The 55,025-nt window shown below is 41.4% G+C and carries 49 protein-coding genes and 1 pseudogene; 10 read left to right on the top strand and 40 right to left on the bottom strand.

Going from position 1 to position 55,025, the window contains the following annotated elements:
* The 9 genes from GX348_05465 to motA all read right to left on the bottom strand — a co-directional run.
* The coding region (locus GX348_05465) for a hypothetical protein (GenBank protein NLP41638.1) at positions 1–224 on the bottom strand (224 nt) is incomplete at its 3' end.
* A gap of 138 nt (positions 225–362) precedes the next feature.
* Positions 363–590, bottom strand: a complete 228-nt coding sequence (locus GX348_05460; GenBank protein ID NLP41637.1) for a DUF3006 domain-containing protein — start codon at positions 588–590, stop codon at positions 363–365.
* Between the two features lies 1 nt (position 591).
* Positions 592–1,476 carry an MBL fold metallo-hydrolase gene (locus tag GX348_05455; protein ID NLP41636.1) on the bottom strand — a complete coding sequence of 295 codons (885 nt, stop codon included), beginning with the start codon at positions 1,474–1,476 and terminating at the stop codon, positions 592–594.
* Positions 1,477–1,650: 174 nt separating this feature from the next.
* Positions 1,651–2,001, bottom strand: coding sequence for a type II toxin-antitoxin system PemK/MazF family toxin (locus GX348_05450; GenBank protein NLP41635.1), 351 nt, complete (start codon positions 1,999–2,001; stop codon positions 1,651–1,653).
* A 3-nt stretch (positions 2,002–2,004) separates the two neighbouring features.
* On the bottom strand, positions 2,005–2,277 hold the full coding sequence (locus GX348_05445; protein NLP41634.1) for a ribbon-helix-helix protein, CopG family: 273 nt from the start codon (positions 2,275–2,277) through the stop codon (positions 2,005–2,007).
* An 85-nt stretch (positions 2,278–2,362) separates the two neighbouring features.
* Entirely contained in the window at positions 2,363–3,913 is a 1,551-nt protein-coding gene (locus tag GX348_05440) for an NAD(P)H-hydrate dehydratase (protein ID NLP41633.1), read from the bottom strand.
* Positions 3,876–4,292, bottom strand: coding sequence for a holo-ACP synthase (acpS, locus tag GX348_05435; protein ID NLP41632.1), 417 nt, complete (start codon positions 4,290–4,292; stop codon positions 3,876–3,878). Before acpS ends, GX348_05440 begins: the two co-directional genes overlap by 38 nt.
* Before the next feature lie 136 nt (positions 4,293–4,428).
* The gene (locus GX348_05430; protein NLP41631.1) at positions 4,429–5,202 is read right to left on the bottom strand and encodes an OmpA family protein; all 774 of its coding nucleotides are present in this window, start codon (positions 5,200–5,202) and stop codon (positions 4,429–4,431) included.
* Positions 5,202–6,008, bottom strand: coding sequence for a flagellar motor stator protein MotA (gene motA / locus GX348_05425; GenBank protein NLP41630.1), 807 nt, complete (start codon positions 6,006–6,008; stop codon positions 5,202–5,204). Before motA ends, GX348_05430 begins: the two co-directional genes overlap by 1 nt.
* Positions 6,009–6,375: 367 nt before the next feature.
* Here motA and GX348_05420 point away from each other — a divergent pair, with 367 nt between their 5' ends.
* Positions 6,376–7,086 carry a L,D-transpeptidase gene (locus GX348_05420; protein ID NLP41629.1) on the top strand — a complete coding sequence of 237 codons (711 nt, stop codon included), beginning with the start codon at positions 6,376–6,378 and terminating at the stop codon, positions 7,084–7,086.
* Positions 7,087–7,169: 83 nt separating this feature from the next.
* On the opposite strand, the gene splB is transcribed toward GX348_05420, so the two are convergent.
* The 3 genes from splB to GX348_05405 all read right to left on the bottom strand — a co-directional run bounded on the left by splB (position 7,170) and on the right by GX348_05405 (position 11,089).
* Positions 7,170–8,192 (bottom strand): spore photoproduct lyase, encoded by a 1,023-nt coding sequence (splB, locus tag GX348_05415; GenBank protein NLP41628.1) that lies wholly within the window; start codon positions 8,190–8,192, stop codon positions 7,170–7,172.
* 62 nt (positions 8,193–8,254) lie between these two features.
* Positions 8,255–9,295, bottom strand: a complete 1,041-nt coding sequence (gene hydE / locus GX348_05410) for a [FeFe] hydrogenase H-cluster radical SAM maturase HydE (protein NLP41627.1) — start codon at positions 9,293–9,295, stop codon at positions 8,255–8,257.
* A 96-nt stretch (positions 9,296–9,391) separates the two neighbouring features.
* Positions 9,392–11,089: an FAD-dependent oxidoreductase gene (locus GX348_05405; protein ID NLP41626.1), complete on the bottom strand. Its 1,698-nt coding sequence runs from the start codon at positions 11,087–11,089 to the stop codon at positions 9,392–9,394.
* 247 nt (positions 11,090–11,336) lie between these two features.
* Between GX348_05405 and GX348_05400 the strand changes: the two genes are divergently transcribed.
* Positions 11,337–11,537 carry a small, acid-soluble spore protein, alpha/beta type gene (locus GX348_05400; GenBank protein NLP41625.1) on the top strand — a complete coding sequence of 67 codons (201 nt, stop codon included), beginning with the start codon at positions 11,337–11,339 and terminating at the stop codon, positions 11,535–11,537.
* 68 nt (positions 11,538–11,605) lie between these two features.
* Here GX348_05400 and GX348_05395 read toward each other — a convergent pair whose 3' ends face one another.
* Together GX348_05395 and GX348_05390 are read right to left on the bottom strand one after the other, a co-directional pair.
* Positions 11,606–12,124, bottom strand: coding sequence for a ferritin (locus GX348_05395; GenBank protein ID NLP41624.1), 519 nt, complete (start codon positions 12,122–12,124; stop codon positions 11,606–11,608).
* Between the two features lie 81 nt (positions 12,125–12,205).
* The gene (locus GX348_05390; GenBank protein NLP41623.1) at positions 12,206–14,278 is read right to left on the bottom strand and encodes a thioredoxin domain-containing protein; all 2,073 of its coding nucleotides are present in this window, start codon (positions 14,276–14,278) and stop codon (positions 12,206–12,208) included.
* Between the two features lie 570 nt (positions 14,279–14,848).
* Between GX348_05390 and GX348_05385 the strand changes: the two genes are divergently transcribed.
* Positions 14,849–16,087: an OFA family MFS transporter gene (locus tag GX348_05385; protein ID NLP41622.1), complete on the top strand. Its 1,239-nt coding sequence runs from the start codon at positions 14,849–14,851 to the stop codon at positions 16,085–16,087.
* A 409-nt stretch (positions 16,088–16,496) separates the two neighbouring features.
* Here the strand turns inward: GX348_05385 and GX348_05380 are convergent, their stop codons facing one another.
* The 3 genes and pseudogenes from GX348_05380 to GX348_05370 form a co-directional block, all read right to left on the bottom strand.
* Positions 16,497–19,820, bottom strand: a complete 3,324-nt coding sequence (locus GX348_05380; GenBank protein ID NLP41621.1) for a DEAD/DEAH box helicase family protein — start codon at positions 19,818–19,820, stop codon at positions 16,497–16,499.
* A gap of 18 nt (positions 19,821–19,838) precedes the next feature.
* A complete protein-coding gene (locus tag GX348_05375; GenBank protein ID NLP41620.1) occupies positions 19,839–20,921 on the bottom strand; it encodes a restriction endonuclease subunit S in 1,083 nt (360 codons plus the stop codon).
* Positions 20,914–22,386: pseudogene (locus GX348_05370) on the bottom strand (SAM-dependent DNA methyltransferase). The gene GX348_05375 and the pseudogene GX348_05370 overlap by 8 nt, the downstream one beginning before the upstream one ends.
* 491 nt (positions 22,387–22,877) lie before the next feature.
* Between GX348_05370 and GX348_05365 the strand changes: the two are divergent.
* A complete protein-coding gene (locus GX348_05365) occupies positions 22,878–23,129 on the top strand; it encodes a DUF2164 domain-containing protein (protein NLP41619.1) in 252 nt (83 codons plus the stop codon).
* Between the two features lie 231 nt (positions 23,130–23,360).
* Here GX348_05365 and ric read toward each other — a convergent pair whose 3' ends face one another.
* The 5 genes from ric to GX348_05340 form a co-directional block, all read right to left on the bottom strand.
* On the bottom strand, positions 23,361–24,071 hold the full coding sequence (ric, locus tag GX348_05360; protein ID NLP41618.1) for an iron-sulfur cluster repair di-iron protein: 711 nt from the start codon (positions 24,069–24,071) through the stop codon (positions 23,361–23,363).
* A 112-nt stretch (positions 24,072–24,183) separates the two neighbouring features.
* Entirely contained in the window at positions 24,184–24,537 is a 354-nt protein-coding gene (locus GX348_05355; GenBank protein ID NLP41617.1) for a CGGC domain-containing protein, read from the bottom strand.
* A gap of 91 nt (positions 24,538–24,628) precedes the next feature.
* Complete coding sequence (locus GX348_05350) at positions 24,629–28,285, bottom strand: Dynamin family protein (protein NLP41616.1); 3,657 nt, start codon at positions 28,283–28,285, stop codon at positions 24,629–24,631.
* Between the two features lie 247 nt (positions 28,286–28,532).
* Complete coding sequence (locus tag GX348_05345; GenBank protein ID NLP41615.1) at positions 28,533–28,850, bottom strand: hypothetical protein; 318 nt, start codon at positions 28,848–28,850, stop codon at positions 28,533–28,535.
* A gap of 128 nt (positions 28,851–28,978) precedes the next feature.
* Positions 28,979–29,722: a transposase gene (locus tag GX348_05340; protein ID NLP41614.1), complete on the bottom strand. Its 744-nt coding sequence runs from the start codon at positions 29,720–29,722 to the stop codon at positions 28,979–28,981.
* A 363-nt stretch (positions 29,723–30,085) separates the two neighbouring features.
* Between GX348_05340 and GX348_05335 the strand changes: the two genes are divergently transcribed.
* A complete protein-coding gene (locus tag GX348_05335; GenBank protein ID NLP41613.1) occupies positions 30,086–30,304 on the top strand; it encodes a hypothetical protein in 219 nt (72 codons plus the stop codon).
* A gap of 263 nt (positions 30,305–30,567) precedes the next feature.
* Positions 30,568–32,526, top strand: a complete 1,959-nt coding sequence (gene htpG, locus GX348_05330) for a molecular chaperone HtpG (protein NLP41612.1) — start codon at positions 30,568–30,570, stop codon at positions 32,524–32,526.
* A gap of 101 nt (positions 32,527–32,627) precedes the next feature.
* Here the strand turns inward: htpG and GX348_05325 are convergent, their stop codons facing one another.
* Entirely contained in the window at positions 32,628–33,362 is a 735-nt protein-coding gene (locus GX348_05325; GenBank protein NLP41611.1) for an AAA family ATPase, read from the bottom strand.
* Positions 33,363–33,553: 191 nt separating this feature from the next.
* Here GX348_05325 and GX348_05320 point away from each other — a divergent pair, with 191 nt between their 5' ends.
* Entirely contained in the window at positions 33,554–33,916 is a 363-nt protein-coding gene (locus GX348_05320) for a winged helix-turn-helix transcriptional regulator (GenBank protein ID NLP41610.1), read from the top strand.
* Between the two features lie 11 nt (positions 33,917–33,927).
* Positions 33,928–36,357: a cadmium-translocating P-type ATPase gene (gene cadA / locus GX348_05315; GenBank protein NLP41609.1), complete on the top strand. Its 2,430-nt coding sequence runs from the start codon at positions 33,928–33,930 to the stop codon at positions 36,355–36,357.
* 37 nt (positions 36,358–36,394) lie between these two features.
* Here cadA and GX348_05310 read toward each other — a convergent pair whose 3' ends face one another.
* From GX348_05310 to GX348_05300, 3 genes are all read right to left on the bottom strand, one after another.
* Positions 36,395–37,024, bottom strand: coding sequence for a cyclase family protein (locus GX348_05310; protein NLP41608.1), 630 nt, complete (start codon positions 37,022–37,024; stop codon positions 36,395–36,397).
* 12 nt (positions 37,025–37,036) lie between these two features.
* Positions 37,037–38,593 carry a glucose-6-phosphate dehydrogenase gene (locus GX348_05305; protein NLP41607.1) on the bottom strand — a complete coding sequence of 519 codons (1,557 nt, stop codon included), beginning with the start codon at positions 38,591–38,593 and terminating at the stop codon, positions 37,037–37,039.
* A 137-nt stretch (positions 38,594–38,730) separates the two neighbouring features.
* Positions 38,731–40,203: a YdiU family protein gene (locus tag GX348_05300; GenBank protein NLP41606.1), complete on the bottom strand. Its 1,473-nt coding sequence runs from the start codon at positions 40,201–40,203 to the stop codon at positions 38,731–38,733.
* A gap of 124 nt (positions 40,204–40,327) precedes the next feature.
* On the opposite strand from GX348_05300, the gene GX348_05295 reads away from it, so the two are divergent.
* Entirely contained in the window at positions 40,328–40,744 is a 417-nt protein-coding gene (locus GX348_05295; protein NLP41605.1) for an OsmC family protein, read from the top strand.
* Between the two features lie 71 nt (positions 40,745–40,815).
* Here GX348_05295 and GX348_05290 read toward each other — a convergent pair whose 3' ends face one another.
* The 13 genes from GX348_05290 to GX348_05230 all read right to left on the bottom strand — a co-directional run bounded on the left by GX348_05290 (position 40,816) and on the right by GX348_05230 (position 53,114).
* Positions 40,816–41,283 carry a DoxX family protein gene (locus GX348_05290; protein ID NLP41604.1) on the bottom strand — a complete coding sequence of 156 codons (468 nt, stop codon included), beginning with the start codon at positions 41,281–41,283 and terminating at the stop codon, positions 40,816–40,818.
* Between the two features lie 141 nt (positions 41,284–41,424).
* Complete coding sequence (locus GX348_05285) at positions 41,425–41,994, bottom strand: uracil-DNA glycosylase (GenBank protein NLP41603.1); 570 nt, start codon at positions 41,992–41,994, stop codon at positions 41,425–41,427.
* The gene (locus GX348_05280; GenBank protein NLP41602.1) at positions 41,987–42,208 is read right to left on the bottom strand and encodes a hypothetical protein; all 222 of its coding nucleotides are present in this window, start codon (positions 42,206–42,208) and stop codon (positions 41,987–41,989) included. Before GX348_05280 ends, GX348_05285 begins: the two co-directional genes overlap by 8 nt.
* Positions 42,209–42,364: 156 nt before the next feature.
* The gene (locus GX348_05275) at positions 42,365–45,226 is read right to left on the bottom strand and encodes an FAD-binding oxidoreductase (GenBank protein ID NLP41601.1); all 2,862 of its coding nucleotides are present in this window, start codon (positions 45,224–45,226) and stop codon (positions 42,365–42,367) included.
* 364 nt (positions 45,227–45,590) lie between these two features.
* On the bottom strand, positions 45,591–46,154 hold the full coding sequence (locus GX348_05270; GenBank protein ID NLP41600.1) for an NAD(P)H-dependent oxidoreductase: 564 nt from the start codon (positions 46,152–46,154) through the stop codon (positions 45,591–45,593).
* A gap of 291 nt (positions 46,155–46,445) precedes the next feature.
* Positions 46,446–47,228 (bottom strand): ribonuclease Z, encoded by a 783-nt coding sequence (locus GX348_05265; protein NLP41599.1) that lies wholly within the window; start codon positions 47,226–47,228, stop codon positions 46,446–46,448.
* 30 nt (positions 47,229–47,258) lie between these two features.
* A complete protein-coding gene (locus GX348_05260) occupies positions 47,259–47,612 on the bottom strand; it encodes a hypothetical protein (GenBank protein ID NLP41598.1) in 354 nt (117 codons plus the stop codon).
* A gap of 142 nt (positions 47,613–47,754) precedes the next feature.
* Positions 47,755–48,237, bottom strand: a complete 483-nt coding sequence (locus GX348_05255) for a hypothetical protein (GenBank protein NLP41597.1) — start codon at positions 48,235–48,237, stop codon at positions 47,755–47,757.
* Positions 48,238–48,274: 37 nt separating this feature from the next.
* Positions 48,275–49,396 carry a sodium ion-translocating decarboxylase subunit beta gene (locus tag GX348_05250; protein ID NLP41596.1) on the bottom strand — a complete coding sequence of 374 codons (1,122 nt, stop codon included), beginning with the start codon at positions 49,394–49,396 and terminating at the stop codon, positions 48,275–48,277.
* A gap of 43 nt (positions 49,397–49,439) precedes the next feature.
* Positions 49,440–49,808, bottom strand: a complete 369-nt coding sequence (locus GX348_05245) for an acetyl-CoA carboxylase biotin carboxyl carrier protein subunit (GenBank protein ID NLP41595.1) — start codon at positions 49,806–49,808, stop codon at positions 49,440–49,442.
* 35 nt (positions 49,809–49,843) lie between these two features.
* Positions 49,844–50,209, bottom strand: coding sequence for an OadG family protein (locus tag GX348_05240; GenBank protein ID NLP41594.1), 366 nt, complete (start codon positions 50,207–50,209; stop codon positions 49,844–49,846).
* 33 nt (positions 50,210–50,242) lie between these two features.
* Positions 50,243–51,718 (bottom strand): methylmalonyl-CoA carboxyltransferase, encoded by a 1,476-nt coding sequence (locus tag GX348_05235; GenBank protein NLP41593.1) that lies wholly within the window; start codon positions 51,716–51,718, stop codon positions 50,243–50,245.
* A gap of 295 nt (positions 51,719–52,013) precedes the next feature.
* Positions 52,014–53,114, bottom strand: a complete 1,101-nt coding sequence (locus GX348_05230; GenBank protein ID NLP41592.1) for a WG repeat-containing protein — start codon at positions 53,112–53,114, stop codon at positions 52,014–52,016.
* Positions 53,115–53,356: 242 nt separating this feature from the next.
* Between GX348_05230 and GX348_05225 the strand changes: the two genes are divergently transcribed.
* Positions 53,357–54,133, top strand: coding sequence for a polysaccharide deacetylase family protein (locus GX348_05225; GenBank protein NLP41591.1), 777 nt, complete (start codon positions 53,357–53,359; stop codon positions 54,131–54,133).
* Positions 54,134–54,371: 238 nt separating this feature from the next.
* Here GX348_05225 and GX348_05220 read toward each other — a convergent pair whose 3' ends face one another.
* Positions 54,372–55,022 (bottom strand): zinc ribbon domain-containing protein, encoded by a 651-nt coding sequence (locus GX348_05220; GenBank protein ID NLP41590.1) that lies wholly within the window; start codon positions 55,020–55,022, stop codon positions 54,372–54,374.
* Positions 55,023–55,025: the final 3 nt, after the last annotated feature.

Here is a 55,025-nt window from a genome sequence, read left to right as displayed (position 1 = left end):
GATGCTTTAGCATTAACCGATGCTTTAGCATTAACCAGTGCTTTAGCATTAGCCGGTGCTTTAGCATCAACCAGTGCTTTAGCCAACCGTTTTTCGCTTTCGAGTGAAGGGAGTTGCACTGCAGGCAACGGTTGGGGCATTTCACTGTCAATAGTGGGCGCTGCAAACACCAACTGCGGCAAAAACAGTAGAATGGTGACGATACTTAAAATTATCCGATGCATGAAGCCCCCCCTTTAGTCAAGCCAAGTCTCTTTTTTTGCGATAATTCGACTCATTTCTGTGATTCGACTGGAAAAAGACAAATCCTGCAGGACATAAGTCTGAAATATGCAATATTTGCAAAAAAAAAAATCAGGAAGCTAATCTTCCTGATTTTTTTGCAGAATTTTGCGGAGCAAGCTCTCGGCTTCGCTGCGGGCCAATCGGGTTGCCTCGCCGTCAATTGCAATATTTACTTGTAAAATATCGCCTTCTTCAGCACCTTCCGGCAAAGCAGTTCTCGGCCAGTTTGTAGCGATTTCTTCCTCACCAATAAGAAGTACCGCATTATGCTCTTCGAATCGGTCTATTACTACTTTTACTTTCATTTTATTTCTCCTTAACGATGTTATAAGTTTGACCATCACTCGTTATTGTAACCGTACCGTCAGTGTCAGTCCGGTATAATTTTGTTTTAAGATCGTTGTATCTCTTCATTACACTCGGATGTGGATGGTGATAATCATTATTCTGACCAACCGAAATTATTATTGCTTCAGGCGCCACTCTTTTTAAAAACGAGCTTATCGAAGATGTACTGCTGCCATGATGCGGAGCTTTGAGGATAGTACTTTTGAGTTCATCACCATAGGCTTTAAGAAGACGCTTTTCACTTTCACGCTCAGCGTCCCCAGTCAGCAGCATTGAGAAGCTACCATAAACTAATTTCACTACAATAGAGTTATTATTTAATTCTGAATTAGTTATGAAAGGTTTCTCCGGAGCCAAAACCTTAAGTTTAATACCATCACCAATATCTATTTGATTACCAGGAACAACAACAGTAAATGGTATATCTTTCTTCTCGACAGTCGTCAAATATTGACGGTAGAGCGAAGTTGTCGTAGTAAGTCCGCTGTCATAGATTTGCTTAACGGTAAAGTTATTCAGAACGCCCGGCATGCCGCCGAGATGGTCTGCATGAGGATGCGTTATTATAACTTTGTCAATTGTTTTTATACCTTGACTTTGTATGTATTTTACCAGTTTGCCCCTGGTCGACGTGTCACCACTGTCTACCAGTATAACTTCCTGTTTAGTACGAATTAAGATAGCATCACCTTGACCGACATCAATTACTTGAATCTTCAGCGGCGGCTGACTGACATCCTGAGTAGCTCTTTCTTGATTGGCTGAAGGCGCTGAACAGCCTATAGTAAGAAAAGATAGCAACAATACTAATGCCAGCACTGAATAGTGCCACTTTCGCCAGATTTTCATAATCCACCCCCAAATTACTGTATATGTATATATTTATATTCTTAATTAGACAAGAAAAGACTCGGCTTATGCTGAGTCCTCTCATTGCCACAGCTTTTTTCTTTTGCAGTCTTGAATAAATTTTCAAACTAAAAATAGGCAGTGACCCGCCTATTTATAATGCTAAAATTAAATTTGAATAAGACCCAAGCTAACTTTAACTGCATCATCAACCTTGGTCATTATTTCGTCTCCCAAGTGGGTAACTTTTTCTTTCAGACGACGTTTATCTATAGTCCGAAGCTGTTCTAAGAGGACAACTGAGTCTTTCTCCAAATTATGCTCTTTAGCGTTGAGTTCGACATGGGTGGGCAATTTTGCCTTGGAAATTTGCGAAGTGATAGCCCCCACAATTACCGTTGGACTATATTTATTTCCAACATCATTTTGAAGTATTAAAACCGGACGATGACCACCCTGTTCCGATCCTACTACCGGACTTAAATTAGCATAATAAATATCCCCACGCTTAACGATCATGTATCATTCACGCTCCGCCAACAAGGTGGGCATTTCAAACAAATCTGAGTCCAACAATAAACCTTCTTCAGCTAACGCTAAATTAATAACGGCCATTTCTTGATATCCTTTTCGCATCATGTCGCGTACTGCTTTACGTTTGCGGTCTTCGATGTACAAACGCATTGCATCCCGTACAAATTGGCTGCGGCTAAGTTTTTCCATGGCAATAATACCATCTACTTCTTGCAACAAGCTATTAGGGATACTAATCATAATACGCTTTAATTCTGCCACGCCTTCACCCCCGCCAACAGCAACATGCTTCTATACATGTTATATTATAGCTACTTTTATATACCAATGTCAATTTTTTTATATACTAAACACCTTGTATTCCGCTTATAGCAGCCGGCATCGCTGCAACAACATCACTGGCAATAAGTCCTATTGTACCGCCCGCCGCCGCAATATCGCCTGCTAATCCGTGAATATGCACCCCGGCAACAGCTGCCGCATGCGTAGTTAAGCCTTGGGCTATAAGTCCTGCTATCACTCCGGTGAGAACATCTCCTGTCCCACCTGTTGCCATGCCTGGATTGCCGGTAGTATTTATATACACCTCGCCATCAGGATAAGCAACAATTGTCCTCGCTCCTTTTAATACGACAATCGCCCCCCATAATCCTGCTGCCTGACGGGCAATACCCACCCGATCCTTGCTGACATCTTTTACCGTCAGGCCCATAAGTCTTGCCATCTCTCCTGGATGCGGCGTTACTACCGGCAGGGCCTTAGTATGATTAAGAAGATCGGTGTAGCCAACCAAAGCATTCAACGCATCAGCATCAATAACCAGAGGACATTCAGCACTTTTTATTATTTCGCGGACAACAGCCATTGTTTCATCATTGCGTCCTAAACCCGGCCCAATAGCTAACACATTGCTTTTTGCGGCCATCTCCTCGATATGTGGCAAAGCTTTACGCCCAATTATTCCACCAACCGACTCCGGAAGCGGTCTGGTCATTACCTCAGTAAGCTTAACCTCCATAATATCATGAAGACTTTCGGCAATTCCTAATGTCACTAATCCGGCCCCTGCCCTCACCACAGCCGTAGCTGTCAGGGCAGCAGCTCCGGTCATACCTTGTGAGCCTGCAATAACGATAGCTTTACCCGTTGTTCCCTTATGTGCGTCAGGCTCTCTGCTGCCAACAATTGCTTTAATGCTACCGGTAGTCACAATATTCTGCTTGATACTATCATCTACCAAAAGCTTAAACGGAATACCAATATCTGCAACACTAAGTTTACCTACATACTGAGCCCCAGGATATATTAACAATCCTGGTTTAGCAAGCCCTAAAGCAACGGTATAATCTGCCTTGACTGCCGTACCCCGGATTTGACCGGTATCGGCATCTACTCCAGTAGGGATATCTATAGCGATTATCAACTTACCAGATTTGTTAATTATGTCAACTACCCGCGCCATTTCACCGGTCACCTCACCGGTGAAACCTGTTCCAAGCAGCGCATCAACCAAACAATCCGCGAAAGTTGCAGCAATTTTTGCCTTTTCCCAATCACGGTTGTCGGAGAGTTCTATAACATTGATACCCATTCTGATTATAATATCCAAATTCAGCCTGGCATCACCGGTTACGACTTCTTTAGTCCCCAATAAACAAACTTTTATTTTAGCACCTTGATTATACAAATGTCGGGCCGCAACAAAGCCATCACCGCCATTATTCCCTTTTCCGGCAAAAATACAGATCATTTTATTATCTACCGCGCCCAAAGCCGCCGCTATTTGCCGCGCTGTTTCTGCTCCGGCATTCTCCATTAAGACTGCCCCGGGAATACCGAATGTTTCGATTGCTATTTGGTCAATTTTCCGCATTTCTGCGGCAGTTGCTGTTTTCACTTTCTTCGCCTCCCCATAATACCGCCTGAGCAGCCGCGTACTCCCGCGAATGTGTCAGCGATATATGTACTTTTTTTACACCCATTTTCCTAGCCAAGTCAGCATAATAACCGCTCAGGATTACATTAGGGCAGCCAAGCGTATCATTGATGATTTCAATATCCTGCAGGCTGCCGCCTGAAAGGCCTGTTCCGAAGGCTTTCAATACTGCCTCTTTGCCAGCGAACCGCGCGGCGTAGGAGGCTGCAGTGTGAACTCCCCGGCTGTCACAATATTTTTGTTCCGTCACGGTGAAGACTCTTTTAACAAAAGCCGGCCGCTTAATAGCCTTATGAATACGGCCGATTTCAATTATATCTATTCCTACCCCAACAATCACTGTATGCACCTCATACCATAATATCCTAATACTATTCTAACAGTATTGGTATTTGTACGCCAGTCGGCTCGATCAGAAAATCAATATTCTAGATTACCACATACAAAAAACCTTGCCGTTAGGCAAGGTTACATTTTCATTGCGCAATGATGTTTGGATGGTAACTCTTGTATGTCCGCTGAATAAGTACTTCAACCCGACGATTCTTAGCCCGACCCTCGCTTGTGTCATTACTCATCACCGGCCGGTATTCGCCATGACCAATAGCACTGAAACGCTGAGGCTGGAGATCTTCTTGGGCCAGCAGATACTTCATGAAGTTTAGCGCCCGTTTAGAACTTAACTCCCAGTTTGAAGGGAACTCCCATGTACTTATAGGCACGTTATCGGTATGCCCGGAAATTATAATCTTCTGCTGAAGTGGGGTAAGCATTTTAGCAATGACTGCCCCAAATCGTTTAGATTCAGGCAATAGTTCCGCACTGCCCGAGGGAAATAATGCGGTATCTTTTATCCGAATCATTAAGCCCTCTTCAGTCAAAACTGTCTGAAGATCACCTGCAAGATTGTTTTCCTGAATATACTTATCAAGAGTCTGCTTAACTTGTATCAATTGGGAAGTTTCTTGAAGGTAAGCCTGGTCTTTACCTTCGCCGCTAGTCATAGGCATCGGTGCCGGCTGACCACTGACAGGATTTCTGTTGCCCTCAAGTATATATGGGCTTCCGTTATTAAAGGCGGAGCTAAACGCTTGGGCCATTTGTTCAAATTTTTTTTGGTCAACCTGCGCCGAGGCAAAAAGCACAATAAATAGTGCTAACAAAAGAGTCAATATATCAGAATATGGTACAAGCCAAGTCTCGTCCATATGCTCTTCTTGGTGCTCCGTAGGACGCTTTCTCCTTGCCATTATGACTCCTCCGTTTTGGGTTTAAGGTCAGTCCGTTCATGTTGCGGGATAAATGCTATCAATTTTGCTTCGATAGCAGTTGGAGAATCACCAGCCTGCAGGGAAAGAACCCCTTCAATCATCATCCTCATTAACTCGGCTTCTTTTTTTGAGATAATTTTAAGCTTGTTGGCAAAAGGATGCCATATAACATAACCGGTAAAAATACCAAGCAAGGTAGCAACAAAGGCCGCAGCAATGGAATGGCCAAGTTTCTCAATATCGTTAAGATTGCCCAAAGCGCCAATCAAACCTACTACGGCGCCTAAAACACCAAGCGTAGGAGCATATGTACCTGCCTGTGAAAAGATTAGCGCGCCGTTACGGTGGCGTTCTTCCATATTATGAATTTCTGCATCAAGCACATCGCCGACAAAATCCGGGTCAAGACCATCTATTACCATTGTCAGCCCATTCCGTAAGAATGGGTCGCTAATTTCATCAACCCGACTTTCCAGCGCTAGTATGCCTTCACGCCTTGCCGTCTGGGACAAGCCAACGAATAGCGGAACCAGTTCAGCCTTGGTCATCATTTGTTTTTGCCTAAATAATTGCTTTATTAGACTCGGAAACCTTTTAAGGTTTTCCATTGGAAACCCATTAAACAGACAAGCAGCTGTACCAACTATAATAATCATGAATGCAGCTGGGTTTAAAAGTACTGACAAACTAGCTCCTTTTAGCACCATTCCTACGGTAACTGCCAAAATCCCCAGTGTAACCCCAATTACTGTTGATTTTTCCAAAATCAGGTCCCCCAATCCCATAATTGCAATTTATTAACATAATAATATGATTTGTTAAAATTTTATCATTTTTTAATATAATTTGTCTATAATTAAACTTTTCCTTACTTTTAAACCTTTTAATCTTTAAAGTATTTTCCGGGAAATAATTTGTAAAAAACGTTTTATATTCCTATTTGCGCGGAATTTGTTAGATCTAACAGATTCCGGCTTTTTTATGCCATTATTTTTCAGACATACCAATGACAGAGAACGACAGAATAATTAACAAATATTCTTTTTTTGCACGTGCATCCAAAATAAACACTCAATAGAAACACCTTATCCTATTTCTAAAAATTTCAAAATAATCGCCGAAAACTATGTTTTTAGAGAGGTGCACATAAGTATGCGTATTTTGTTGTTCCTTGTCCTATTTGTTTATGCCTGCATGGGAACATGTTTAGCCCAGCAGGAAATACATATAAACATCCCGGCTTACAGTTTAGAGCTTATTGATGGGGATAGCGGTAAAATTATTGAACAATTTAATATCGCCGTTGGGACCCCCTATGAACAGACGCCTATCGGTACTTTTCACATCTTCCATAAAGAAAAAGATCCAACTTGGATACCAGGTGACAAATTCACCGACCACACCCCCGTACCTCCCGGACCTGACAATCCTCTTGGTACGCGCTGGATGGAATTTAAAAAGAATTACGGAATTCATGGCACAAACAAAGGCTGGGACATATGTTATCCTGTATCAGGCGGTTGTATTAGAATGCAGGACGCCGATGCCCGCAAACTCTTCGAATTAGTTGATATCGGCACTCCGGTTTATATAAAATATGAAACTATGCTGTTGGTTGAGAAGCCAGACGGACTGTATCTTAAAGTTTATCCCGATATTTATAATAAGCAAACTAATTCGTCCGCGCGGATATTAGAACTTTTCCAGAAATACCGCGACAAATATCTGCCGCCAAGTATACCCGACATCCTCAAAACAGAGTTTGATACCGCCTACGAAGTTAAGATAGCTGTGCCAACGGTTATTCTTAATGAGAGTAGGCCGATACAAAGCAAGCCAGTGTTGACTAAGGAGAAAAAATAAGCACATTAAACACAATATAAACCGCTGTGAAAAGGGGGGCTAGCATCCCCCCTTATATATATTCGTACTATTAATCGATAAACTTAAACAAAATATTCAATTTTAGCCTCTGGGAAATACAAATTTAGTCGTTTTTGCATAAATGGCTTTATTTCCTCCATCGTTTCGCGTTCGTAGACATATTTACCATACCCAAACTGCCCATATTTGAATTTACGGTCTTTCTCGACCATGGGCAGAGTTGTTTTGGGATATAAAGCAAGGATATTACTTTTGGCACGCCTAGTAAAACGATGAGTAATCAGTTCAAATGTTAAACCCTTACGACTTCGGGAGGGTAATTGTTCATTTAGTTCGGCAAGTAACTGATCATATTCATCTTGCCAGTTAGGAAAATAAAAAATCGGTGCAATAATAAACCCAAGCGGGTAACCAGCCTGAGCAGCCTTGACTGCTGCTCTGACCCGCTCTTGTATACTAGGAGTATTATGCTCATAACTGGATATAACTGAACTAGCATTAAGGCTGAAACGAAATCGTGTATGCCCATTATGGTTTGCAGTTAAGAGTGAATCCACATCAGTAAACTTGGTTACAAAGCGAAAGCGTCCTAATTCCTGCTTGCCAAAAAATTCAATTGTTGTCCGTAAGAGCCCTGTTAAGTATTCAGTGGGGAGCGGATCTGAAGTTGCAGCCCCTTCGAATATAGTAATCTCCGGACTTTTTTCTATAATATATTTATAGGCTCGTTCAAGCACCTGCTCAATATTGACATATACACGAAGATAAGGTTTCTTCCCTAGGGTTGTTGCCAGATAGCAATATTCGCACATACCTGGACAACTTGTATTAAGCGGAAGCTGATAATTAGCCGACGGCTTGCAGCCGGCGAAGTCTTTACCTCGCCGCACTCCTACCACAAGTGTACGCTTAGCCTCACGATAGGCCTCCTGCGGTGTCTTGCCTGGAATTCCTGTGACGCGATTGTGCGAACCTGTTATAGCGATTGGAATTCCCATGTCCACAAGCTGTCTTTGAATCTTCTGCCCCAAAGGATATTCCAGTGCCTGAGACTCAAAAAAAGCACGTTTGGGCACAAACCTCATTTTTTCACCCTCTTGTCCGCTGTTTGCCAGTAGTATGTGCAAAAGCAGATGGGTAAATAGCTTTAATTGATATTGCGTCGTTTCCTAAAGCCTTGATCCTGAGCAACTTGCCTTCCGATACCAGTAATTTTGCCGGTAATACAGCTCCGACACTGAGCAGGAGTGTCATTAACACATATTTTACCCGGGTAAAGTTCATATAGTTTACGATAGTCGCCTTCCGTTACGTTCGGCATAACAACATTTGCCCCGCTTTTTAAGGCAATAATCCGCCCGTTGATATTAAGCGTTTCCATAGCCGTTGTTGCCGGAATGTTACTGTCGGGCAGAAGCAGTCTGACCAGAGCCATAACCTTTATTGCCATAGCAAAAGTTCCCCCGGTTTCATCTTTTAGCGGAGTGCTATGATGAGGAATAAATGGCCCAAGGCCAATCATGTCAGCGTCAAGCTCTTTAAAAAACAAAATGTCATCCGCTAAGGATTCAAACGTTTGTCCAGGTAGACCTACTAAACAGCCTGTTCCCACTTCATAGCCCAACTCTTTAAGATTATATAGGCATTTTATCCGATTCTCGAAACTCATCCGCGGATGCAACTTTTGATACAATCTGCTGTCAGTAGTCTCAATCCGCAGTAAATATCGGTCTGCACCGGCTTCCTTATAAGCTCGGAATTGCTCATATGACTTTTCGCCAAGGCTTAAAGTCAGCGCTATATCAAGCTTCTTAATACCGCTGATGATATCAATAAGCTTACTGGTAGTATAAAAGCTGTCCTCGCCTGACTGGAGAACAATTGTCTTATACCCATAATCTTTAGCTCTATTAGCCAATTCAAGGATTTCATCGCAGTACATTCGATACCTTATAACACTGCTGTTTTCAGACCGCAATCCACAGTAACAGCAATTTTGCCGACAAATATTCGAAAACTCAATTAATCCTCGCAAATGAACATCATCACCAACATATTTTTGCCTTACACGATCAGCCGCAGCAACTATTTCGTGGTCATAATCATTGCTTTTAAGTAAGTCAACCAACTGACTCTTATTTAAACTATGAGTTGTTTCTGCTATTTTTATAAACTCAGTAAACGGCATGCTTATCTCTCCTAATTGCCCAATAATCAAAACTAGGCTATCTTCTCTCCGGAAATTATAAACTCCTTCATAGGAAAAATTAAAAGGACGCCGAGATTAATCGGCGTCACACTTAAACGGCCATGCAGTTATTCCGCCTTCGAGAACTTTTACATTCTCGAAACCTTGTCCTTGTAAAATGATAGAAGCCTCATAGCCTCTAAGACCTATCTTACATATCGCGATAACTTCATGGTCCTTATCAATCTCGCCTGAACGGCTTCGCAACTGACCAAGCGGAATATTTTTCAGGCCGCGGCACTCTGAAATCCTAATTTTTTTCATCTCTTCCGGTGATCGGACATCTAAGAATATTGCGTCACCGGCGTCCATCTGCTTTTTGGCGTCCAGCGCAGATATACCGATCATTTTTCCGGCAATTTTATTCATTACAACGTTTGCTGCAATGGCTGCATTATCAATTGGACCGTTGTAAGGCGGCGCATAGGAAAGATCGATAGCAAAAAGATCATCAATAGTCCCACCAAGTGTTAATACTGTTGCAATAACATCAATCCGCTTGGTAACATCACCTTCGCCAAAAGCCTGGGCGCCTAAAATTCGACGCGTTTTAGTCTCAACGATTAGTTTGATGGAAAGGGACTTGACGTCAGGCATATAATGCGGTTTATCATGACCTGAGGTTGTAACGGTTACGTACTCATAACCTAGCTGCTTGACTTCACGCTCAGTTAAGCCAACTTTACCCACATTAAGATCAATTAACTTAACAGCTACAGTATTAAGCACGCCACGGAACTTAACTCTAGTACCGCAAATATTCTCACCGATTATCCGCCCATGCTTATTGGCAGTAGACCCCATCGGAGCAAACACCTTCCGGCCGGATACTAAATTGGTATTCTCAACACAGTCGCCGCCAGCATAAATATCGCTATCACTTGTTTCGAGGTACTCATTAACACTGATTGCACCGGTTTCGCCGATAGCTAAGCCCGCTTGCCGAGCCAGTTCGACATTTGGCTTAACACCTATTGACAGTATGACAAGATCTGCAGCTATTGTTCGCTTATCGGTAACAACCTCGCTGACGCAACTGTCACCATTAAACTTAATGACCTTTTCGCCTGTGAGGATATTAATACCGTGTTCATTTGCGTATTTGGCTACAGCAGCTGCGACTTCAGGATCAAGAAAGGCCGGAAATACTTGGTCCTTCATCTCAATTACTGTTACATCAATACCCCAATTCCGCAGTGCCTCAGCCATTTCCATACCGACAAGACCAGCCCCAATTATGACGCCACTGTTGAACTTACCGCGCTCAAGTCCTTGTCTTACTGCCTCAGCATCTAGCGGATGCCACATTTGATAGATATTCGCAAGCTCTATTCCCGGCAGCTTTGGTTTGACCGGACTGGCGCCTGTAGCAATAACTAGCTTGTCATAGGGCAAAATTGACTCTTCGTTTGTTACCAAATTTTTAACTGTTACCGTTTTGGCTACGCGATCAATATGGGTAGCCAACGTCTCAGTTTTAACATCAATATCTTTTACCTTCTTAAAAAACTCCGCATTACGGACATTTCCACTCGGTGTCATCATTAATTGTCTTACATCATCGATATCGCCGCCGACATAGTACGGCATTCCACAGGCCCCATAGGAAATAAGTTTGCCTTTCTCAATAACTGTGATTTGTGCCGTTTGATTACCGCGCCGAATCTTAGCTGCCGCTTTTAAACCTGCTGCAACCCCGCCAATAATTACAACTCTCACAACATCACTCCTCACACCCCCGGGGGAGGGGCTTTTAATTGTATTTTACACAACTTTACATCACCGAGTCAATATCTCTTTGATAAAGATGACAACTAACTTACTGTCAAACTTTTCAGCTAATATTAAAACATCTGCTGCTAATAATAATCTTAGCAATATCTACCCTAAATCATATACCGAAGCTATGACATAAATTAACGTATTAATATTTGTCGGAACAACAAATAATATACTTAAGTAACTATAGGAGGTGGCTGGTATGAGCAGTCGAAAAGGCATCATGTCTGACAAACTAAAATATGAAATAGCCAAAGACTTAGGTTTTAGTGAGAAATTGGATGATGGCGACTGGGGCGATGTAACAACCCGTGAAGCCGGCCTCTTAGTCCGGGAAGCTATTAAAAGAGCTGAGAATGCAATGGCCGCAGAAAATGGCCGTGCCCATCAAAACGCGGATTAACCTTAAAAGACCTTCTTTGCAAAACAGCCAGCGCCCTTTTACAGGTGCTGGCTGTTGCTATTTTACATCTATGCATTGCTCCCGGCTGTAGGCGGGACAAAAGTTCTGACACTTAGTTCTTTATCTAAATATAAAATGTCTACTGTTTTTTCACCAATTACCGAAAGTTTGTCCAGTACTTCTCCAACGCTCGCTTCTTCTTCAACCTGTTCATTTATAAACCACTGGAGGAAGATTTGCGCTGCGAAATCTTTTTCACTAACGGCGGTTTCATACAATTTATTAATTAAACTAGTAACATGCTGTTCATGCGTAAGAACTTTTTCAAAAAGTTCGGTTATAGTGCCAAATTCGGAAGGCGGAGCATCAATGGTATCAAGGCGAACCTTACCGCCGCGTTCAAGAAGATAATTCAGTAGCATCATTGCATGTGAATTTTCTTCCTGATATTGCACGTTTAACCAATTGGCAAAACCTTTCAGACTTTTGCTTTCGCAATATGCTGACATTGAAAGATAAAGATACGCGGAATAAAATTCTGCCTGGATTTGGCTGTTGATGGCATCTTGCATTTTTTGATTAATCATTTATTGTCCCTCCTTATTATTAACTAATTTAATTCAGGATAATATTACCATAATAATAACTATTGTTCAATAATATCCGTTTTAAATCTTATTGATTTGCTTTATAAAGTTCTCGATACCGATTATAGGCGGCCGGCAAGTAAAGTTTTCACAAATATAAGCCGCGGTCTGACCGTTAACCGGTAATTGATCCACGACCTCCGGTATCACCTTTCGCATAATATCAGCTTGGCTTGTATCATTAAAAACTGTTACTGTATTAGGCAAAAAGCGCTTACCTGCAGCAGATAGCATATTCCAGACGTCTTTAGAAGCGCCCGTTCCTGCTATAACAATCTTGCGCTGTGCCGACAAATGATAGTCTAACGCTATAAGGTAAAAAGTATGCGCCCGTGGAATTTTTTCCACCTGTCCGGCAAAAGTCTGCAATAACCTTTCTGCCAAACTTTGAAACTGACCTTTGCCGGTAATGTTTGCTAGCCTTAGCAAAGCAAAAGCAGCCACTGAATTGCCTGACGGAATTGCTCCATCATAAATTTCTTTTGGTCTTGTCAAAAGCTGTTCACCGTCTATGCCGTAGAAGAAAAAACCACCGTTTTTCTCGTCCCAAAACAACCTCTGCATCTCTTGGCAAACATCTTGGGCCCATTTTATATATAGCGGCGAGTAGATTGTCTCGTATAGCTCTATTAAGGCCCATAATAGAAATGCATAATCGTCTAAATATGCTAAGTGCGCTGCTTCGCCATCGCGATAGCGCGCCAGCAGCCTACAGTCCTTGCTGATAAGCTTATTTTTAATAAACTTAAAAGCCCGTTCAGCATACTCGGCATAACAGGCACCATCCAAAACTCGAGCTGCTTTGGCAAAAGCTGAAATCATTAAGGCATTCCAAACCGTTAATACTTTGTCATCCTTATACGGGTGGACCCGTTTATCCCGATACCGATACAGCTTAGCACTGCACTCTTCTAGCTTTCTGGTTAAATCCACTGCTTCAAGACCTACTCTGGCAGCGTAAGACTCGATATCATTGTCAACATAATTTAGAATACTTGAACCATGTTCAAAATTGCCTTGTGGTGTTATATCGTAAAAATCAGCGAAGAGTGTTCCGTCTTTTTCGCCTAGTAAATCTAAAATCTGCTGCCTGGTAAATACATAAAATTTACCTTCCTCACCTTCGGAGTCAGCGTCTTCCGCTGAATAAAAACCACCTTCGGCATTGGTCATATCGCGCATAACATAAGTAAGTATTTGCTCGGCTACCTTAGCGTAGTCCTTATTGCCGGTGCATTGATAAGCTTCGAGATAGACATGGCATAGCAGGGCATTATCATAGAGCATTTTTTCAAAATGCGGCACCAGCCATTTATCGTCTGTCGAATACCGGGAAAATCCATAACCAAGATGATCGTATATTCCGCCCTTCCGCATAGCAGTAAGAGTTTTTTCAACCATTTCTAGGGCCTTAGCATTATTATTATGTTTCCAGTACCTTAATAGAAAGAGCATATTATGCGGCGTAGGGAACTTAGGCGCCTTAGAAAAGCCTCCATATCGTGGATCAAAGTCCCGTTCAAGCTGTTCAAACGCAGTATCAAGCAAGCCTTTTGACAACGTAGCATCGACCGACGCTTTTTCCTGGTGCTGAAGCAGTTCGACGATCTCATCGCTAAAACCAATTAAATCTTCTCGCTTTTCCTGCCATCGCTGGCTTATAGCTTTAAGTAAATCGATGAGCCCCGGACGCCCGTACTTACTGGTTTTCGGAAAATAAGTTCCCGCAAAAAAGGGTTTTTTATCCGGCGTCATAATAATAGTTAACGGCCAACCGCCCGATCTCGTCAGCGCTTGGCACACCTCCATATAAATATGATCAACATCCGGCCGTTCCTCGCGATCAACCTTTATCGACACAAAATGTCGATTTAGAATCTCTGCTACCGCTTCATCCTCAAAGGACTCCCTCTCCATTACATGGCACCAGTGGCAAGTACTATAGCCGATACTTAAAAATATCGGCTTGTCTTCAGCCTTGGCTTTGGCAAAAGCTTCTTCGCCCCAGGGATACCAGTCTATTGGGTTGTGGGCGTGTTGAAGTAGGTATGGACTCTTTTCGTTGGCTAGGTGGTTAACGTGCTTGGTAGACATTAGTATCACCTCGTTTTTTTGCTACTGTTTAGGATTTGCTTGGTGATGGGTTTACATACGTTATATAATCGATAACGGATAATCGTTATTCGTTAGTTTCTTTTATTATAATTTACATATTGTGGTAAGTCAAGTATACACGCTAATATATAAGTGAGCCACTTTAGCACAAAACACTCACGAAAAAATGAAGCACCTTAAGTACATTAACCTTACGACAGCTTCTAGTGGCGTTTCCTTTCGAAACTGCCGATTCAAGTCATTATCAATGTCAGACTCATTGCACTTGCTTTTATGGGGCTTGTATTGAGCTACAATATAGGCCGAAAATGACCGCTCCATCTCCAAAACACATACATGTAAATAACAGCATTGACACCATTCTGATCGATTGTTATAATAGCTATATTAAAAGTTCATAGACTGTGCAGGACTGACGGATTAAGTGGAAATGACCACGTGTACTGCAGAGTTCAAATAAGCCGACCGTCTGGGCAAAGAGATGATGCCCAGATGGTTTTTTGCGTTTTGGCAAATCTCTTAGTTTTATTTTTAGAAGGGATGATTTTTATGAGAAATCGCTGGCTTATTGCTCTTGCTGCTGTGGGAATTCATATCAGTATCGGTAGTGTTTATGCTTGGAGTGTACTGGTTCGTCCGATTATGGAAACCATGGGCTTTTCTTTGAAAGAAACTACTTGGACATTTTCACTGGCTATTTTATTTTTAGGCTTATCAGCAGGTTTATTGGGAAGTTGTGTAGAAAAATACGGTCCCAAAAAGAGCGGGTTATTTGCAGCTTTATTTTGGGGAGCTGGGATGTTTGGCACAGCACTGGCTCTGCATTTGCATAGTTTGCTACTATTATATTTGTTTTATGGTGTAATTGGCGGAATCGGTTTGGGAATCGGGTATATTACACCAGTTTCAACACTGGTTAAATATTTTCCAAGGCACCGGGGGTTTGCAACAGGACTTGCCATTATGGGCTTCGGTTTTGCCAGCCTGATTGCAGGACCTTTGATGCAACGTTTAACAGCATCCTATGGATTGGTAGAAAACTTTCTAATTCTCGGAACCGTATATATAATTGTTATGGGATTATCCGCGCTTTATTTAAAACCTCCAACTGAAGAATATAATAATGCAAAGCAGCAAAGTCCTGATATACAGCACGGTTATACCGAGAATGAGGCATTGAAAACATGGCAATTCAGTGCTTTGTGGTTTATTTTTTTCGTAAATATAACTTGTGGCATTGGTCTTTTGGCTGTGGCCTCGCCAATGGCACAGGAAGTAATCGGCATGAGCCCGATGGCAGCGGCTTCTCTGGTTGGCATCATCGGCCTGTTTAACGGTGCCGGACGTATCTTTTGGTCAACGTTTTCAGATTATATTGGTCGCGGTTACACATATGCACTTTTCTTTTTGTTGGAAGCTCTTGCGTTTTGGAAACTGGCTGCAACAACAGAAGCCATTTTTTTCGAAACACTGGTGCTGCTAATCATTACTTGCTATGGAGGCGGCTTTTCTTGTATGCCGGCATATCTTAGCGATATTTTTGGCACCAGGAAACTGAGTGCTATTCATGGCAGGATTCTGACTGCCTGGGGACTGGCCGGTGTTGCAGGACCATTTCTCGTATCATGGCTGCGGGAATCAACCAGCGGCTATACGCTTACCTTGTATTTCTTTGCCGGCTGTTTTGTCTTCAATTTTATCGTTGCGCTACTGCTAAAATATTATGGCATGCAACGTGAGGTTTCTTATGTTGTCGTAGGACAATCTCCTAAAGAAAATTTGTCATAGGCAATAACACCTTGACTCTTCGTAAAAACATATAGTTTTTTCTATTCATATTTTTTGGGGTCATATTGCAATCTTTCGTCTTGCAAAGAATGGCCCTGCCATACCAAACCTTGTTGCATGTTGCCAATACTAACACTTGGCGTTTGGGTATATGCCTATGGGCAAGAGATTAAAAGTAAAATAGTTAATAGTTCAATAATCTGATGATTACTAGCACCTTCTCATTAATTTCATCCCAAGGCTTATTACTCCATCTCCCTTTGGGAGCAATAATCTTTAAACGAAAAGAGATGGCTATTTGCCCATAACTGGACAAATAGCCATCTCCTATTTTTGTAAAAAAATCTGGAAGACGTTTTCATTTTTACTAATAATTTGAATTATCAAAGCAATAAATAATATCTGTCTATTAAACAACCCTCACGGCATTTTCTTTAACTTCTGTCACTAACTCCATAATCCGCTGCTGTTTTGTTTTGTCAAACAACTTTATAAAACTATCAGGCTTATCAAATGGCGGCTTCATAAGCTCGGCCATATTTTCAAAATAGCCGTTTTGTACTATATAGTCTACAATCTTTTTTACAAATACAATTTGTTTTTGATTCAGAGACTGATCATTGATGAATTCTGAAAACACCTTCATAGCGGCTTCGTGTTCAAGCTTGCCGATTTTACGCACCAATAAACCAAACGGTGTATCGCCAAATACCCGCTGATAATCTTCTCTTGTACCAAGTTCGCCCGTCAATACATGCTCTAAGCTTTTATAATCTTCTGAAGTTAACGGAAGATTATTCCGCAGCTTAAAGATAGCCAGGTTATCTTTGTTCATTTCAATATAGCGATTGACTTTATGCTTGTAATCCTCAAAGTCATAGGGAGGATTTAATGGATCGCCTTCTCTGACGGCAATAATGCCGTCAGATAAGTTAGTATAGATTACATTTTTTCCGCCCGTATCAACAATAAACTTAATTAAGTCCCTAAGGGCAATCCGCACGGATTCAAATGATAAAATATCGGGATTATGCCAGAATTCATCACTTTGAATCATATTGATTATTTCTATTTTCTCTTTTACTTGTGGAATACTAATTTTTTTAGCAAGTTTTACCCCCATATGGGTTAATTGTCGTTTACTTTTGTTAAACTGGGGCAAAGCCTCAATCTGGGCAAGCATTAATCCATACATCAGATTATCAAAGCCTTTTGCATATTCGTCTTGTTCTTCCATAAAAACAAGCGGTGCAAGATATTTTATTAAGTTATGTTTATCATTATCGTCCAAACAGATAAAAACATTTTTATCTTTATATTTTTCTACATGCTGTAGTTGAAGTTTGACCGATACAAGTTCAATATTCAGCGCCTTTATTTGTGAAACAACGTTTTCGATTAACTGACTGCGCCAATTCTGGTAGGCATCATCGACAAAAGCAGCATGCTGCAGATGAACGATGAGCCTTATTTTTTTGCTGAAGATTGCCTCAGTAACACTTTCTGCGTCCCGAGATTCTATACCCTGAGGGTTCTGGCGGAAAAACTCAAAGTTACCTAAATAATCGAAGATATAAAAACACTCTTTATCCTGAGCAGGACCAAACAGATTTTTGCACAGTCTAGTACCGCGCCCAATCATCTGCCAGAATTTTGTCTTTGACCGCACTTTTTTAAAGAATACTAGATTAACGATTTCCGGTACATCAATCCCAGTGTCTAGCATATCTACCGAAATTGCTATCTGCGGATATCTGTCAGCAACTTTGAAATCGGCAATTCGATCATGGGCATAAGGTGTTCTGTTATCAATAATCTGAGCAAATTGTCCTTTGTACTGGGGGTACAGTTTATTAAATCGATCCTCTATATACATAGCATGTTTATGATTAGCTGCAAAGATGATTGTTTTTCCCAGCTTATCACCGCCTGCTACCTTTAGTCCTTTATTCATCAAGTGCTCTAGCACATAATCAACTGTCTGCTGATTGAAAATAAATTCGTTTATAGCTGGTGAAGGTATAAAGTCCGGCATTTCGCCATCTTCGTCAGTGAAATCCTCTTCATACCTTGCCTTATCTTCTGGTGAAAGTTCATCATAAGTAATACCTTGTTCGAGAAATTTCGTACGCACTTCGATATTGTGATACGGTACAAGCACCTTATCGGTGTAGACTGCCGTGTCATAGTCATAGGCATATGTTGGCACACCGTTTTCCATTTCAAAGAAATCATATGTGTTGCGGTCAACTTCGGTTTTGGGCGTTGCCGTTAGGCCTACTAAATATCCGTCAAAGTACTCAAAAATAGCCCGATATTTTTTAAAGATGCTACGATGCGCTTCATCTATAATGATCAAATCAAAATGAGCTGGCGTAAAAAGTTTCTTTCCCTCTTCATTTTTCGCCGTGTCAATCGAATTTAGCATAGTCGGATAGGTAGAAAAAACGATTCTGGCATTTTTATCTTCTTTGCCGTTTAGTAAATTACAAAGAGACATATCAGGCAGATAAGTTTTAAAATCATCCTTCGCCTGTTTGACTAGCGCCGTCCGGTCAGCCAAAAACAGAGTATTAGTAATATACCCACCCCGTGACAATACATCGGTAAGGCTTGATGAAGTTCTAGTTTTACCCGTACCTGTTGCCATAACCAACAGTGATTTGCGATGACCTGATTCGATATTTTCGCACACAGCACGAATGGCTTCTTTTTGATAGTAACGGTCAGTAATGCTGTCCTGAATTTTAACTTCAGCTAAATTCTTACGCTGAGAACGGCGGTTCATTAACTTTTCCAGATCTGCCTTAGAAAAGATACCGCTGATCTTTCTTCGAGGTGCGGAACAGTCATCCCATATATAAAATTCAAACCCGTTGGTCATAAACATTATCGGACGTCTGCCGGTCATACGCTCCAAACAATCAGCATACAGCTTAGCTTGGTGGGTACCAATTTTAGGATCTTTTGAAGTGCGTTTAGCTTCGATCACTGCTAGCGGCAAGCCGTCTTTACCGTATAGTACATAGTCAGCATAGCCCTTTCCTTCATGGTTAGGCATACCTGTTACTTCTACTTCTTCTTTAACATCATCACCAAATACCCAGCTAAGCAGCTTTAATTCTACATCAATATAACGCTTGCGAGTTTGGAACTCGGAAATATCCTCAGGGGTAAACGCCCGTTCTTCCTTATGCTGTTCCTTCTGCGCGGTCAGCGCTTCGCTCATCGCAGCAATTTGCGCTAGTAGTTTTTCGATTTCAGAATCCTTCTGCTTAATGATACTATTATCAATAACAGTTTTTCCCTGAGGTATTGCTGTTTCATCAAATTGACGTTCTTGGTAGTCTGCCCCATAACAGTAGTCTATCCATTGTATGAATTCAAACAGTCCGCGTAGTGATAATACGGCATCGTTGTAACTTACTGCCTTCTCGGTGTGTACCGCTAAATTGCCCAATTTGATTATATACGGCAGTTTACCCCAGGTTTTATGATCTAAAGCAAACCGGAAACTAGGCTCATGAATTAGGGCCTGCAAATTGTTTTTATAGGGCATAGAAATGGTATTATCGGCAGAATATACCCACTTCACCGCAAGCTCTAACGCTTTTCTGGCTCCAACTGCCGCCATGGCAGGCGAAGTCGCAAGTACCTGCTCGGCTTCCATAGCCGCAGGCGCAAACAGCTGATATTGGGCTTGACCCTGTAAAAACTTAAAATTTGCAGACATGATCGATCACCTCAAATATTATTCGAAATACTCGTTCATTAAACTGTCAAATAAATATTGGCTTTCGTCTATTGCTTTTTGGACTAGGGCTTTTTGTTCTTCGATTTTTTGTATAATACTATCAAAACGATTTTGGAATTGAAGCGGTGGAATTGGAATTTCTACATCATTGAGCTTTCCTACTGTTAAACCAGGTTGCGCAGCACCTGAAGCCAAATTATTTAGATTTAATTTTTTTAATATGTAAAGTAAATATTTCGTATTAATTGTAATTACTGGGCTTACAACAACTGCGTGTTCAGTTGCATAGAACTTACCTTGAGCAAGTTGTACATTGCCACACAATGCTCCTTGTCGCCCAATTAAGCAGTACTCTCCTTCATGTGAGTATTTCTCCACATAACCCCTAATACCATTACCACCAAAACATGGATATGAATGCTTGGAGCTTAATTCATGTATTTCAGAAGATGAAACAAATTTTCCAGATTTTAAAGTACTAATGGATCCTAACTTTTTCACGTCCCACCTCCCCTTCTCATTCGTCACAGGGTCACCAAACATATCGTAAAAAACTGACTTAATCAGATTATCCAGTTCTGCCAACTGCTTTTTACGAAGTGCTATCAGTTCCGATGCAGTGTCAAGGGTTTGGGCAATTTTCTTTTGTACTTCAAGGGGCGGGAGGGGGATTATCAAATCGTGTAAAATATTCTTGTTAATCGCTTTAAATGTACTACCTGTTCCTTTAAGATTTAATTCATCGACTCTTGCCTTCAGAAAAAAATAAATATACATAAAATTCGTAATTCCGTCCACTTCTGCAATTGCTGCTAAGCCTCGGCCAATGCAACATTTCTCAGTTGCAATATTCACTGCTCCTATTGGTGCTCTAACTGATATTAATACATCATTTTTATTGGCCAACTTTGTGGGCTGCTTACAGTAATAACGGGCATTAGGATACCGTTGCCCAAAATCAGCGTTTCCTTGGTAAAAAGGAATTCCATCCATTGCTTGATTATATGTCGACGAATCTGGAGATTGACCCATATTTATCTTGCAGACATCTCCTAACCTAGCCTTTTCCCACTTACTCACCAATAAGCCCCCTCAGTTCTTCCATCTTGGAGGCTATATCAATACTAAGTTCATCCAGCCGAGTCATAATCACATGGGGCGCATCATATTCAATCTTCTCATATTCAATTTGCTTATATCTATTGATAGAAAGATCAAAGTCATTCTTCTTAATATCGGCTTTATCCACTAGGAAGCTTTGCTCTGTCGGCTTGCGATCTGCCTCCCCAGCAAGGTTACCGAAACGAGCAATAATATCGGGAATATCGCCCTCATTTCCCAAATCTGTACGCTTGTCATCAAGCGAGAATCCGTCTGACTTCATATCATAAAACCATACTTTGTCAGTACCACCTGCGCCTGTTTTGGTAAATACCAATATTGCTGTTGAAACACCAGCATAAGGCTTAAACACTCCTGACGGCATAGAGATAACCGCCCGCAGATGATGGTTTTCTACCAATTCCTTGCGCAGCGCTTTATGGGCCTTCGTAGTGCCAAATAGTACACCATCCGGTACTATGCATGCACACCGTCCGCCTTTTTTGAGCATTCTTAAAAAGAGAGTTACAAACAACAGCTCTGTCTTTTTGGTGTTGCATACAGCCTTTAAATTATCATGAATACTCTCCGCATCCACAGTGCCAGTGAAAGGCGGATTAGCTAATATAACGTCAAACTTCGAATCAATCGCATTATTTTTAGAAACGCTGTCCACATAGTCGATATGAGGCTTGGTAATAGAGTGAAGCATCAGGTTCATAGCCGAAATGCGCAGCATGGTTCGATCAGTATCATAGCCCGAAAACATATCGCCTGCGAAATGTTCCCATTGTTCGGCTGTCATGTCGGCTTCGTACTTTGACCTAATGTATTCTGCCGCTGATACCAGAAAACCAGCCGTACCACAAGCCGGATCAGCAATCGTGTCATCTGGTACGGGTTTTACCAACTTCACCATCATGTCGCGGATATGCTTAGGTGTTCTAAACTGTCCGTTTTGTCCTGCTGTCGCCAACTTGCCCAGCATATACTCATATAAATCGCCCTGCATATCAAGGTCTTTAATGTCATGCTCATATAAATCTTCAAGGCCAGTAACAATCTTCTGCAATACCTGTGGAGTTGGAATTAAAAATATAGCATCTTGCATGTAGCGGGAAAAAGCAGATTTATTCTCGCCGTTCATCGCCTTAATAAACGGAAATACTTTTGACCCGACAATCTCAAAAATTTACCTGGAATCTTTATTTTTGAACTTACTCCAGCGCATCTCTTGCCCTTCTGCATCCTGCGGAAATATTTTTGGCAGTTTTTCGCCGCTGACTGCTTCAAAGGTTTCCGTTTCAAGCTCTTTCTCATCTAGCGAGCGGATAAACATCAAATAAGTAAGCTGTTCAATTACTGTCAGCGGATTGGTGATACCTCCCGCCCATATATCTGTCCATATCTTGTCAACCTTATTGCGTACTTCTCCAGTTAACATCTTTTCAGATCCTTTCGCGATAACTATTATATATAAAGAATACAAAGTATCATGTTGCATCCACAGCAAAAACTATTTTATCTTCAATAAAATAGTTTTATTCGCCAACACGCTGCATCTACCTTTTATTTTCCAGGTAATACGCTGCTAGTCTTGTCTTACCAAACAAAAAAGCCTGCGAAGTAAAAACCTCGCAAGCCATTATTTCTCTGGTGAAGATAAGCGGGATCGAACCGCTGACCTCTTGAATGCCATTTTGGAAACGGCATCGATATGGATGAGGAAAACACGGGGACAGGGACATTGTTTCATGAACTTCCTAGAAATAGAATGATTCAAAAATTCCTTGGAACCATTGTCCTGCAGATTTCATTCGGCCACATTATTAATTGAACATGACCAACCAAATGATAAGCATCCCTTCTTTTACCCGATAAAAAAATCATTACTGTGTTAAAATATCATCAAATCCAATAAATCGAGGTGCCTAAATGGAAACGATTAAACTAAGCCCGGAAAATAAGGAGGATTTAATAAGAAGTATTAAAGAATTCTTTCTTAAAGAAAGAGATGAGGAAATCAGTGACTTTAAAGCTTCCGTCTTTCTGGATTTTATAATAAACGAAGCCGGTATATTCATTTATAATCAAGCCATTAGCGACGCACATCACTTTATGAATGAAAAAGCTGAGGAGCTCTTCTCCTTAGAAAAGAAGCTACTTAAGAGTAAATCTAGAAGATAACCATTTTTAGAATCCCGCTGTTAATAACATTATGCTAAAACTAGGGCTAACGCCATTAATTAATAGGATTGTGGTAAATTGTATACTATTCTTCCTTTGCCTAAAGAGAGCCTGTCGCATTAACTATATAGATTTATCGCTAGTCTTAACAAAAATCGGCGCAAGCATTATGCTTGCGCCGGGATTGCAGTCGGCCAGTTATAGCAGCCTAATTAACACCAGTTTTTCATATTACAACGCTTTTAAACTCGTTCTTAATCTTGGATGTAAAATATTGTTTTCCAAATGGATATGCTGAAATAAATCTGATTCGAGTTCCTCTAGCTTTTTAAAAGTTAATTGATAAGATGCACACACATCGCTGGGTGGAACAAAATTCCCTGTAATGTTTCTTAATTCCTTTAATATCCCGCCAGCGGCCTCATGCTCATCTTCTAAATTTTCTAGGATATTTTTAATTTTAGTCAAATCTTGAATCCTAGAAGTTCTTTCAAATTGCTTTATTACCGGGTAGAACTCAACTTCTTCAACTATGAGGTGCTGTTCAAGCTCAGTCCGAAGCATATTAGCCAGCTTATGAACTCGATAAAGTTCCGGATGCTTGTTCCCATGTACCCGTAAAATTTTCAAGGCTAATTCGCTAATTGAAGGCAAGTTCTCATCGAGATATTTATGATGCGTTTCCACAATATGCTCTACAAGGCTTGTTAGGGATTGCTGTGACCAATCCTTATCAGCCTCATCAAGTGTTTGTTTATACTCAGCATAGTACGCATTTAATTGGTCCAGAATCTCTTTCTCATTTAATTTTGCTTCCGTGAAAGCCTGCTCTAGCGGCCTGTCACCGCCGCAGCAAAAATCAATATTGTACTTTTTAAATATCTCAGCTGCTTTGGGGAATTGTACAACGATGGTCCCAATTTTATCATTTTTAGTAAACATACCTCGCACACCTTCCTCCTTGTTTGTTATGTTTACATTTTAACTAATGTTTAATAATAAAACTGTGACATTCATCACCAAACACCTTTTTATCTTCCTGAGCTATAAGATTTCAGCCGTTTATTGACTTTTCAAGGATAATTGCTTGCCCTGTCTTTCCAATCTCCTCGCCATGCGTATAGCCGACAACCGAAAAGTTCTCTGACAACCGCCGGGCCAATTGCTCATAATTTGAGTCTTTCCCTCTTATGCAAGATGATAAATGTATAACGTCTACTCCCTTTTTCTGCAGTGCAGCGATCTTTTTCTCAATATCCCCGCCGTTATGCGTAAAGGAAACCAATTCCACATCTTCTTGATCTGCATAGCGGGCAAAAGAATCAATCTTCTTAAAAAACGCATTCATACAACCGCTACCAGTACAGCGCATCATTGTTTCCTCACGCACCATAATTACTATCTTCATAATACACCTCTTTTTTATTCGTGATTGCTGACCAAAATGGGACATACGGGACGTTTTATCAAAATGATTAGATTGTTAAGGTGACCTTTTTTCATCTAAGCTCTGTTAGGCTTTGATGAATCTCAATTAACTGTTCGGCTGGAACTCCGCCGTCTAAGGCTGAGAGCAAACTTAAATAAAAGTCATCAGCCTGTTCTGCCATCTGCAAGATTAAATGTTCAAATTCACTCTCCATGAGATTTCCATATAGAGCCTGGACCCGGTTTTGCTCATTCTGTAAATACTCATCTGCTGCTTTGTCAAGCACGCTATAAATCTCATCACTCATTAATTTGTTTTCGCGTTTTTCAAAAAATGCTTTGGGATTTTTAAAATAAGCCATTGCTTTCGAAAACAACCCATACTGAATATCTTTGAAAGCCGCTTCAAATTCAATTTGTGCTTTATCACTAAATTCAAAGAGCGAAAAAGATAAATCCTGATTAATCTCACGAATCATTTCGACAAGTATCGCTTGATACTCTACTGTTATTTTTTCAGCAAAGCGATCCAATCTTACTGTCGCTGCTCTCATTTCCTGGGCAAATTCAAATCCAATCTGGTCGAGTAACTCGTCAAGTGCACTCTGCAATGCTTTTTTCAGATCACGGCCATCATCGCGTAACACACTAGGATTGAATGCTTCTTTGAAGAACTCATTAAAACGGAGAAACACCCGCTGTTTGATATAATAGATTAATTCTTCTGTTTCCTGAGACAAGCGGTTTTTTAAATCTTGGGCTGTCTGCTGCTCAAGATATGCGTGTATGCCCGTTTTCTCGGCCTCAATATTTACCCGCTTTTGCTGTTTAACAGCAGCATCTTCCTTGGTACTTTCAATGAGCTTTGTTACTAAACGGCAAACACGGCTCAGTTCATTCTCCGATGCTGCGACCGCCAGGTTAGCCAAATCATTGGTAATAAAGTGATAAAAATCTTCCTCAAAAGCAGGCATTCCTGAAACGGGAAGAGTTATCTTTTCTTGCTTCTCTTTAAGTGCCTTTAAGCTTGATAATGGATATAAATGGGGATTTCTAACTCCATATTTTATAAGCTGCTCGTGGACATATTCAACAACGATTTCCTTTTCTTCCTCGTTATCAGCCAAATCAATGGCATTTATAATAAAGAACATTTTATCTAGTTGAAATGCATCCTTTACACGTCCCAGCTGAATTAAAAACTCCCGGTCTGCTTTGGAAAATGCATGATTATAGTAAGTTACAAACAAAATCGCATCCGAGTTTTTTATAAAGTCAAACGCTACTCCTGTGTGACGGGCATTAATTGAATCCGCCCCCGGGGTATCGACTAGAGTAATTCCCTTACGGGTCAACGGACAATCATAATAAAGATCAATCCATTCAACAAAGCAGGACTTCTCTTCCATTGCTACGTAATCGCCAAATTCAGTGATCGTGGTTTGGAGTATTGTACCTAGCTGTTCGCATAAAGCAGCATACCCATATGTAAATGCCTGTAAAAAAGCATAATTTGTCTTTTCGGCTGCACCCTGCTGGTCTAAATGTACATTGATTTCTTCTATTATTGACTTTGCATCAGCTAAGCTCTCAGCATGAACATCAAACATTTTTAAGGCACGATTTACATCTTCAAGCATCGCACCTTCTTCTTTAAGCTTAACGAGAACAGTCCCATGCTGATACGACTCATTAATCGGCTTTATTTTGTTTATTGCTGCTGTCGTTGGATTAGGTGAAACAGGTAACACTTTCTCTCCGATTAGCGCATTCGCAAAAGAGGATTTACCGGCGCTGAATGCCCCAAATAAAGCAACGGTGAACCCCTTGTGTTCTAATCTAGCGGCTTTTTCTTCCAGTTCAGCTGCAAGCTTCGCAAAGCCTGGTAAGTGATGAACAAGCTGTGCCGTCTTTTTTAATTTTTTAGCAGTATGTTTCATTCGATCTGATGCTTCAGCAGGTAATGCCCTTTTTTCTTTTAGAATTGGCTTGATCACCGGGAGATTTGGTTTTTTCTGCACATGTTCTACACGCCCGGTTTCCCCATATACCACCTCGAAATCCTCTTCTTCCGGATGAAATAAATGAACACAGTCATCCGCTAACCCTTTTGCCTCGCTAAGCAGCCTTTCGAGCTTCGTTTGCTCAAGACTCTTGGCTGATTCATATTTTTTCACCTGCTCAAGTGCGTTAATATACCGCCTTAAGCTTTCGGATCTCTGGTTTAGTTTTACTTGGAGAGCGGTATTTTGGTCCTGTAAAGCATTCAGTATTTCAATTTCTAGCTCAGCTAAACCGCTTTTAGCCAAACGTTTAATTTCATTTGCCACACCATCAGTGTAATTTATAACTGAATCGTCTGATACGCGCGCCCCCGGTTTTACCGCAGCTGCTAATAAGTCGCTTGAAAAACCAACAGTAAAGCTCTGGATTTTGGCAAGCAGTTCTTTATTTTCAATCCGCTTTTCCTTTAAAAACCGCAATAGAAAATCACGAAGATGCCACTCTAACTGTGATTTTGTTTTTTCGAGTATACCCTGGTAAAAAAGATTCAATCTCGTTTCTCTTTCAGCAAGGGTTTTTTGTTTGGTAAACAGCCAGCCAACCTTAAACCCGCTCTGACATGATTCAAGGTAGGCTTCCGCGAGCGCCCTGGTTTGAAATGGCATTAAATAGGCGTTTGTCATGATTTTATTGACTTCAGAATCAAATTCACTTTCAGCCTTTTCGAGCCTTTCGCCTAAAGAGTTTTTTTCTTCCATCAGCCTGCTGTAGTTATCCGCTAACTCCTCCTGATCCTTAGCCGATAGTTCATTTAGGATATCCTTGAACGGCTGAAGCTCTTGTTCATTCTTTTTGTTTGTTAAATCCACATGGTCTTTGATAATTTTCTGCAGGGAATGAAAAATAGATTGAAGGAGTAAGTTATCTTTCTCCTTTAACCGCTCTGCTAAAAACGCCTGCAGCACAGGAAATTGATTATATTCATGGTCATCCTGTTTTAAAGAGGTATAAAAAATATCAGCTGGCTTTACTCCCCACGATAAGAACGATTGAACCACGCTTGTTTTAAACTCCGCAAAGGAAAGTTCCTGATTGGAATGCTTGTCCACTTGGTTAATAACAAGATAAACCTCTTTGCCAGCCTCTGTTAACTCTTTAGTAAACATAAAATTCAATTCGGATTGGACATGATTATAGTCCATTACATAGAAAATCAAATCAGCAAGATGAATGGCGGACTCAGTAGCAATACGATGCGCATCATCCGCTGAATCAATACCGGGAGTATCCATAATAACAGTGTGACTTGGCAATTGGGAATTAGAATGACTAATTTCAATAGCCTGGATTTGATCCCCGTCCTTGCAATAGTTTTTTACCATTTTATAATCATACGGAGCAAGATATAAACGAGGTTTTTCATTTTTAAAAAATACCTTGGCATACTCTTCGCCCGCTTTGACTTTTACAAGATTGGCACTGGTTGGAATCGGGCTTGACGGTAATAAATTTTCTCCTATCAAACGATTAATTATCGTTGATTTTCCTGCTGAAAAATGCCCACAAAAGGCAATAGCGAATTCCTCATTGACTAATTTACCTGCTAACTGCTTAACTTTCTCAGCGTTCCCTTTATCATTATGTTCGACTAAATATTCATAAGCAGCCACAAGCTTTCCTTTTAATGATCTAATTGCTGCCTGACGATTTGCAGTTTGGCTCATAAATAAATTCCCCTTATAGCAAACGTTGTAATACGTTCTATTCTATACGATAATTCGCAGTTTGTAACCCACCATTTCCGTCAGCACCAATAACTCCCAAGAGACACGGGGACGGTGGTACTGTCTCACTAAAATTGTATCACGGAAAATAGCGTATTTTTTATTGTGCAAAAAAAAATCCCCAATTCCTGCAATTGCAAAAATTGAGGTCACATCGAAACAATGTCCGCTTGCCAGGATATTCAATTCAGTTACCTCTAAATTTCTTTTTTGCCCAAGAATCCAACTTTTGAACGTGCTTTCGACCTATGGTTAGTCCGTAGATAATCAGCAGCACAATTACGCTCGTAAACAAATCAATTTCTTTTGTTGCAACAAAATTTACTACACCCAAGAGCACTTGGGGAATAACACCAGTGAGCACCAGTATCACCGATGCTACTTTAAACCAAAACTGCGAATGCATTTTGTATCTTGCATAAAGCATTAAGAATGTTGCAGACCAAGCAAGAATTTCTAAGATAAATAAAATAGCCCATTTGTTTTCCATGATTAGGTTGTACATGCAATTCACTCCCAAAATTGCCATCATAGAAAAATAGACACAGTGACGACGATTTTGTCTTCTAAAAATCAAAATCAGACAAGGACACTACCACGCCCCCATGAGGACAAGGGGACGGTGGTAGTGTCTTACTTTAGTTTTTCAATAATTCCCTTTCTAATTCCTGTTACTCTAGCAATTTGCCGAATTGATAAACCTTTTTCTCGCAGTTGCCTTATATATAAATTTCGCTTACCTATGTCCGTCATTACTAGTTCGCTGCTATCTAGCCCACAAATCTCTTTAATCATCAGTACAGCTTCAGCATCTGTTACTCTAAAATTATCCTCAGCAATATCTAAGACATCCGCATTCCTTTCGTCGTTATGCAAATCTATAAATTGTTGTCTGGTTATCATTCCTAACACAAATTGAACATTGACCAGATTATTAGATTGCGTATATTCATTATAACTGCTCCATTGATACTCAGCCGCCGTTTTACTTAGGCCAGCTTTGACTGGATTATTGTGAATATAAGTTAATACCGTTAGTAAATAGCTATCATCATTGACCGGCTCACTCTTGAACCTATCCTGAAATAAATGACCTATCCTTTTATATTTCTGATTAAAATAATATACGTACCTAGATCCTATTCGCTTGAATATTTGGCCTAAACTTTCTTTACCCTCCTTGATTAAAAGATGAATATGATTACCTAAGAAACAATATGCGTAAAGATCATATCCGCATATATCTTTACATTGGCGCAAAACTTCTTTTAATTTTTGATTGTCTTCCTCATCCACTAAAATAAGTTGCTTATCTATCCCTCGAATCATTATGTGGTATATATCAGTATTACTTTTTACCCGTGCAGTTCTTGGCATCTCGCTCACCCCTCCTAAATCTTACCATTTGAGATTACTTTTATCAAGACACTACCACCGTCCCCTTGTCTTGGACATATAAAAAAATTGCCGACATTATTTAAAGCTAGTATAAAATAAAAGAGGATGTGCCGCCTATTCTCTATAATATTTATATATTTATAGTTACAGCTACTTTACCTAGTCGCTAACGCTACCTGTTTTCGATATTTACTGGGCACAATATGAATCTGCCCCTATGACAGAAAAAAAGCCCAAGGATCTAAGAGTTCTTCGAACAGCTAGGTTGTGCTTTTAGCGGTTAGTAATTATTGCTGATTATTAATTTTAAAATCTATAATCAACAATTAAGTGAGGTGCCAAATGAAATCAAAAAAGAAGCAAAAGAATCCAACTCCTACTACTGCTCCCAAGGCTAATATCGTGAAAATTTTAGATGTGTTTTTTATTTTTATGGGAGTATTTTATATTGCATTCCACTCTCAAATGGAAACCTCTTCCTTAACTGACCTAGGTGTGGGAGCGTGCTTAGTAGCGATAGCTATTAAGCATTGGCTAATTTACAAAAAAAATAAGTCTTAAAGCGGAACTTATAAGTATCCAAGACACTACCACCGTCCCCTTGTCCCCTTGTCCCCTATATGAGGATTGGCTGAGAAACAGTATTTTTACGAGTTTTTTTGAGCTTTTTAAAGATTTTTTATTAATAATAGCCGGATACTGTAACAAACCATTTGTATCCGGCAACAATTCATATTGATAGATAACCTAATTCTGATTATTATAAAATTAGCACTCACTATAAAGGAGTGCTAATAAAAGTTTCGGGAATTTATGGAGGAGCTATGACAGAGACCATTAAAGAAACACGTGAGTTTCAGACAGAAACTAAACAATTGCTTGACCTAATGATTCACTCTATTTATACGAGTCGGGAAATATTTTTAAGAGAGTTAATTTCTAATGCATCTGACGCAATTGACAAAATCCGCTTTGAATCCCTGACAGATCAAAGTCTTCTTGAAGGCAATACAAACTTTGAAATTATTCTGCTGCCGGATGAGGCTTCCAAAACCCTTACCATTTCAGATAACGGAATGGGTATGACTTACGACGAGGTAATTGAAAATTTAGGGACAATTGCAAAATCAGGGACTAAAGCCTTCTTAGAAAAACTGAAAGATACCGGAGCTGGTTCTGCCAACGACCTTATCGGTCAGTTTGGTGTCGGCTTCTATTCTGCCTTCATGGTCGCTAAGAAAGTAACTGTAATCACCCGAGCCCCAGGTCAAGCGAAGGGAGTACGCTGGGAATCCTCGGGCGATGGTACATATACAATCGAGGCGTGCAATAAAGAGTCGAGGGGAACAACTATTATCCTCTCCCTAACTGAGGAACATTGCTCTTCTGAGCAACCGGCCGAAAACTTCCTGGATCGCTATACATTGCAAAAACTCGTGAAAAAATATTCGGATTATATACGTTATCCAATAAAAATGAGCTTTATTAAAGAAGAAAAACCTCGTGATGCTGAAGGCCAAGTTATCGAAAATGCCCCTTCCACCCAGACCACCGAGGTTAGGACCTTAAACTCAATGACACCTCTGTGGACAAAGAATAAAAATGAAATTACCAAAGAAGAATATCACCAACTCTATAAGAATCTTTTTCATAGCTGGGATGATCCGTTAGAAGTTATCCATTCCAAAGTTGAAGGCGTAGTTGAGTATACCACTCTGCTCTTTATCCCGTCACACGCTCCGTTTGATTTTTATAATCGTGAGTCTACAACCGGAATCCAGCTTTATTCTAGAAACGTCTTCATAATGGACAACTATAAGGATCTCATACCAGATTACCTAAGTTTCGTGCGAGGCTTGGTAGATTCACCGGACTTCTCACTTAATATCTCCCGCGAGTTATTACAGCACAGCAGTCAGTTGAAAAAAGTAGGTAAAAATCTAGAAAAAAGCATTTTGAAATCACTTGAAAGCATGCTGACAAAGGAACGCTCTAAATACGAGACCTTCTGGAAAGAATACGGAAGGGCTATAAAGAGCGGTGTCTATTCTGATTTCCAGAATCGCGAAAAACTACAGGAGCTGCTACTGTTCCCTTCCTCCCAAGCTAATGATCAGCTAACCACTATTGCCGAATATGTATCAAGAATGCACGAAGGCCAAAACTATATCTACTACGCAGCGGGTAAGGACCGTTCATCAGTTGAACGACTGCCGCAAATGGAGTTACTCAAAGAGAAGGGAATAGAAGTTCTGTATCTTTTGGACCGAGTGGACGAGTTTGCCATCGATGCCCTGCATGAATATAAAGGTAAGAGATTCCAATCGATTAGTAAAGGCGATTTAAAATTAGACGGCATAAACGACGCAGATGCCGATCAGGAAACTGATAAATTAGCTAAAGAAAACGAGTCGCTTTTAAAGGCTATCAAGGAGCAACTAGATGGTAAAGTTGCTGATGTAAAAATCAGCAATCGTCTTAAATCAAGTCCTGTTTGCCTAGTCAGCGGCGAGAATAGCATCAGTCTTTCAATGGAGCAAATATTATCTGAAATAGATAAAACGCCTTATAAGGCTCAAAGAATTTTAGAATTAAATCCCCATCATAAGATTTTTACGGTCTTACAAAAGCACTATCAGAAAGATCCTTCTTCCGAAGCTTTTAAAGACTATTGTGAACTTTTACACGGTCAGGCTTTATTACTGGAGGGACTTATTCCGGAAGATCCGGTTAATTTCGCTGAGAAAATAGCTGTCCTCATGGCTCACTCCAGCGACAAATAGTAGTACGCCAAAATAGAATATCAATCAGCATGAAAAAGGCCAGGAAACCCGAAATATTCAAGGATTTCTTGGCTTTTTATTTTTATTTACTATTAAAACATTTAATCATTCAGCAGTATTTTCAGCATCTTTTTGCGGTTATTAATGAATTCTTTCATTACAATGTAGTGATCTGTCTTTTCATATTCAACAACATCGATACTGTCATTCGATATTTGCAAAATCTTCGCGTTGGGATATCCAAGTAAAATAGGCGAATGAGTAGCAATTATGAATTGAGATTTCTGCTGTACTAAATCATGTATTCTAGCAATCATTGCAATTTGCCGCATGGGAGATAAAGCTGCTTCGGGCTCGTCAAGAATATAAAGTCCCTTGCCTTTAAATCTATTCATGAAAGCTGCAAAAAACGCTTCTCCGTGTGACTGCTCGTGCAATGACCTTTCGCTATATGCATCACCGACTCTTAGCTCATCTATCTCTGTTGCAAGATTATAAAAGCTCTCTGCCCGTAAGAAAAAGCCATCTTTGGGCTTTTTAACCCCGCGAATTAATCGAATGTATTCATGTAATTCAGAATGAGAGTTGCGCGTAGAGAATGTAAAATTTTTGGTGCCGCCTTCAGGATTGAACCCCCACGCAATTGCAATTGCTTCAAGAAGAGTTGATTTACCCGTACCGTTTTCGCCTAGGATAAATGTAACTCTTGAATCAAAGTCCAAATAATCTAAGTTGCGAATAACAGGTATCGAAAAAGGATGCTGGTTGAAATAACCTATTTCATCTCGCAATAATTTTATAGAACACAAATAATGCTGCCTATCTAAAAATTCCATAGCTAACTCCTACCAGATTGATTCTATTATAGTACTCATTTTAGCATAAAGACCAGCTTAGAATCTCATATTGCTAGAACCATGCGACGCCGGTGTTTTTTCCGGCCTTTAATAGCTTGACTCTAAAAACAATCGGATTTATAATATCATTATCACATATGAACAATTGTTCATATGGTAGAGGTGAGAGAGTGAAAAAGTTAGAATGTGACTTATGTGAACAGGCTTGTGAGCATCCGCAAAACATCTGCTTAGCGCGAGCAGAATTAATTGATGATACCACTGCCCAGCGAGCGGCTGAGACCTTTAAGATTCTAGGAGACCCTACGCGAGTAAAAATATTGCAAATCCTCTCAAAACGAGAACTATGCGTTTGTGATATAGCAGCTGTTCTTGAAATGGGGCAATCAGCTATCTCGCATCAGCTTAGAATTCTCAGAAGCGCACGCCTTGTAAAATATCGAAGAGAAGGAAAAATGGCTTGGTATTCTATTGACGATGACCATATTGCCAATCTCCTTTATCAAGGGTTACAACATATCGATCATGAGTGAGGAGGTTTAGCATGGATGAAGCGAATGGCTATACTTGTTCCTGCTGCTGTGGTATTTTGGAGAATCAGAAATTAAGCGAGGAACTGGCCGCTGCTGACGCTAATTTTATTAGCGAAACGCTAACTGTAAAAAATTTAGATTGTGCTGACTGCGCGGCAAAGGTAGAGAAAGCAATTCGCCGTTTAGATGGCATTGCGGACGCTCAGCTTAGTTTTCCAACAGGTAAAATGAAAGTAGTTTATGATGGTACTAGGCAGACTACAGCTAGTATTGAAAAAGTTGTTGCCAACTTAGGTTACCCGGTAGAAGTCATAAACGCTAGCCACGACTTCCCGGGATTCTGCAAATCAGTTTTTATCATTACAGGCCTTGACTGCGGAGACTGTGCCGCAAAACTTGAGAAGAAAATAAATGGTATAGCTGGCGTCAAAACGGCAACTGTCAACTTTGGCGCAGGTAAGCTAACCGTTGAGCATACAAATTCCGCTAGCGACCTTCTAAAAGCAATTCAAGAAGCAGGTTATCAGGGCGAGCTAGAAGGTAAAAAGCAATCGATAACCGAAGCTGCCAAAGGTTGGTGGCACAACGCTCGGCTGCTAGCAACTGTCATAGCTGGTACCTTGCTAGCTGCTGTTAGCATATCCGATTTGCTAGGCTTAGATGAAAACATTCTACTCCCTATATATATTCTTACCTTGGTAATCGGCGGCTATCATACAGCCCGAAGCGGGTTTTATTCCCTAAAGAGTCTTACATTTGATATGAATTTTCTCATGAGTATTGCGGTTCTCGGAGCTGCTGCTATAGGACAATGGAATGAAGCCGCTACTGTAGTTTTTTTGTTTTCTTTAGGCAACACACTGCAGGCCTATACAATGGATAAAACTCGCCAATCTATCAAATCCTTAATGGAATTAGCGCCTCCTGAGGCAATAGTTCGCCGAAATGGCCTAGAAGAACTTCTTCCTATCGAAGAAATAAGAGTAGGCGATGTAATTATTGTTAAGCCCGGCGAAAAAATTCCAATGGATGGCGACGTTATTAATGGAGTATCCAGTGTCAATCAAGCTACTATTACAGGTGAGTCAATGCCTGTTGAAAAACATCCGGGAGATATCGTTTACGCCGGCACAGTAAATGAACATGGGAGCCTGGAAATCTCTGTGACTAAGCTATCTCAAGATTCAACGCTTTCAAAAATAATGTACTTAGTCGAGGAAGCCCAAGCCAAGAAAGCTCCTTCACAACAATTTGTTGACAGATTTGCCAAATACTATACCCCCGCTGTTATGATATTGGCGTTAGGCATTTCTATAGTTCCTTGGCTGTTCTTTGGTCAAGCTTTTGATGTTTGGTTTTATCGAGCATTAGTTTTATTAGTTATTTCATGCCCCTGCGCCCTGGTAATATCAACCCCTGTTTCGATCGTATCGGCAATTGGTAATGCCTCACGTCATGGGGTGTTGATTAAGGGCGGTGCATACCTTGAAAAAATGGAATCTATACGGGCCGTAGCGCTCGATAAAACAGGCACACTTACAAAAGGACACCCAACCGTCACCGATATTATCGCTTACAATAATCTTGCACAAAGTGAAATACTGGCGATTGCAGCTGCTATTGAGCGATATTCCGAACACCCTGTAGCTCAAGCGATTGTTCGAAAAGTTGATAACTTGCCCACTCCACCCGTTAAGAATTTCAAAGCTCTAGTCGGCAAAGGCGTCCAAGCTGATGTTTATAATCAAACTATCTATCTCGGAAATCTACGCCTGTTTGAAGATATTGGCCATCAAGTTAATATTATTGAACCGCTGTTAAACGATCTCGAATCTCAAAGTAAAACTGTAGTCCTGTTAGGCACCGGTGAAAATTTATATGGTATAATTGCCGTAGCAGACGTCCTGCGGGAGAATAGCTCCGACGCCGTGCAAACGCTAAGAGACGCCGGTATACAATTTATATCTATGCTAACAGGCGATAATAATCGCGTTGCCAAAGCTATTTCTGAAAAGCTAAAGCTTGACTCTTTCTACAGTGAACTTCTGCCAGAGGATAAGGTAAGAACAGTAAAAAAGATTGGCGAGCACTATGGAAATGTACTCATGGTAGGTGATGGCGTAAATGATGCTCCTGCCCTTGCTGCTGCTGACATTGGAGTAGCCATGGGGGTGGCAGGGTCGGATACAGCTTTGGAAACTGCTGACATTGCGCTAATGGCTGATGATCTAAGCAAGCTAAGTTACGTTATTCAGCTTGGCCGTAAGACCGTTAATATTATCAAACAGAACATCTGGTTTTCGATCATTATTAAAGCAGTCTTTCTCATACTGACTATATTTGGTATTTCAAATCTATGGATGGCGGTGTTTGCTGATACGGGTGCGGCAATATTAGTAACACTAAACGGAATGAGATTAGTTCGAGAGCTAAAATATTAGTGCAAGAAGGAGTAGGGTCGTCTCTACTCCTTCTTTGTTATATTTTCAAATTCTTTATAAGGAGAGCTCTCACCGGTGCCGCCTCGGCTCCAAGTACTCGAAGCGGAGCTGCAGCTAACAAATATTCATCCTCGGCAATTTCCCGCAGCCAAAGCCCTTCCAGAATGATTATGCCTGCACCTAGCAGTGCTTTGTGCGTGTCATGCTTCGGCTGGTTTCGCTCAATACCTAAAGCATCAATACCAACCCCTATAATTTTTTTATTGCTAAGATACTCTGCCCCTGAGTAATCAAGATAAACAAACTCACCTTCTAAAATGTCAAGATATGAGTTTCTCGTCTTTAAGAGGATAAAATCTCCTTCCTGTATGTCTTTTGCCATCAAGTGCTCTTGTGATATCTTTTCTTCAACATGCGTAAAATCAAAAACTTTGCATCGCGTAACAACTTTATGCAGGTCGAGCTTATCAATCGTCCCGCCCTGCGGAAAGATATGCAGCGGCGCGTCAATATGAGTTCCTGTATGCATATTCATTTCCAGTTTTGTTTCATAGACACTTCCTGATCCAAAATCACTTACGACTGTAATAACAGGCCTTTTCAATACCCTGCCCTTATAAACAGGCATATCGTTATAAATGCTCATAGAAATATCGTATACTTCCATTCTTTGACCCCCTTAGATATTCCACCATTGTCTGCCGTCCCGCGCTAACAGTTCAAACGCCTTTACCGGTCCCATCGTTCCTGCCTCATAATTGGGAAAATTAAGCCTTTTCTGCTCCCTGTATTCAATAATCCTATCAGCAAATTTCCATGAAGCTTCTACCTCATCCCATCTAGAAAAAAGAGTAGCATCTCCGCGTAATATATCGAAAAGCAGTCGTTCGTACGCTTCGGGCGTGTTTCCAGCTGTATGATTTGTATAACCTGTATCCATTTTGGCCGCCATTATATTGTCATGTGTACGAAAATCTTTAGTATTAAATTGAAAAAAAACGCCGACGGTAGGTTGTATCCTTATGACTAATAGGTTTGGCTCCTGAATATACCGTTGTTTAAAATAAAGAATCTTTGGCAGTGATTTGAATTGAACGACAATTTCCGCTGATTTTTCGCCCAACCTTTTTCCTGTCCGAATATAAAATGGAGTTCCTGCCCATCTGAAATTGTTAATGTGAAGTTTTAAGGCTACAAAAGTTTCGGTGTCGGAATTTTGCGGTACCTTCTCCTCATCTCTATAAGCAGGAACAAGTGTACCATCGATAATGCCTTTTCCGTACTGACCAAATACAACATTATCCCTAAGAAGTTCAGGCGTTAGTTCTTCTATAGCTTGAATAACCTTTAACTTTTCAGTCCTAATAGAGTTGGTTTTAAGATCGACGGGTGGTTCCATGGCAACCAACGATAGAATCTGGACGATATGATTCTGAACCATGTCTCGCAGTGCGCCTGAATTTTCATAATATCCGCCCCTGGTTCCGACTCCGTCTTTCTCATTTAATGAAATTTGAATATTGTCGATAAATTTATTGCTCCATAATGACTCAAAAACAGAATTACAGAATCTTAAAACCATGATATTTTGTATCATTTCCTTACCAAGATAATGATCTATCCTGTAGATGCTATCTTCAGCAAAAGCATCTACCAACTTATTGTTTAGTCGTTGGGCCGTAACTAAGTCCTTGCCAAACGGCTTTTCAATAATTAACCTATTCCAAGCCCCTTTGTTGTCAGCCAAATAACTTTTGTGAATACCGTGTACAATCGTTTCAAAATGCTCGGGCGCAACAGCAAGGTAGAAAACCCTGTTTCCTCCAATATGAGCCTTTTCATCTAATTCTTCTAAAAAACTTCTTAGCCTTAAATATCCTGCCTGATCCGTAAAATCAAACTGTATATAATAGATTAAACTCTGTAATCTTATCCAGTAGCTCTCTTCTATTCCGCTTCTGGAGAACTTTTTTAGAGAGTCAAGTACTTCACTTCTATATTGCTCCTGCGTTTTTTCCTTTCTCCCTACTGCTACTACCGCGAAGTTCTCCGGCAGCAATTTATCCTTAACTAGGTTATATAGTGCCGGCATCAGCTTTCTATGCGTTAAATCTCCTGTCCCGCCAAAAATAACCATAATTGCAGATAGATCGTTGTTTGTATTTTCTTCATTTTTTATAATCAAAACACTTCCTCCTTTATTCAAAAGGCTTAGTGATAATAATATTGAGCTCATTTTAAAAGGGAATCAGCGCTGCGAGTCTGATTCCCTTTTATATATTCTGTATCAATGAAGATTGTTACTTTCCAGCAAGATACAACGCATGTCGAAGTAACGGCTGGACAACTGCTTCTCATTTTTCTGCTTTTTCTTCAGGTACCGCAAAAAGTGCGGTAAGGGAAGGGTGACGGCGCAGGCGGCGTTGAATATTCGGCCTGTTCGACGGTATGCTTGTAAGGATCTGCCAGCAATGAAAGCAACCGTTTCATTACGCTATAATCACCTTTTTCAACTGCCCTTTCTAATGCAGCTTCAACCCGATGATTTCTAGGTATTATGGCCGGATTATTATCCTTCATCAACTGCTGTGACAATTCTTTCGATTCCTGTTGTCTGTCGAGTCTTTGTTGCCATCGATAGTGCCATTCAGTAAATTCCGGCATCATGAACAAGACTGGATCTTGCAGAGTATTAAAAGTTAAAGCGCGGAAAGTATTTGTAAAGTCTGCTTTATGTTTCTTCATCATATTCAAAAGGTCTTCAATAAGGGATTGGTCCTTTTCCTCTTGGTTAAATAGTCCCAGTTTTGCTCTCATTCCTGCTAGCCAATTACCGTGATACAAGTCCGCAAAATCTTCGATAGCCTCCTGGGCCAGCTTAACAGCCTTAGACTGGTCTTCAGCCAACAGCGGTAATATAGACTCAGCAAAACGCGCAAGATTCCACTCGGCAATACGGGGCTGATTGCCATAAGCATACCGACCTTTGATATCAATAGAACTGAATACAGTAGCTGGGTCATAGGCATCCATGAAGGCACACGGGCCATAATCAATGGTTTCCCCGCTAATAGCCATATTATCGGTATTCATCACCCCGTGAATAAACCCAACTAATTGCCATTTGCCAATTAGCCTTGCCTGACGCTTAATCACCCCTCGAAGCAGCGAAAGATAGCGGTTTTCATCAGCGTCAATTTCCGGGAAATGCCGTTTTATTGTATAATCAGCGAGAGCCCGTAGATCATCAATACTGCCCCATTTTGAAGCGTACTGAAAAGTGCCAACGCGCAGGTGGCTGCTAGCTACACGGGCCAAAATTGCGCCAGTCCGGTCAGTTTCACGAGCAACAACTTCACCAGTTGTCACTATTGCGAGGCTGCGGGTAGTTGGGATGCCTAGTTCATGCATGGCTTCGCTGATAATATATTCACGCAGCATGGGTCCAAGTGCTGCTCGACCATCACCCATGCGGGAATACGGCGTTCTACCTGAACCTTTTAGTTGAATGTCCATCCTTTCACCTAATGGAGTAATCTGCTCGCCAAGAAGCAAAGCCCGGCCATCCCCTAGCATTGTAAAATGACCGAATTGATGCCCCGCATAAGCTTGTGCAAGCGGCAAAGCGCCTTCTGGAATCCTATTGCCAGCAAAAACTGCCCCTCCATCGTCGCTTTCCAGCGCCTGAATATTCAATCCCAAAGAAGCTGCTAACGGCTTATTAAAAAAGACCAATTTTGGCGAGGGCACTGGTGTTGGATTGAGAATAGTAAAAAATGTATTCGGCAAGCGGACATAACTATTATCAAAGTTCCAGCCTTCTTTAATTACAGCTCCGTTCGTCATTGTATCACTCCTTATATATGTCTCTTGCTTATAGCTTTCTTCTCTCTTAATACTGAAGGAAAACAAACCCGGTTGTGGAATTAAATAAAAACAGGTAGATTAATAAATGAAGGGATGATGATTTATGGCGACTGTGCAAACAAAATATCTTGGCGGATTGCGTACAGAATCGGTACATCTGCAATCAGGCAGTAAACTTATTACAGATGCTCCGACCGATAATCATGGGAAAGGGGAAGCTTTTTCTCCTACCGATCTAATGGTTACTGCATATGGAGCCTGTGTATTAACCATTATGGGTATAGCAGCTCAGACCCATGGCTTTTCCATCGATGGGGCCGAGGTGCAAACGACGAAAGTAATGGGAACCAATCCACGCCGGATTGTTGAGTTAATTTCTGAATTCACCCTCCCGCATAATAATTACAGTGCTAAAGAGAAAAAGATTATCGAACTTACTGCTAAGGAATGTCCGGCGCACAATAGTCTCCATCCTGATTTAAAGAAAACAGTGACCTTTAAATATCTTCCTAATACTTAATTTTAAAATAGACATTAGGCAAATCTGCCTAATGTCTATTTTACGTCCAGGAAAGACTTTATAGTTGCCATTTAACGCAAAAACCTGGAGGATCTTTTGGGGTCTTTTTCAAATTCCAAGTAATAATCAATACTATACTTGCCGGGACCAACAAATAGTGCCGCGAAAAAACTCACACCAGCCTCGAGAGACTGCGATGCCTTTGCCAAACCCTTACCTGCCGCCATCTGACTAACAAAGGCCACCATCATGTTAACAAACAACAACAAGCTAGCAAGCCGGTAAAACAAACCAAGAGCAAATAATGCTCCTCCGACAAACTCGGCAAAGCCAGACATGAAACCCCAGGCTGCTGGCGCAAATTCAATCCCGAAAGTAGCCATCGCGCTTCCAAGACCGGACCATTTCTCCGGTCCGCCAATAATTTTGGGCCAGCCATGCCACATAAACATTCCACCAAGGACAAGCCGAAAAACCAACAGGCCGAAATCACGGTAACTTGAAAGAAAATGCATTAATAGCTGCATAAAATATTTCATGTCCGCTTCTCCTTCGATGCAGATTTTCAATTTTATGTTGCCCTGGCAAGTAAGAAAATATTTTAAAATCACCATTTACAAGCCATTTTCGGATTAGTTTTCTCAACTAGGCTTGGAAACAACCGTTTGGTCAATAGAAGACTATAAATTGCCAATCTTTTTTGCAACAATTTCCCAGTCCAGAATAGCGTAGGGAAATAAATTGGGACGCCGCATAATAGCCAGCGGATGATATGAAACTGCTAAAGGCAGGCCATTCCAAAGATGCCATTGCCCTCTAAACTTCTTTACTTCTGCCGAATCATCGTCAAATAACGTTTGTAGAGCGACATTCCCTAGACATAAAATAACTTTTGGTTTATGATCTTTTACCTGCTCGTAGAAATATTCTATGCAGGTCATGCGAGCATGTCTTTTATTATAAGATCGCAACGGTCGGCACTTAACTACATATGTTATATACAATCTATCAAGATTAATTCCGGATTGCTGCGCCAGGCTCTGCAATGTCTTACGACTACCACATACAAAGGAGGCACCGGTTTTGTCCTCCCTTGCCCCAGGATTATCTAAGAGCACCATAATAGGGGCGCCGGGTTGCCCTTCACCCCAGATAATCCTTTTTCGTTGAGCAGCTAGTTCACATCTGCTGCAACCCTCAGCATCATTCGGAACACAATCTTCGGGCAAGATAGCGAATATTTCATTCACGTCTGTAACTAAATTGCCAATAGATTCCACACTTATCTACTAAATAACCGTAGAGTTTACTCCAGAATGTTTCTTGCAGATCCATCTCTACGCTTCCACCCTCTTTCAGCTTATTAAAAGCCGACCTAATCTCACCGGTGTTGGTACTAGATATCGTAAGACTTATATTATTTCCCGCGATAAAAGGCATGCCAGGACAAACATCGGAAAACATGACATTGCTGCCATATTGTTCACGCCCTGTCTCATTTAATTATCCTATGTATCATCGGCCTCGTTAGTATAACCGAAAACAGGCACTAGCATAACACTTGTGCCTGTTTCCCCTTACCTATTTTCTCGTCTAATATGCATCACGCAGTTACTTGTATTACTTTCTTCCGCTGGCACAGCGATCAACAAGATATGCAATCGACTGATAGCTGATTCCGCTTTGATCGGCTAAACCAATTTCGCAGGTTCGGCTATTTGAATAACCGCAACGGCAATCGGAGGGTAGCGATTCCTTAAGGTGCTCCAGCGCAGACTCGTTGAGTTCCGGCAGCTCAAAACCTTTATCACCGGCAAAGCCGCAGCATTTGACTTTAGCAGGCATAATTACGTTTGCAGCGCAGGCCTCCGCAATCGCCTTGAATTTTTCGGCAAGGCCCATTTTAGTCGCACTGCAAGTTACATGCACTGCAATTGTCTCAGGCGACTTTGAAACCTCCAATTTTTTAAGTAGATAATCATGAATAAACTCTACTGTGTCAAGGATATTTAACCGCTTATCCATGACTCTCTTCATTCGATAAACACAGGGACTGGTATCGCACAGTACGGGATACTCCCCATTATTGCTGCACTCAAGAAGGATCTTTTCCAGCTCGGCACTAAGTTCATCTGCTGTTTCAAAGTATCCCTTGCTTTCAAATGGCATTCCGCAGCACAGAGCGTCTCTTTTTGGCGGAAAAACAACAGTATAGCCTGCCTTATTAAGCAGTGACAGCATCACTTCCTGAAGCGAACGCTGATCATGATCCTCTTTTGCCGGTCCCATCGTACGGCTGACGCAGCTTGGGAAATAGACAACCTTTTTATCAGTTTGGGAGGAAGGCAGCAATTCCTGAGCTATACCGGCGGCTGTGGGCAGCCACTTATTCCATTTAGGGAGGCGTTCGCCGCTCAATGAGCGGGCACTTTTTGCGATATCGCCCATTATACAGGTGCCTAAAGCCCGATGCGCCAAATGAGCGCCGGCTAGCCCTAATTTTGCCAGTGTCGTTACACCGCTAAAGTTTTTAGCAATGAATTTGGCAAATTTACGGCTGCGCGGCGTCGTCTGTGCAGAGCGAATGAATTTGGTATAGCTTCCGGTATTGATTGACAGCGGGCAATTCAGTTCACAAAGTCCGTCCGTTGCACAGGTTTTCTCGCAAAAATACGCATAGTCTAGTTCTAAGCGCCGTAACTTTTCAGGATCAGCGCCAGATTTTCGCAGACAGGCAATTTCACGCTGAACTGCAATCCGCTGGCGCGGCGTACTTGTTAGGTTTTGCGATGGACAGTTCGTTTCACAGAATCCACATTCCATACATTTGTCGATAAGCTCATTAACCGGAGGCATAAGTTTCAGATTTTCAAGATAAATAGTTGGATTGTCTGTAATGACAACGTCCGGATTAAGTATATTCGCCGGGTCAAACGCTCGTTTTATCTCCCTCATGTATTTATACGCCGTTTGACCCCACTCAAGCTCAACAAAAGGAGCCATGTTTCTTCCCGTGCCGTGCTCGGCTTTTAAAGATCCGTTAAAACGTTCAACAACCATACTGCAGATATCATTGATAAAATCCTGGTAACGCTTAATATCTTCAATTCCATCAAAAGTCTGCGTAAAAACAAAGTGTACATTCCCATCTAAGGCGTGTCCGTAAATAATTCCATCTTCGTAACCGTATTTATTCATGCGCTCCCGTAGTGAAAGCACAGCATCGGCTAATACCGATTTGGGAAAAGCGACATCTTCAATAATTACCGAAGTGCCTTGTGGGCGAATACCGCCTACTGCCGGAAATACGCCGGCCCGAATTTTCCACAATTGTTCATACTCAGCTTTTTTATCAGTAAACGCAATCGGAAAAATGACCGGGATATCAGCAAGGCATTCAATTGTCTTTTGAATATTCCCATCTAGCGTTTCCCTGTCGAACGCCCTGATTTCTACCAACAGGGCCGTTGCTTGCTCATCCAAGTCTTTTAGATAGGCCGGCATACCCGCTTTATCCTCTACTGAACGAAGTGAACTGCGGTCAAGAAGTTCGGCCGCGGCGACTAAGGGACGATCTAGCTTCATTACAGCCAAACATGCCTGTTTAATATCCGGGAATATCATAAGCGCTGATGCTTTATGAGCAGCTTCCACGACGGTATTATATGTTACCTCAGCGATAAACCCCAGCGTACCTTCTGATCCTATCATCAGGTGACTGATAATATCAATAGGATCAGAATAATCGACAAAAGCGTTGATACCATAGCCTGTAGTATTTTTTATTTTAAATTTTTTTCCAATTAATTTGCGCAAATGGTCATCTGCATTTATCTCATCTCTGATGCGCTCTATCTCGGCAATCAGCTCTTGGTGACTGTCGACAAAAAGCTGACAAGATAACGGATCGGCTGTATCTAAGATTGAGCCGTCAGCAAAAATTATCTTCATGGCTTTAATTGTTTTGTAGCTGTTATCAGCCGTACCACAGCACATCCCACTAGCATTATTTGCAGCAATACCGCCAATCATAGCATAATTAATTGAAGCAGGATCAGGTCCGATTTTGCGGGCGTAGGGCCGCAAATAATTATTTGCCTCGGCTCCCAAAATACCTGGTTCCAACTTAATAGTATCACCGCCGTCACCAATATGATAATGGCTCCAACCCCCAGCCAATACGAGGAGTACAGAATCAGTAAGGGCTTGCCCCGACAGACTGGTCCCGGCGGCCCGAATAGTTACAGGCGTATTAAACTGTCCAGCAATTTTCAGGATTGCTGAAACTTCCGCTGGCGTGCGTACTTTAATTACCAATTTAGGCTTCATCCGGTAAAGACTTGCATCAACTCCATAAGCTGTTGTCCGAATAGGATCTGCAAAGATATGATTTTGGGGAATAAAACCAGAAATTTGTTCATAAAATTGGCGATAGTTTTCGGGAAGATTTTGAAAATCACTCTTCCTGGAACACATACTCATGATAAACCACCTGCCTCTTTTTATATCAGAAATCTAACTATTTCTAATTTATGGCTTTATTCGGTAAGTGTTCCAGGAAATCCTTGTTAATTCATAATTATTTTTTAATAATTATGAATTTTTATGGAATAAGATTATTAATCAACACATAATTTATGCTTTAAACAAGAAAACTCCGAGTAAATAAAACTGTGGAGCCCTTATAGTAAGCCCTTCAAAACAGCAGCACTTGGAGTGCTGCAATTGATTACCGTATACTTAACTTAGTTCTAAAATAAGTCCTTGCTAGGCGTACAATAGAAAAACCCGCTAATTTGCGGGTTTATAAATCAATTCATTTTTTTATAATCTTGGCTGGCATAACTTAGGGCTTCTTAAGAGCATTGGTCTCGATCCAAGCAGCATACGCTGCTATGAAATTATACAGAAATTCGCGGGTGCCCTCATTAACAATATTTCCATTAGCGTCAAATAGCGCTGCAGCATTTCCAATATATGCCTCGGGCTGCTGCATTGTGGGAACGTTTAAACAGACAAGCGCTTGTCGTAAGTGGTGATTAGCGCCAAAGCCGCTTAACCCACCTGGAGATACACTTACAACTGCACCGGGTTTTCCATCCCATATACTTTTACCATATGGTCTTGAACCTATATCAAGGGCATTCTTAAGTACCGCGGGAACTGATCGGTTGTATTCCGGTGTTACGAAAAGAACCGCGTCAAATTCCTTCATACGCTCGCGAAAATCAGTCCATGCCACAGGCGGGTTGACTTCATCATCGAAATCCTGATTGTAAATTGAAAGCTGCTCTAGTTCGACTTCTTTCATATCTAAAGTTGAAGGTGCCAATGCCATTAACGCCTTTGCGATCTGCCTGCTGAATGATCCTTTACGAAGACTCCCTACAAGAACTCCAACTCTAGTCATATCTAACCCTCCTTACGTGCTCGCTATTTAAGTTTTTCACTGTTTATTTCAAGAATATTTTTACAATTCCTGCCCAAAAAACAAACTATTTTATCTCGTTTATTGACGAGCTCGACTAAATACGTCTAGATTAGAAACCGAGATAGTCTTGGTAAGGAATAAAGCACCTCCAGAATTACCCCAACAATAAGAAGGACACCAGGCCAGCACTTACCGACCTAGCCGCTGGCGACCGAATGACTGCCAAAAAAGCCAAATGTAAACACAGCCAAACCGCCCATAAAAGTTGAGCTAAACGTGCCGATTAAATAGAGCGTAGAAATCGATAGATTCCCCCTGCATAGCGATTTTTAATCCGACTGCTTTAATCTGTTCTGCACAATCGGCAATATTATCACCATAATGGATGCAGTAAATTTTTTTGAGTTGTTCAGCAGGATAGAAGTTAATGATTTGCTCCATAGTTGGGTGCGCAAAAGTTGGAGCAGCACCGGTATGGCAGTCATGAAAGACCGCTGCCGTTTCCGAGTCGCCAACCAGACGGCCTAACGCAGATTTTTCAATCGTTCCGATGTCCCCTGTAAACACAATACGCCTTGGCTTGTCTCTGGCTACCCACCGAATCCCTATCATATAGTTGCTGGTTACTCCAGCATGCAGGCCGACAGTAGAATAGTACTCTAGCTGATATTGAACATCGTTACTGCTTTTTAATATTATTGTGCTGTCGCTTACAGATAGTTTAAGATAATCCTCAGGCTTAGCTCCGTGCAGCGCAAATAGGCTAGTTAGGAGCGGAATCTGATCTGGCATAGCATAAACTGTCGGCCTATGCTTGTACATAAATTTGCAGCGCTGCGCAAATTCCTCCAGTCCCCCAACATGATCAGAATGAAAGTGAGTTATTGCAACTGCATCTATATCTTTTGCGGTATATCCTGCCGCTGATAAGCTATATCTTAAGGTGGTACCTGCATCAATCAGCAACCGGAAGCCGGGAATCTCTACAATGTAATTAGTATGATAAAACTTGTCAGTAAAAGCCCCGCCCACTCCTAAAGGTATGACGCGCACAATACAACCTCCTCTTGGCCCAAGCTCTTTCTAGAGTCTTTTGCTTAGTTCATCCAAAATTTCCTGCGGATTTTGCATTTCAAAGATAATGTGCTTGTATTTCTGAGATCCATCCAATTCTAAATTTACTAGCGGTACTTTATGTTCATAGGACAGGAAGTACCATTCCTTTCTATATCTAAAAGTTCCTTCGTAAATATTGAGAAGAGGTATCGCAGTCCCAGGCATCTTGAGCATCCACATCGGAGCTTTGAAATAACCGACAAAAGCATCTTCGATAGCTTTATAAGGGATTCGTATTTCTTTTTTGAGCGCAAACAGGCTTAGTGCTCCTGTTAGCTTTAGAATAAGTGCTTCTTCAGTAAATAATACCTTTCTTCCCACAATATCACTTCCTGCTATACTAATTCTTTAGTTATTAACATTCGTGATATATATTATCCAAACCTCCACAATATTAATTGCATCCCCTACTTAGCCGCAATACAGAATGCCATATAAAAAACGCAAGACTTTCTTTGTAATTTTATTGACATTTTATCGGAATTAAATCACTAAGTTCATCTAAAAAATTATCCCCTACCTTTATGAGCAGAGCTTGCCGCTCTCCTTTGCGATTAAAGAGAATAATTCGCGTAGGATTAGCATCGCCGGAAGAATAGCGATGAACATAGCGCTTTATTCCGCAACGCCTAAACTTCGATTTAACATATTGACTAGAGCAACTTTCTACCAAATCCAAATCTACTATAAAAGTCCGCGTAAACCAAAGGAAGTGACTTTTAATTATAATTTGATCCTTAGTCAAACTATAGGTATAGCGGACGGCATAACGCCAGGCCAGCAAGCCGCTAAAAAGCACAATATACGCACTTCCGGTAAAGCTAAACCTGCCGGCCAGTATCGAATCCACCTCTTTACACAACCACACGGAAAGCACAAGAACCGCTAGCCATAGCCATACTAATTTGCTGTTATTATACTGTGAGTCTTCACGATATATTTCCATCTGACTTTCCCCTTATTACAAATACAAATAGGTACCGCTATTTCAGCATAGCCAGCATTGTCCCGGCGGCAACAGCCGTACCGATAACACCTGCTACGTTCGGACCCATGGCATGCATAAGCAGGAAATTGCTGGGGTTGGCTTGCTGACCGACCACTTGGCTTACTCTGGCAGCCATCGGAACAGCTGATACACCGGCAGAGCCAATCAGCGGATTAATCTTCCCGCCGTTAAAGTAATTCATAATTTTAGCAAATAAAACACCTCCGGCTGTACCGCCGGCAAAGGCTATTAACCCCAGACAAATGATTAAAATTGTCTCGTAAGTGAGAAAGTTTTCAGCTTTCATGGTAAGACCGGTGCCCGTTGCCAAGAAAATTGTAACAATATTAATCAAAGAGTTCTGGGCAGTATCTGAAAGACGGTCGGTTACTCCGGATTCACGTAATAGATTGCCCAGCATCAGCATGCCCATCAGCGAAGCAATTGGCGGAAGCAACAGACTAACTACTATAGTAGTAACAATTGGGAAGGCAATTTTTTCAAATTTGGATACCGGCCGCAATTGGTCCATAACAATTTCACGTTCTTTCTTAGTTGTCAGCAGTTTCATTATCGGCGGCTGAATAAGCGGCACGAGCGACATATAGGAATAGGCTGCTACGGCTATTGCCCCAAGCAGATGCGGTGCAAGCTTAATCGTCAGGTAGATGGCCGTTGGCCCGTCCGCGCCCCCAATAATTCCGATTGAGGCAGCCTCTTGGACGCTAAAGCCAAGCATCATAGCACCAACTAAAGATATAAAAACACCGACTTGAGCGGCGGCCCCCAACAGCAGGGTTGACGGCCTGGCAATAAGCGGACCAAAATCCGTCATGGCACCAATCCCTAGAAAAATGAGTGGCGGAAAGACCTCATTTTTAATCCCCCATCCTATTACTTGCATTAAACCAGGATCTTCCTCAAAGCCAGTTCTAGGGAAATTGGCCAAAATGCACCCAAAGGCAATCGGCCCTAGCAATAACGGCTCAAAACCTTTGGCAAAGGCCAGATACAGTAAAATCAAGCCGACAGCAATCATAATAGCATTGCCTAATGTAAAGGCGCTGAATCCACTGTCAAACCATACAGCCTGAAGGGAAGCAATAAATGCGTCCATTTATTTTCTCCTTCCGATTTTATTTGCAAAGCCAATTTATATATTAGCCAAGGATTAGAAGAACATCGCCGGTCGATACAGTCGCACCTGAAGCTACACGCACCTCAGATATCTTAGCATCGTGAGGCGCCACAATTTCGTTCTTCATCTTCATGGCCTCTAGGATTAGCATAGTAGCACCCTGCTTAACGGAATCACCGGGTTTAACAAGGATATCTAAAATTTTTCCCGGCATGGGAGCCTTTACTGCTCCCTCCCCTGTAGATACAGCTGGTTGACTTTGCTTGGGAGCTGAAGTTGGCGCTGGTACCGGGGCTGCCGCAGCTGCTTTTTGCACTGGACTGTTACCAGTAACTTCTTCAACCTCTAATTCATATTTCTGTCCTTTATACGTAATTATAAATTTCTTCACTTTTTTGACCTCCCACATCATAAATTTAAACATTATTACATACGGGCACGCCCGCTTATCGCTTCCATCCGAGCGGTTTGCGACCAATTACTGCCGCTAATAGGACGTATTGATACGATCCGCACTTCACTTTGACTATAGGCCGCTAAAGCTGCCGTAAAAACTATAATTAATTCATCAAGTTTTTCTTGGGCTTGTGGCTGTGCTTGGTCTTCTTCTGGTTCAGTTTTTTCTTCCAATGCTGCCTGAATAGCAGTTTCATCCTGATTCTGTTTTTTCCTAGTAGGATCAATATACTGAATCAGCCGGATTATTAAACTCAGCCCATAAAGCACTGCAAAGACTACTGTTATATTGATAACTGATATTATAATCGGATCAGTAGTTAACGGTTGCCCCATAAGATTCACCTCACTCCGCTTTGACTTCTCTTTTTATAAGGGCATATTCCCATGGCGCTTAGCCGGTCTAGCCTCGCGTTTTGATTCCAGCATATTAAATGCATTAATTAAAACCGGGCGCGTTTGACTAGGCTCAATGACCATATCCACAAATCCCCGTTTGGCGGCTTGATACGGAGTAGCAAAATTGTTAATATATTCCTCAGTCTTGGCCTCAATATCGACTGCCTTTTTGAATATGATGTTTGCAGCTCCGGCCGGACCCATGACAGCAATTTCGGCTGTAGGCCAGGCTATAACCTGATCGGCGCCAAGGTCGCGGGAGCACATTGCCAAATATGAGCCACCGTAGGCCTTACGAACAACTAAAGTCACCTTAGGGACGGCAGCCTCCGAATAAGCATAGAGCATCTTAGCTCCATGGCGGATAATTCCTCCGTACTCCTGACTGGTTCCCGGCAAGAATCCTGGTACATCGACGATGTTGAGCAAGGGAATGTTGAATGCATCACAAAATCTGATAAAACGGGCTGCTTTATCTGACGCATTAATATCCAGACATCCGGCCATTGCTTTTGGCTGATTAGCAATAATACCAACGGTACGTCCGCTCATACGGGCAAATCCAGTAATTATGTTTTCTGCGTAGAAGGGTTGTACTTCGTAAAAATCCTCATTATCGATAATTTTAATGATCAATTCTTTCATATCATAAGATTGGTTTGAATTATCAGGAATAATAGTATTAAGTTCATCTACGACTCGCTCAGGGTCATCATCTGAGTCGATAGCAGGAGCAGTTTCCAAATTGTTACTGGGGATAAAACTGAGCAGCCGGCGGATCTGAGCCAGACATTCCGCATCATCTTCTGCAATAAAATGGGCTACGCCTGATACGCTATTATGGGTCATCGCCCCGCCCAATTGTTCAGAGCTAACCTCTTCACCGGTAACCGCTTTAATTACTTGGGGTCCGGTTATAAACATTTGACTTGTATACTTAATCATGTATACAAAATCAGTCAAAGCTGGCGAATACACCGCTCCCCCGGCGCAGGGGCCCATTATAACTGAAATTTGCGGAATAACACCCGAAGCTAAAGTATTGCGGTAAAAAATCTTCCCGTATCCGGCTAAGGCGTCAACCCCCTCTTGGATACGGGCACCGCCAGAATCATTTATACCAATGATCGGCGCACCGGTTTTCATAGCCATGTCCAGAACTTTGCAGATTTTGGCGGCATGCATTTCACCTAGTGACCCACCTAGCACCGTAAAATCTTGAGAAAATACATATACCAGCCGGCCATCAACCGTTCCCCACCCGGTTATAACCCCTTCCCCGGGCGCTTCTTCTTTATCCATATTAAAGTTAGTACAACGATGTGTTACAAAGCTGTCCAGCTCAACAAACGTACCCGCATCCAGCAGGACTTCGATTCGTTCCCGAGCAGTCATTTTCCCTGCGGCATGCTGCTTCTCTACCCGCTTTTCACCGCCAGCAGCCATAACTTTTGCCGTACGGGCATGTAGATCTTTTATTTTACTAAGCGTTGCAGACAAGAAACTCACACCTCCTAATAAAATTTGCTTAGACTGTATCTCGCACGGATTCCATCTTTGAACTATCTAGTTAATTTAAGTTATTCTCACGATATCCGGCATATTACTCTTATCTTTTTGCAAACTGTAAATTTTTACTATTAACATAAATTCTAGCTAAAAAAGCAAACGAACCTGCCTAATAACAGGTTCGATTTATTTATTAGGAGGCTTAGCATTGCTAACCTAGTACATTTGCCGGTTAATAAGCCATATATTCTTTTTTACCACCATCTTTGTCAGGCTTTAATGATTCTGCGTTGACACTAACAGCCGCTAGGCCTTCATTAAAATCCCACGCCCAGTCATACTTCGGTTCAATGGCCATTCGCCCTGACCGATCAATATACCCAATTTTATTGGCTATTTGAACTCTCGCTAACCCTTCTGAAAAATCCCAGGCCCAATCATACTTCGGCGGAATCACAACTTGCCCGGATTTATCAATAAACCCACATTTATTCCCTTGTCGTATTTTGGCTAATCCATCTTTAAACCACCAGCACCAGTCGAATTGCGGTTTTATCGCTACTTGACCAGACCGATCGATATAACCGTATCTTTGACCACTTTTGACTATTGCAAGACCTTCTGAAAAATCCCAGGCAAAATCATACATAGGAGAAATAGCGATAATACCATCACGGTTAACAAATCCAAACCGTCCGTTTAATTTTACCGATGCCAAGCCTTCAGAAAAAGGGCGGGCATATTCATACTGGGGCTCATTTATAAATCGACCTTGCCGATCAATAAAGCCATATTTTCCTTTAGATATAACAACTGCCCGTCCTTCGCTAAAAGGCCAGGCATACTCGTAATGCAGCGGAACCATAATATTGCCTTTTTTATCAATGTATCCATACAATCTGTCTTCGGCAACAACGGCTAATTCTTCATGAAATTCATTCGCCGCTTGAAACCGAGGACTCACGACAATCTTTCCTACTCGGTCGATGTACCCATATTTGTCGTTAATTTGCACTGGAGCCAGCCCACCGGAAAAGCATATCGCTCGATCAAACTGAGGCGCAATAGCATATTTACCTGTCCGATCGATATAGCCGTATTTCCCATTAACCATAACCAGTGCTCTTCCATCATGAAAGTCTTTTGCCCATTCAAAAAACCTCGGGAAATGAATCGAGCCGGACTGATTAATAAAACAATACTTAACTGTTTTTATTTCTATTTCTTCCGAGTTGCTCAGTTCATTGAAATGAAATTTATAGTAATAGGTAAAAAGCAATAATACCGATACGGCAGCTATGAGCAGTCTAGCAATCGTATTTACACGCAACACTCCCACCCCCGACCCGTTTCTGTGGCGTCAATTCTATAGGTATTACTCGCAAGAAAATTTTATTCCCTAATGGTTATAGGTCGGTAAAAACTGGTTAAAATTATTCAATTAACTTGGACACAATAAAGTGAAGCTTAGTCATACTTTTTGAGGTACTAGACACTATTAACTGCTAACTCAAGAAGGAGAGTCTTACAGCGTCTCGGTCTCGGATAACAGAAGCAATACTGAGGAGGAACTGGATGTTAAAAAAATCGCTATTTTCTATTTTACTTTTATTAATCGCTTTAATATTGGCATCCTGCCAGTCTCCATTCCGTAAACCTATAGAGCAAGCCCCCATTCAGGAGCCGGTTCCTGGACCAACCGCTGTTAACCCAAACGATGTTCCGATGGAGCCGGGTAAATTCTACAGAATGGGAGATCCCAAACAACGCTTTATCGCCTTAACTTTTGATGATGGCCCTGAGTCTAAATGGACGCCGCGGATTTTGGATATACTGCGGGATAAGCAGATAAAAGCTACCTTTTTTGTTATTGGGCGAGAACTTGACAAGTACCCGGATATTGGCCAGCGAATGATAGCTGAAGGCCACGTAATCGGTAACCATACCTATCATCATGTCAATTTAAATAATGTTTCACCCGATCAAATGGCGGCCGAAATAGACCAAGGAGCCAGCGCCATCGCCAAGCTTACGGGAATGAAGCCCAAGCTTTTTCGCCCGCCATTCGGAGCACAGAATCCCAAAGTAGTTGAAGTCGCAAACAACAAAGGTTCCTTCGTTATTCTTTGGTCTGTAGACACTGAAGATTGGCGTGGCTTGGATGCACAGACTATAAGGGCTAGGGTTGTCCCAATTGTAAAAAATGGCGACATTATTCTACAGCATAATGGTGAAGGGCCTAATCTTGAAGGAACTGTAACAATATTACCGACCTTAATTGACGAACTAAAAGCCAGAGGCTATACCTTCGTTACTATACCGCAAATACTTAATATCCCTGGATTTGAATAAGTTTACATTGCACGTTATCTTGACATTGGGGCTGAAACATCAGCCTCTCTTATTTTTATAAAAGCGACCTTTTTTCTGTAAACACTAACCTAAGCAGAGTTACCCCTATCGTTGAGAATCCGTAACTTCAAACAAAGTGGAGATATTTAGCAACAGCAGAATCAGCCAGTACCACGCCGCAGAAAAGTGGCTTCCGACAGCGTATTAGGAAGTTAGACTTTGCCAACAAACCTAGAACTTAACTTTGTTTTTTTGTTCCGCATTCGCCGCAAAACTTGGCGCCATTTCCCATTTTAGCGCCGCAGTTTTCACAAAAAACTGCTGTCTCTATCTTAGCTCCGCATTCCGGACAAAATTTAGCTTTAGACGCTAAAGGCGCCTCACATTTGGGACAACTGGCCCTTATGTTCTCCCGCCAGTTTTCTTGGCTAAGCTTTTTATCTTCCTCAGCCATCGCCGCATGAGCCCATATTTCTTCTACCGAACGGTTTGCCTGCGCAGCTGACATTTCTACTGCCAAATCAGGCGCACAACCTTTGCAAAGTCCTTTTGTCGTATTCCAGCAAGTTTCCCGGCACACCCAAGCTGAACAACGCGGACATTTGGCAAACTCCGGCTTAATTTCGTTAATTGCTTCTTCAAAAGCTTCATCATGGGCCCTTTTCCAAGAAGCAGATCTCACCCGGTCACCAATATCGGCTGCCCGGCCAAATAAACCGCCAAATAAACTGCCTGCCGCGTCTAATACGCCGGAGACAGTACCGATAACCGAAGGTTTAAACTGTGTCCGATAACCTGTGCCGCAGCGGTCACAAGAAAACTCAAATTGAAAACCACGGTTTGTACTTAAATCAGAATAGTTACGAACAAATATTATCTTATCGCTCATATT

Source organism: Veillonellaceae bacterium (genome assembly GCA_012523975.1).
Lineage (GTDB): Bacteria > Bacillota > Negativicutes > JAAYSF01 > JAAYSF01 > JAAYSF01.
Note: the sequence above shows the minus strand (reverse complement) of the source record. Positions and strands in the feature narration are given on the sequence as shown.

What these genes read in the sequence shown, in the direction of transcription:
- GX348_05460 (NLP41637.1), bottom strand. Translation starts at nt 590, where the DNA reads ATGAAAGTAAAAGTAGTAATAGACCGATTCGAAGAGCATAATGCGGTA.
- GX348_05450 (NLP41635.1), bottom strand. Translation starts at nt 2,001, where the DNA reads ATGATCGTTAAGCGTGGGGATATTTATTATGCTAATTTAAGTCCGGTA.
- GX348_05430 (NLP41631.1), bottom strand. Translation starts at nt 5,202, where the DNA reads ATGGCAAGGAGAAAGCGTCCTACGGAGCACCAAGAAGAGCATATGGAC.
- motA (NLP41630.1), bottom strand. Translation starts at nt 6,008, where the DNA reads ATGGGATTGGGGGACCTGATTTTGGAAAAATCAACAGTAATTGGGGTT.
- GX348_05420 (NLP41629.1), top strand. Translation starts at nt 6,376, where the DNA reads ATGCGTATTTTGTTGTTCCTTGTCCTATTTGTTTATGCCTGCATGGGA.
- splB (NLP41628.1), bottom strand. Translation starts at nt 8,192, where the DNA reads ATGAGGTTTGTGCCCAAACGTGCTTTTTTTGAGTCTCAGGCACTGGAA.
- hydE (NLP41627.1), bottom strand. Translation starts at nt 9,295, where the DNA reads ATGCCGTTTACTGAGTTTATAAAAATAGCAGAAACAACTCATAGTTTA.
- GX348_05400 (NLP41625.1), top strand. Translation starts at nt 11,337, where the DNA reads ATGAGCAGTCGAAAAGGCATCATGTCTGACAAACTAAAATATGAAATA.
- GX348_05395 (NLP41624.1), bottom strand. Translation starts at nt 12,124, where the DNA reads ATGATTAATCAAAAAATGCAAGATGCCATCAACAGCCAAATCCAGGCA.
- GX348_05390 (NLP41623.1), bottom strand. Translation starts at nt 14,278, where the DNA reads ATGTCTACCAAGCACGTTAACCACCTAGCCAACGAAAAGAGTCCATAC.
- GX348_05385 (NLP41622.1), top strand. Translation starts at nt 14,849, where the DNA reads ATGAGAAATCGCTGGCTTATTGCTCTTGCTGCTGTGGGAATTCATATC.
- GX348_05380 (NLP41621.1), bottom strand. Translation starts at nt 19,820, where the DNA reads ATGTCTGCAAATTTTAAGTTTTTACAGGGTCAAGCCCAATATCAGCTG.
- GX348_05365 (NLP41619.1), top strand. Translation starts at nt 22,878, where the DNA reads ATGGAAACGATTAAACTAAGCCCGGAAAATAAGGAGGATTTAATAAGA.
- ric (NLP41618.1), bottom strand. Translation starts at nt 24,071, where the DNA reads ATGTTTACTAAAAATGATAAAATTGGGACCATCGTTGTACAATTCCCC.
- GX348_05355 (NLP41617.1), bottom strand. Translation starts at nt 24,537, where the DNA reads ATGAAGATAGTAATTATGGTGCGTGAGGAAACAATGATGCGCTGTACT.
- GX348_05350 (NLP41616.1), bottom strand. Translation starts at nt 28,285, where the DNA reads ATGAGCCAAACTGCAAATCGTCAGGCAGCAATTAGATCATTAAAAGGA.
- GX348_05345 (NLP41615.1), bottom strand. Translation starts at nt 28,850, where the DNA reads ATGTACAACCTAATCATGGAAAACAAATGGGCTATTTTATTTATCTTA.
- GX348_05340 (NLP41614.1), bottom strand. Translation starts at nt 29,722, where the DNA reads ATGCCAAGAACTGCACGGGTAAAAAGTAATACTGATATATACCACATA.
- GX348_05335 (NLP41613.1), top strand. Translation starts at nt 30,086, where the DNA reads ATGAAATCAAAAAAGAAGCAAAAGAATCCAACTCCTACTACTGCTCCC.
- htpG (NLP41612.1), top strand. Translation starts at nt 30,568, where the DNA reads ATGACAGAGACCATTAAAGAAACACGTGAGTTTCAGACAGAAACTAAA.
- GX348_05325 (NLP41611.1), bottom strand. Translation starts at nt 33,362, where the DNA reads ATGGAATTTTTAGATAGGCAGCATTATTTGTGTTCTATAAAATTATTG.
- cadA (NLP41609.1), top strand. Translation starts at nt 33,928, where the DNA reads ATGGATGAAGCGAATGGCTATACTTGTTCCTGCTGCTGTGGTATTTTG.
- GX348_05310 (NLP41608.1), bottom strand. Translation starts at nt 37,024, where the DNA reads ATGGAAGTATACGATATTTCTATGAGCATTTATAACGATATGCCTGTT.
- GX348_05305 (NLP41607.1), bottom strand. Translation starts at nt 38,593, where the DNA reads ATGAGCTCAATATTATTATCACTAAGCCTTTTGAATAAAGGAGGAAGT.
- GX348_05300 (NLP41606.1), bottom strand. Translation starts at nt 40,203, where the DNA reads ATGACGAACGGAGCTGTAATTAAAGAAGGCTGGAACTTTGATAATAGT.
- GX348_05295 (NLP41605.1), top strand. Translation starts at nt 40,328, where the DNA reads ATGGCGACTGTGCAAACAAAATATCTTGGCGGATTGCGTACAGAATCG.
- GX348_05290 (NLP41604.1), bottom strand. Translation starts at nt 41,283, where the DNA reads ATGAAATATTTTATGCAGCTATTAATGCATTTTCTTTCAAGTTACCGT.
- GX348_05280 (NLP41602.1), bottom strand. Translation starts at nt 42,208, where the DNA reads ATGTTTTCCGATGTTTGTCCTGGCATGCCTTTTATCGCGGGAAATAAT.
- GX348_05275 (NLP41601.1), bottom strand. Translation starts at nt 45,226, where the DNA reads ATGAGTATGTGTTCCAGGAAGAGTGATTTTCAAAATCTTCCCGAAAAC.
- GX348_05270 (NLP41600.1), bottom strand. Translation starts at nt 46,154, where the DNA reads ATGACTAGAGTTGGAGTTCTTGTAGGGAGTCTTCGTAAAGGATCATTC.
- GX348_05255 (NLP41597.1), bottom strand. Translation starts at nt 48,237, where the DNA reads ATGGAAATATATCGTGAAGACTCACAGTATAATAACAGCAAATTAGTA.
- GX348_05250 (NLP41596.1), bottom strand. Translation starts at nt 49,396, where the DNA reads ATGGACGCATTTATTGCTTCCCTTCAGGCTGTATGGTTTGACAGTGGA.
- GX348_05240 (NLP41594.1), bottom strand. Translation starts at nt 50,209, where the DNA reads ATGGGGCAACCGTTAACTACTGATCCGATTATAATATCAGTTATCAAT.
- GX348_05235 (NLP41593.1), bottom strand. Translation starts at nt 51,718, where the DNA reads ATGGCTGCTGGCGGTGAAAAGCGGGTAGAGAAGCAGCATGCCGCAGGG.
- GX348_05225 (NLP41591.1), top strand. Translation starts at nt 53,357, where the DNA reads ATGTTAAAAAAATCGCTATTTTCTATTTTACTTTTATTAATCGCTTTA.
- GX348_05220 (NLP41590.1), bottom strand. Translation starts at nt 55,022, where the DNA reads ATGAGCGATAAGATAATATTTGTTCGTAACTATTCTGATTTAAGTACA.